Source organism: Streptomyces cinerochromogenes (genome assembly GCF_014648635.1).
GTDB classification, from domain to species: domain Bacteria; phylum Actinomycetota; class Actinomycetes; order Streptomycetales; family Streptomycetaceae; genus Streptomyces; species Streptomyces cinerochromogenes.
The window spans coordinates 1-56,443 of record NZ_BMRM01000025.1 but is presented as its reverse complement, the minus strand read 5'-3'; the positions used below and the strand labels follow the sequence as shown (position 1 = coordinate 56,443).

The following is a 56,443-nucleotide window of genomic DNA, read 5'->3' as shown; positions in this document are numbered from 1 at the left end:
CGACCACGGTCAGCAGCCAGATCTCCAGCACCAGCCACGCGGCGAGGCCCAGCGGCAGATACCTGCGCAGCCGGGAGGGCCGGCGGCGGGCGGTGTACGGGGAGGTCGGAGCGCCAGTCGTCATGCTCCCAGTGTGCCTGGGCGCGGCTCAGCACGGGATAAGGGGTGCGATCAGCCGACGCCGGACCGCGCCCGGCTCGCCAAGCGGCCGGCCCTCGCTCCGCAAGGCGTGGCTAGGGGTGCTTGTCCTTGCCGGTGAGCTTGCCCAGGCGGTCCCCGACGCCCCAGGCGGTGACCCGCCACAGCGCCTCGACCACGATGTCCCGGCTCATCTTGGAGTCGCCCAGTTCGCGCTCCACGAAGGTGATGGGCACCTCGACCACGTGGTAGCCGGCCTTCACCGCGCGGCGGGCCAGGTCGACCTGGAAGCAGTAGCCCTGCGAGGCGACCTCGCCGAGGCCGAGTCCCTCCAGGGTCTCCCGGCGGAAGGCCCGGAAGCCGCCGGTGACGTCCCGGATCGGTACGTCGAGCATGAGCCGCGAGTAGGTGGAGCCGCCGCGCGAGAGGAACTCACGGGACTTGGGCCAGTTCACGACCCGGCCGCCGGGCACCCAGCGGGAGCCGAGGACCAGGTCGGCGCTCTTGAGGGCGGTGAGCAGCCGGGGCAGTTCCTCCGGCTGGTGGGAGCCGTCGGCGTCCATCTCGATCAGCACGCCGTAGTCCCGCTCGATGCCCCATCGGAAGCCCGCGAGGTAGGCGGCGCCGAGGCCCTCCTTGCCCTTGCGGTGCAGCACCTTGACGTGGTCGTCCTCGGCGGCCAGCTCGTCGGCGAGCTTGCCGGTGCCGTCGGGACTGTTGTCGTCCGCGATCAGTACGTGCGCCTCGGGGACGGCCTTGCGTACCCGGCCGACGATGGTCTTGATGTTCTCCGCCTCGTTGTAGGTCGGGATGATCACCAAGGCCGTGCCGAGCGGACCGAACTGCCTCCCCTGGGCCTTGGCCGCGAGGGTCCCGTCGCCGTCGTTCACTGCTGCCCCTTCATGTCGTACGCAGGGTCCACCATAGTGGCCGTCTCCTGGGAAGACGTGACAGCGCGTGCGTATCGTGGTGTCGATTCCCCAAGAGCGGGGTAAGAGTCGTGCTTTCCGGCACCTTCCGGCCGCCGGTGGGCACGTTTCGGCCGCCCGCGGGCACGTTCGTACCGCGGCGGATGGGGGCCCGGCGCCCTTCGGGCCGACCTGGGACCCGCTGGCTGCGGGTCGACCGAAAGCCGTTGTCTACTGAGCGCCCGGGCCCCACCCGGGTCACACCTGGCCGACCAGCCTGGACGTCCCCTCGTCGGCGCGGGCGCTGAGCCTGGCTCCCAGTGGCGGTGTCCCGGTGCGGCACACCGTCCCTGACCCAGCGGCGCCGCGACGAGTCGGCTGAACGTCCCCCGGTCGGACGTCCGGTGGTGGACTCGGACGAACCTACCGGCCCCTGGCCGGAGAGTGTCAAACCCCCCTCCGACCAGGGCAGACGGCACCGACGTCCCGGCTGGTGCGGAGGATGCGCAGGTCGGGCGGCGTGGCCCCGGCGGCCGGCGGCCGGTGCGCCACCCCGGGAGATCACTCGCCCGGCCGTACGAACACCGTCCGTCCGCCCACCACGGTGCGCAGGCAGACCGGCAGATCGCGGCCGGGGGTGAGGTCCGGCAGGCCGGGCGTGCCGGAGCGCGGGTCGGTGGACCAGCGGGCGACCCGGTCGTCGGGGGCCTGCACGACCAGCTCGTCGGTCCGCCAGACGGCGTAGTCGGCGGGTGCGCCCGGGACCAGGACGCCCGCGTCGTCGCGGCCGACGGCCCGCCAGCCGCCGCGGGTGTGCGCGGTGAACGCGGCACGGACGGAGACCCGGTGCTCGGGCGTCCGGTGGAACGCGGCGGCGCGGACCGTGCCCCACGGGTCGAACGGGGTGACCGGGCTGTCGGAACCGAACGCGAGCGGGACGCCGGCGCGGAGCAGCGCGGCGAAGGGGTTGAGGGTGCGGGCCCGCCCGGCACCCAGGCGCCGGGCGTACATGCCGTCCTCGCCGCCCCACAGCGCGTCGAAGGCGGGCTGGACGGAGGCGATCAGGCCCAGCTCGGCGAAGCCGGCGACGGTCTCGGGGGTGAGCATCTCGGCGTGCTCGACGCGGTGCCGGGCGGCGCGGATCCGGGTGAGGCCCACCTTCTCGGCGGCGGCGCGCACGCCCTCGACCACGGTGGCCACGGCGGCGTCGCCGATGGCGTGGAAGCCGGCCTGCAGGCCCGCCTCGGTGCAGGCCACGACGTGGTCGGCGACGGTGTCGGCGTCCAGGTAGGCGGTGCCGGTGTGCCCGGCGTCGGCGTACGGCTCGTGCAGGCAGGCGGTGTGCGAGCCCAGGGCGCCGTCGGCGAACAGGTCGCCCGCGGCACCGGCCGCACCCAGCTCGCGGGCCCTGGCGACCCCTTCCCCGCCCCGCTCGGCCCAGTAGCCGACCACGCGGGGACCCGGCTGTTCGGCGGCGAGCCGCAGCAGGCCGGTGAAGTCGTCCTCGGAGGAGATCTGCGGGCCGCCGCACTCGTGCACGGTGCCGATGCCGAGGGAGGCGGCGTGCGCCAGCGCCGCGCGCTGGGCCTCCTCGCGCTGGACAGGGGTGACGGCGGCGAGGGCGGCCGCACGGACGGCGTGGTGGGCGTCCTTGGTCAGCGGGGCGTCCTCGCGGGACACGTCGCCGCCGACCAGGTCCAGCAGGGCGGTGCTGACGACCGCCGAGTGCACGTCGATCCGGGACAGGTACAGGGGGCGTCCGCCGGTGGCCTCGTCCAGTTCCGCGCGGGTCGGCGGCCGGCCGCCGGGCCAGCGGGCGGCGTCCCAGCCGTGGCCCAGCAGCACCCGGTCGTCGGGGCGGGCGGCGGCGAACTCGCGGATCCGGGCGAGGGCCGCCTCCAGGGAGGGGGCGCCGGACAGGTCGAGGCCGGTCAGGGCGAGACCGGTGGCGGTGGTGTGCACATGGGCGTCGGTGAAGGCCGGGGTGACCAGGGCGCCGTCGAGGTCGACCACCTCGTCCACGCCGTCGGCGAAGGCATCGGCGGCCCCCTCGGAGCCGACCCACGCGACGTGGCCGCGCTCCACCACCATCGCGGTGGCGAAGGGGTCCGCGGGGCTGTGCACCTCGCCGCGGCGGAGCAGGACGGTCTTGGGAGGCTCGGCGGTGCGGTTGCTCATGGCCGACAGTTTCTCCCGGCGCCGGGCGGCAGGTGCACCTGGGGCGCCTCAAACGGCCCCGGCGGCGGGCGGCGGGCGTGCGGCGGCCGTCAGATCTTCGGCGGCCGGGCCTCGTACGGTGTCGAGAGGACCACCGTGGTCCGCGTCGACACCCCGGCCAACGAGCGCAGCCGGGCCAGGAGTTCCTCCAGTTCGTGCGGGGTGGAGACGCGCACCTTGAGGATGTAGTTCTCGTCGCCGGCCACGCTGTGGCAGGCCTCGATCTCGGGGACGCCGGCGAGGCGGTCCGCGATGTCGTCGGGGGCGCTGGGATCGAACGGTTTCACCGAGATGAACGCGGTCAGCGGCAGCCCGACGGCCTCCGGGTCGACCACCGCGGCGTAGCCGCGGATGACGCCACGCTGTTCGAGCCGGCGCACCCGCTGGTGCACGGCCGACGTGGACAGGCCCGTGGCCTTGCCCAGGTCTGTGTAGCTCATCCGCCCGTCCGTGACGAGCAGCTGCACGATCTGACGGTCCAGCTCCTCCATGCCGCCACAACCTACAGGGCGCTTGATCTCCACGGATACCCGAGAGACGCAGGTCATCCCCTGTTCCGCGGAAAAAGCACCGGGAAGGGCACCCGCGCGCGTCATGTGACGAACACCACACGCCTCGAACGGGCTCCGTGATGTTCTCGTGATTACCGCCGAGACGGGACGGGAAGTGCTTGCTGTGGTCGAGGCCGCAGCGCCTTCACGGCCCAGCCTTAGGGGGAGAATCCCATGCAGAGTACCCATCGCCCTGGTCGTTCCGCGTCCGCGCACCGGCAGCCGGTCGCCGAGCCCGAACCGGAGGGCGTCGAACCCGACGCCTTCGACGACGAACTGGACGCCTACGACACCTTCGAGATGTACCGGGTGATCTGCCCGGACTGCGCGCAGCCCATCGCGCTGCTGGCGGACGAGGAGTTCCTGCCGGAGCACGCGCTGTGCGCCTCGCCGTGGAACCCGTTCGGGCTCACGGTGTGCGCGGGTACGGGCCGTGCGGCGGCCGACGCCCGCCCCGCGGACGAGTCCGTCGAGCCGCAGGAGCAGGACACCGCCCTGCTGCTGACGCTCCCCCAGGGTCTGGACTGGCGGACGCAGCCCTTCTCGCACGTCGGCGGCCCGGGCTCGCGCCCGATGCGCGTGCCGGTGATGCGCCGCCAGGCCGCCTGAGCCGGCTCACCCCGCCCAGTACGTGCCCTGCACCATGGCGCGCAGGCTGCCGTGGTGCAGGATCAGCGTGTCCGGGTCCGCCGGGACGGCGGCCTCCCCGAAGTGCACCTGCCGGTAGGCGATGCGCAGCATGACGATCGCGTGCCGCAGGGCGGCGTAGAGGGTGTAGAAGTCCATGTCCCGCGGGGTGTGACCGGTCAGGCGCGCGTACCGGGCCTCGACGCGGTCGCGGCGCAGGAAGTCCGGCAGGCCCCGCTGCCCGGAGCCGGTGGCGAGGTCCTGGAAGAACCGGTGCAGGTAGATCGTCCAGCCGAGGTCCACCTCGCGCGGGGCGGGCGCCGCCATCTCCCAGTCCAGTACGGCGACGGGCTCGAAGCCGTCGTGGACGACGTTCCCGATGCGCGCGTCTCCCCAGGTCAGGACGGGTTCGCCGGGTTCGCGCGGCCACAGCTGCTCCAGCCGGTCGAACGCGGCCTCGATGAGCGGCGAGCGGGCGAGCCCGTCGATCACCCAGGCGTAGTAGGCGCGTTGGGCCGTCACATGCCGGCGCAGCGCGCCCCCCGGGCCCGGCAGGGCGAGGAACTCGGCTTCCGCCGCGGGCACTTGGTCGTGCAGCCGGGCCAGCAGCCCCACCATGGCCGCTTCCAGCTGCTCGCGCTCGGCGTCGCTCGCCGCGTGCAGCCAGTTGCCCTCGTAGGTGTACGGCATGACGTCCGGCGGGACGCGCCCGGCCACCCGTGCCATGACGAGGAACGGCGCCCCGAGCGGGCCGGGGTCCTCCTCCAGCCACAGCACCCGGGGCACCGGCACGTCCGTCCGCTCGGCGACGAGCTTCAGGGTGCGGTACTGGCGGGCCATGTCGTACTCCGGGAAGACGGTGTACGCCGACGGGTCCGCCGCCAGCCGCAGCACGCAGGAGCGGACCGGTGGCCGCGGATGGTCGATGTCGAACAGCAGGGTCTCGCTGGACATGCCGTTGGAAGCCGGGACGGTCACGCCGGCCGCCCGGGCGCCGGGCAGGCGGGCGCCCAGCCAGGCGGTGAGGCGGCGGGTCAGTTCCCCGGGGTCCCGGGTGGTGGTGCGCGGACGCGGTGCCGTGGCCATGACGACGGAGATCCTCCTTACGGCGCCGTGGAGTCGAAGCCGGTGAAGCCGCTCGGGTCGTGCCGGCCGAAGCAGCCGTGCTCGAAGACGCCGTACCCGGTCCGCCCGTCCATGCGGAAGCGTGCGGAGTGGTCGGTGACGCCGTAGGCGGCGAGGGGGTGCGGCGCGGACAGGTCGTAGGTACGGCGGTCCACCCAGCCCCTGCCCTGCCAGGTCCCGTGCTGCCAGTCGTCGGCCGGCGGGTAGCCCGCGCCGATCGCGAGCGGGGAGGAGGCGAGGATCTCCACCTCCAGTTCCTCCGGCTCGCGCGGGTCACCGAGGTGGATGACGGCGCGTTCGGGGTGCCTGGTGCCGGAGCGGTAGCCGATGTCGGCCCGCGGCCAGCCGAGTTGGCGGTCGCGGTGGCCGGGGCGGACGAGGGTGGCGTCGTTCAGGGTGCGGTAGCCGTCGCCGTCCTCCTGGGTGATGACCATCAGGAAGCGGTCCTCGAAGGCCACCGGGCACCAGATCCAGTGGAAGCCCTCGGTGGGGTGGTCGGCGGCGAGCCGGCCGCCGTCCTCGCCGGGGACCGGGCGCACGCCCCAGCTGCGGTCCCGGGTACCGGTCCAGCCCTCCGCCGAGACCGCGAACTCCGTGCCGGCCGCCCGGATCACGCCCGTCACCCGCCCGGCCTGGACGAAGCGGCGGCCCTCCAGGGTGAGCCGGTCACCCCGGCGCTGGAGGTGGTGCGGCTCCCACAGGGCCGGGAAGGCGGCGGTCCAGGTGAGGTCGTACGACAGCCGTGCGTCGGTGCAGACCAGGCGCAGTCGCTGGAGCGGCCGTACCACCTCGATGCGCAGCGGGCCGACGACGAGCCGCATCCGGTCCTCGCCGAGCGCGTCCGAGGCGCGTACGGCGTGCAGGGTGTCCCCGGTGCGCAGCGTGGCGTAGGCGTCGATCACACCCAGGTTGGGGTAGACGCCGAGGCCCAGGATGAGCAGGGCGCGGCCGGTGTGGTCGAAGACGTGGAAGATGCAGCGGTCGTAGGCGTTCCGGTCGCCGGTGGCCACGTGCCTCATGGAGAGCGGCACCTGGTGCACCGGGTACTCGTCGAGCGGTACGGGACGGTCGTCGGCCACGGTCACCCCCTGGGCGATGGTCAGCTGACGGTACGTCAGCCGACCGGAGGTGGCCAGAGCGGCGGCCGGACGGGGGTGGACTGACGCACGATTCCGCCGGGGGGTGACCTGTCCCGCCCTCTCCGCGTTGCCCGGGTATGACCCCCACGTACTCGGCGACCGGGCGTCAGCGCCTCATCTTCGTCCCGCGCCCGGCGGAATCGGTGCCGCCGGGCGCGCCGCCGCAGGACCCGCCCATCTACCGCGATCTCCTGCGCACCTGGGCCGACCGGGGCCGTACCCTGCCGGGCCGCCACGACCCGGAGTGGGTCAGGCTGGCGTCCCCGGCGGTGCTCACGGGCCAGTTCGGCGACCTTCTGGCCCCGCCAGGTGACGGGCGATGACCATCCGCTGGATCTGGTTGGTGCCCTCGACGATCTGCAGGACCTTGGCCTCGCGCATATAGCGCTCGACCGGGAAGTCGGCGGTGTAGCCGTAGCCGCCGAGTATCTGCACCGCGTCCGTGGTGACCTTCATCGCCGTGTCGGTGCAGTGCAGCTTGGCCATGGCGGCCTGCTTGGCGAACGGCCGGCCGGCGTCGCGCAGCCGGGCCGCGGCGAGGTAGAGCGCGCGGCCCGCCTCGATCTGGGTGGCCATGTCGGCGAGCATGAAGCGCAGGCCCTGGAAGTCGGCGATGGGGCGGCCGAACTGGCGGCGCTGGGTCGCGTAGCGGACCGCCTCGTCCAGGGCGGCCTGGGCGAGGCCGACGGCGCAGGCGGCGATGCCGAGCCGGCCGGAGTCGAGCGCGGAGAGGGCGATGGAGAAGCCCTGGCCCTCCTCGCCGATGCGCCGGTCGTCCGGGACGCGGACGCCGTCGAAGTGCACCTGCGCGGTGGGCGAGCCCTTCATGCCCATCTTCTTCTCGGGTGCCGCGCCGCTCACACCGGGCGCGTCGCCGGGCACGAGGAAGGCGGTGATCCCGCGCGGGCCGTCCTCACCGGTGCGGGCCATCACGGTGTAGAAGTCGGCGATGCCGCCGTGGGTGATCCAGGCCTTGGTGCCGTCGATCACCCAGCCGTCGCCGTCCCGGACGGCCTTGGTGCGCAGGGAGGCGGCGTCGGAGCCGGAGGACGGCTCGGACAGGCAGTACGCGCCGAGCAGGCCGCCGCCGAGCATGGCGGGCAGGTGCTCGACCTTCTGCTGCTTGGTGCCGTGGGAGGCGAGCGCGTAGGTCGCGAGCGTGTGGACGCTGACGCCGAGACCCACGGTGAGGCGGGCGGTGGCCAGCTCCTCCAGGACCTGGAGGTAGACCTCGTAGGGCTGCTCGCCGCCGCCGTAGTCGACGGAGTACGGCAGGCCCAGCAGGCCGGATTCGGAGAGCAGGGTGAAGATCTCGCGTGGGAAGCGGCCCGCGTCCTCCTCCTCCGCGGCCTTCGGCGCGATCTCGCGCTGGGCTATGTCCCGGACGAGGGCGAGCAGGTCTCTCGCCTCTTCCGTGGGCAGTTGACGCTCCACCGGCTGCGGGTCGCGGTCGGACATGGCGTCGGGCTCCTCCCTGTTCGGGCACCGGCGGTCCGGCCCGGGGTGGGGGCGGCTCCGCCTGGTCGTTGCGCTGGGCCACGGACACCCGCTCCCGGGTCTCGGAAGCTGCTGACCTGCGGCATGCGCTGTGAGTATGCCCGATCAACGACCTCCCGTCACCAGTTAACGACCGCTTACTTCAGGAGTCCACTCCGGGCTTCCCGTGGGGCCTCCCGGGGGGCCGCCCCCGGGGCTCCGCCCTGGCCCGAACTGGTCCGAACCATTGACCTAGTGGTCTAGTCCTCCTACTGTGCATGACCAACGCTTTACCGCGTTCATGCCAATCGGCGCGCGATCCCCTCTCCCCCACGAGGAGACACCCGATGCACACTCCCCACCGCTCCCGCTCCCGCTCCCGCTCCCGCTCCCGCTCCCGCTCCCGCGTCCGCGCCCTCGTCTCGGCGGCCTGTACCGCCGCCCTCGGCGCCGGGCTGCTGGCCGGCACGGGCACGGCGACCGCGGCGACGCCCGGCGCCCCGCGGCTGACGGCCGGCTCCAAGGTCGTCGGCTACTTCACCGAATGGGGCACCTACGACCGCAAGTACTACGTCAAGAACATCGAGACCTCCGGCTCCGGCGCCAAGCTCACCCACATCAACTACGCCTTCGGCAACGTCACCGGCGGCAAGTGCGCGATGGGCGACTCCTACGCGGCCACCGACCGGGCCTACACCGCCGCCGAGTCCGTCGACGGCGTCGCCGACACCTGGGACCAGCCGCTGCGCGGCAACTTCAACCAACTGCTGAAGCTGAAGAAGAAGCACCCGGGCCTGAAGATCCTGTGGTCCTTCGGCGGCTGGACCTGGTCCGGGGGCTTCGGCGAGGCCGCGAAGAACCCGGCCGCCTTCGCCCAGTCCTGCTACGACCTGGTGAAGAACTCCAAGTGGGCGGGCCTGTTCGACGGCATCGACATCGACTGGGAGTACCCGAACGCCTGCGGCAACACCTGCGACACCAGCGGGCGGGAGGCCTTCAGGAACCTCGTGTCCGCCCTGCGGTCGAAGTTCGGCTCCGGGAACCTGGTGACCGCCGCGATCACCGCGGACGCCACCGGCGGCGGCAAGATCGACGCGGCGGACTACGCGGGCGCCGCCGCCTACGTCGACTGGTACAACCCGATGACCTACGACTATTTCGGCGCCTGGGACACCACCGGCCCGACCGCCCCGCACTCCCCGCTGAACTCCTACGCGGGCATCCCCAAGGCGAACTACTACACCTCGGCGACCGTCGCCAAGCTCAAGGGCCTCGGCATCCCGGCCTCCAAGCTGCTGCTCGGCATCGGCTTCTACGGACGCGGCTGGACCGGCGTCACCCAGACGACCCCCGGCGGTACCGCCACCGGCCCGGCCGCCGGAACGTACGAGCAGGGCATCGAGGACTACAAGGTGCTCAGGACCAAGTGCCCGGCGAACGGCACCGTCGGCGGCACCGCCTACGCCAAGTGCGGCAGCGACTGGTGGAGTTACGACACCCCGGCCACCATCGCGACGAAGATGTCGTACAAGAACCAGCAGGGCCTCGGCGGCACCTTCTTCTGGGAGCTGAGCGGCGACACCGCGAACGGTGAGCTGATCAAGGCGATCAACTGACGGTTCTCCCCGGTTCAGCCGTCCCGGCGGGCGGGCGGCGGGGCGGGGTGGGCGGGGTCCAGCTCCTCGATGGCGCGCAGGGCCCCGCCGAGCGTCTTCACCAGCAGCTCGCGCATCGTGTCGCGGGACAGGCGCGGACGGTCGATCCAGTCCAGGGTGGCGCCCTCCACACTGCACACCCAGGACAGCAGGCCCGTCCGGGCCAGCGGGGAGATGTCGCCGCGGCCGTAGGCCCCTTCGGCGATCGTGGCGATGATCGCCTCGCGCACGCCGTCCCGGATCGCGTGCACCTCGGTGTCGAAACCGACGCCGCCGCTGACGATGGTGCGGTAGGCGGCCTGGTGCTGTTCGGCGTAGCGCAGGTAGCCGTCGATCGTGCGGTGCACGCGGTCCACGGCGGGCAGCCGCAGGCCGCCCGCGGCGGAGGTGACCAGGTCGGCGACGGAGTCCTGGATGATCGCCAGGTAGTAGCCGCGCTTGGACCGGAAGTAGTAGTAGATCAGCCCCTTGGCGACCTGCGCCTGGCGGGCGATGTCGTCCATGGACAGCGCGTCGTAGGACGTGTCGGCGAACAACTTCCGGCCGATGGCGATGAGTTCGGCGCGGCGCGCCACGGAGCGCTCGGTGCCCCGCACCCGGGTGGCGGCACGCTGCTGCGGCAAGTTCACGATCGACCCTGGTCTAGGCGCGACGGGACGTCCGCAGTATGTCAGAACAAGCCTCGCGCGTGAGCGGTCGGTTCAGAGCAGTCCGAGCTGGGTCACGAGCATCGCCAGCACCGCGACGAGGACCCATCCCATGACGTGCTCGACGATCTTCGGGCCGTCCTCCCGGGGGCCGCCGGTGCGGACGCGGGAGGCGGTGGCGGGGTGTGCGGTCATGCTGTCACTCGCAGAGGTGATCGGACGTACAGAAGCAGGGATCGGACGTGCGGAACAGGACTCCCCCACTCCCTTCTTCCACCTTGCCACCCGCGCGGGCGTGCGCGGTGATGAGCTTGGTCACACGCGTCCGCGCCGCACACCTCCGCCACACACCCGCGGTGGGCTCCCCCGGCATCCGCTCTCAGTGCACGCCCACCGCGGCGAGCGCCTTGCGCTGGTGCGGGGTCGGGTGAGCGGGGAAGTAGAGGTAGCAGACCCCTCCGGTGCCGGAGACGACCTTGCCGGAGGCGTTGTACCGCTTGGTCCTGAGCCAGATGTTCTCCCACTCGCGCCGCTTGTAGACGCGCCGCACCGTCTCGTCGCTCGGCGAGGCGGGATCGCCCGCGATCACGTCCCCGTCCGCGGTGAAGCCGATGACCGTCATCAGGTGGCCGGAGGTGCCGTAACCCGCGCCCGTCAGCTCGTTCTTGAGGAACGACTGCGACGTTATGGCCGGGATTCCGGCCGCGATCAGCGTCTCCAGGTCGGTGAGGGAGGCCAGCCGGGTGACCACGCCCTGGAGGCCCTCGAAGGTGGCCGCGTAGGCGGCGTTGAAGGGCCAGTTGCCGCAGCCCTGGTACTGGTGGTCGTAGGTGAAGCGGGCCGCGTGGCACACCTGCGGGTCGGCGTAGGACGGATCCACCCAGGACAGCTGCTCCGGGGTGAGCCGGCCGCCCCAGTACTCGATGACCATCTGCGAGGAGGTGGGGCTGCACCAGGCCTCGCCGCCGTTGTCGTACTCGGGGTACTGGCCCTTGTGGATCTCCTGGGAGTAGCGCGGTACGGCCAGTTCCTGGGCGAGGCCGGGGGCGGAGGCCGGGACCGTGAACCGGTCGGGGATGTCGGAGCCCATCGCGCCGAGCCGCCAGACGGTCGGGGTGAGCCGCGTACCGGGCCGCCGGTAGAGGGTGAGGCGCAGCCGGTACGAGGACAGGCGCAGGCCGGTGCCCGCGTCGTCGATGGCGAAGGTGTCCGTCCAGACCGTGCTCCTGCCGTCGGTCTGGTCGTCCACCGAGGTCCGCTTGATGTCCTGGTCGCCGGCCGCCCAGCGGCCCATCACGTACCAGGGCGTGTCGGTGCCGTCGGAGTACGTGCCCCGCAGCTCGACCTGGAGCCAGGTGCCCTCGGGGGTGTGCGCGTTCCAGGAGGCGATGACCTCGGTCGCGGGCACGGTGAGCCGGTGCACCGGGGAGGTCCAGGTGGCGTACTCCCAGGTGGCGGTGGTGCCGGTGTGCGGGTCCGTGTAGTCGGTACGGCCGGCGGGGGCGCCGATCACGATGCCGGGGCGCCGTCCGGACACCGCCCGCGCGCCCTGGGCGGTGCCGCAACGCCAGTCGCGGTACGTCGTCCAGGCGTGGTAGTCGATCGGGCGGGCCGGTGCCTGGCCGGGGTCGTCGGCGGCGGAGTGCGGTGCGGCGGCGGCCACGGGGGCCGCGGTGCCGGTCACCGCCGCGGCGACGGCCACGGCCAGAACGGTTCTGCGGGACGGCTCTTGGGCTCTGCTCATGGGCGCGACGACCCCCAGGGTGTCCGAAGCGGGCTGGTCCGGTGCGGTAACTATGGAGCAGGCCGGATTCCGCTGCCAGCACTTCGGCGCATGCCGCGGCACGAATATTGGTCTCGGCCAATGGCGGGGGCCCTGCCCGGCACGGTCAGACGAGGTCCATCGCCGCCACCTCGTCGGGGCGTCCGTAGCTCACCGGTCCCTGGAAGCGGCGGCGGGCCGTGGCGAACCACCACACCGTGGCCACCAGCAGGACGACGGCGAGGGCGATCGGCGCGTAGTTGAAGGAGTCGACGGTGATCGGCGAGGCCTGCGGCAGCATGAAGAGGAGGCTGCTGAGCAGGATCCAGGTCACCGCCAGCCAGCCGATCGGCCTGCCCCAGCGGCCCAGGTGCCAGGGCCCGGGCTGGAACGCGTCACCGAGCCGCAGCCGCAGAAAGATCGGCACGGCGTAGGCGAGGAAGAGCCCGACCACGTTGACGCTGACGATCGCGGTGAACGCCGTGTGCGACCACCAGCCCGGCACCACCAGCGCCAGCGAGCAGGCGACCGCGAGCCACACCGCCTTCACCGGCGTACGGGTGCGCAGCGAGACCGAGTGCCACCAGCGGGAGCCGGGCATGGCGCCGTCCCGGGAGAACGCGAAGATCTGCCGGGTGTTGCTGGTGAGGTTGGCCAGACCGCAGAAGAGCATCGCGCCGATGACGATGAGGAGCATCACCTTGGCCACCCCCAGGCCGAGGCCGTCGACGAGGATCTGGACGGGCGGCGCCGCGGCACCGGCCACCTCGGCGTAGTCACCGATGCTGTAGACGAGCGCCAGCATCAGGACCAGGCCGGCGACCGCCGAACAGCCGATGGCGCGGGTGATGCCCTTCGGCGCACTGACCGTCGCGCGGACCGTTTCCTCGGACATGTGGAAGCTGCCGTCGAACCCGGTGAACGTCCAGCTGGTGACCAGCAGGCCGAGCATGCCGCCGTAAAGCCCGCTCGCAAAGCCGGTGTTGTTCTCGAAATGCGTCACGAAAGACGCGGACTGGTGATGATCGGGCATCACTGTGAGTGCGCCCACGATCACGACGAGTCCGATCAGCAGCCACCACACGGAAATGCGGTTCAGTACGGCGACGAGCTGCACGGTATAAGTGTTGGCGAGTCCCTGCAGGACGATGACGAGGGCTGTGATGAGGACCGTCTGGTGGGCGGTCGGCCGGTAGGACGGCCACTGCAACTGCACGAACACCTGGATGAAGGTGGCGGCGGCGTAGCCGGTGGCGGCGGTGCCGCCGATCTGGCCCACGAAGTTCAGCCAGCCCGTGAACCACGACCAGGCACCTTTGTGCCGCTTGGCGAGTTTTCCCGCGGAGAAATACAGGGCGCCGCTCGTCGGGTAGGCGGAGGCGACTTCCGCCATGGCCGCCCCGATGAGCAGCACCATGAGCGAGACGCCGATCCAGCCGAACACGAGAATGCGCGGGCCGCCCGCGTTCATGCCGAATCCGAAGGACGAGAAAATACCGGAGAGGATATTGATGATGGTGAAGGAGATCGCGAAGTTGTCGAATGCCTGGAAGCGTCGGGTCAGTTTCCGCGGATAACCCATCGCGTGCAGGGTGGCGTCGTCGTCGAGCACGACGGAGTCCGCCGCGCGGGCCCGTGGCCGGGGGGTCGACATCCGTTCCGACACAGATCGGCCTTTCTCTCGGTGGGGGGAGGGGGACGAGCGGGTCAGGCGGGCCCCGGGACGGGCAGGCCGCAGGCGCGCCGGGCCCGGGAGAGCTGTTCGGCGGGGTCGCCGAAGGCGCTCCAGGGCATGCGGGACGCGTACGGGCCCATCGCGGTGAAGACCGCCCGGGCCTCGAACTCGCGCCGGCCCATGACCAGCGCGTGCCCGAGGTAGGCCAGGTCGAGCACCGGGGTGAAGCGGTAACCGGCCACCGTGGGAAGCCAGTTCTGGTAGATCGCCAGCGCGGTGGAGCGCCACTGGGGCTGCTCCCAGACCCGGTCGGCGAGCAGCTGGGTGGGGTTGTAGCTCTCCACCAGGGCGACCAGGGGCAGCAGCCGCAGGGCGGAGTCGGCGGGCGCCCGCTGGCTGAGGAAGGCGGCGACGTCCCAGGCCGCGGTGACCGAGCCGCCGTAGCGCGTGAAGAAGCAGGACAGGAAGCGGTGGTGGGCCTCACGGTGCCAGGGGTCCAGGGACAGGATGTGCGCGAACAGGCGCCAGGGGCCGGACGGGGCGGTGAGCAGGCCCTGCGGGGCGGGGTCGCGCAGCCGGTGCAGCCGGGCCATGGCGAGCCGGGCGACCCAGGGGGTGGGGTCCGCGGGGGCCGCTTCGGCGGCGCGGTCGCAGGCGGTCAGCGCGATCCGTTCCAGCACCTCGGCGCGGTCGTCGCGGGCGTCGGCGGCCCGCAGTGCGCGCTGCACGGCGACCCGGGCCCACATCAGCGCCGCCTCGGGCGTGGGTTCCTCGGCGAGCCAGCGTTCCACCAGGTCGCTGCCGGCCGCCTCGGAGGCGAGCACCAGGGAGCGGTGGGCGCGCAGGGCGAAGTCGGAACGGGTCTCGGCGAGCGCCTCGTGGGCGTATCGATAACGCCCGGCCCGCACGTCGACGCATACGCTCGCCAGGACGCGGTCGTCGGCCGCCGGATGCCATACGTACTGCCCGTCGAATAACTCCGCGGCCATGTCCCCCTGCCTACTCCCCGTTCGACGCATCACGTTGCGCAGGAGGCACCTTACTCAGCGTGGGGCACACCTGGAACGCCGAATTCGACATATCGGTCACGGGATTCAGAATGTTTATTCGGTATCATTGACTGGCCGCCAGCCGGTGGTTCAAAAGGCGACTACTGCTGGACTGTTTCACGGAAAACCCACACACCGGACCACCAGCCCCGCCGCCGACACGACATCCGCGGCACCACACCCGCAACACCGACACCCCGGGAATCACCATTCACGACCTCGCCGCCCGGCTGCACGGACTCCCTCCCTCCCTGGGACCGGTCCGGCTGATCGCCGTCGACGGGCACGCCGGCTCCGGGAAGTCGACCTTCGCCGGACGGCTGGCGCGGGCCCTGGGCGGGGCTCCGGTGCTCCATCTCGACGACATCGCCAGCCACGAACAGCTCTTCGCCTGGACCGGCCGGCTCATGACCCAGGTGATCGAGCCGCTGGCCCGCGGCGAGGACGCGCACTACACCCCGTACGACTGGCGGGCCCGCGCCTTCGGCGACCCGGTCCCGCTCCCGCCCGCACCCGTCGTCCTGATCGAGGGCGTCGGCGCCGGCCGGTCCGCCCTGCGGCCGCACCTGGCCCGGCTACTGTGGATGGAGCTGCCCCGGGAGGAGTCCTGGACGCGCGGCCGACGGCGGGACGGCGCCGAGCAGCACGCGTTCTGGGACGGCTGGGTCGCGGCGGAGCGAGCGCACTTCGCCGCCGACCCTTCACGCCCCCACGCCGATCTGCTGGTGCTGCAGCGACCGGAGGGATACGAGGTGCTGCCGGGGCCCGGAGCGACTCCCGATGTCGGACAGATTGTCACTCAGCGTGACGGGCCGTCCCGGATGTGGTGAAGCGGTGAAGACCCCCGTGGGGGAACTTCTCCGAGTGCTCCAACTTCGCTTGACCCGGGAGCCGTACAGGTCTTACGTTCTCAATGTGCGGCTTTCGGAGCCGCCCACTCACGCGAAGCCCCCGGTTGTTCCCCCGTGACCGGGGGCTTCGTTCTGCCCGGGACACGGTTTCCCGGGCACCCCGCGCACCGGTTCTCTCACCCTCGGTCACGAAACGCCGTGCGCCCCGTCTGCTCCCACCTCGCCGAACGGCCCGTGCGGCACCCTTCGGCCCGTGCGGCCACGCGGGTACGATGCCCTCGGTGCGACCTTCGGGCGGCTGCCTCGCGCACCTGCAACTCCGGTCCGCGGCACAGCGGTTCGACCGCGGCGGCCGCCGGGCGACTGCCCGGTGGTGAACCACGGGGACACGGTTTGTGGGGGGACGTGATGGACTTCGGCACGCAGGGCCCCGAGGCCCCGGCCGACCTCGCCTGGCTGCGGGGCGTGGACGCCTACACGATGGGCGCCTACCCGCAGGCGGAGGAGGAGTTCCGCACCGCGGTGCGGATCGACCCGGGCATGGCCGACGGCTGGCTCGGACTGCACGCGCTGCGGGTCGACACGACCACCGCGCTGCTGCGGATGTTCCGCCACCGCGACCGCTTCGGCGAACAGCGCACCCGGCACCGCCGCGCCCTCAACTCCTGGTACTGGCTGGGGTGGTGGGTGCAGCCGGTGCTGGAGAGCCCGCGCGACCTGCTGCTGGCGCACGCCTCCCACTGGCTGGACGGCCGGCACGTGCCCGAGCTGGACCGCGCGCTCGCCGGGCTGCCCCCGGTCGACGCCGACCCGCAGGTCCGCTTCCTGCACGCCTGCCGCGCCTATCTGGTCAAGGACTGGGAGCAGTTGGTCCGGCACACCGACCCGCTGCTGGACGACACGTTGCTCGGCATCGAGGCCGGACTGTTCGGCGGCATGGCCCGGGTCCGGCTGGAGATGTACGGCCAGGCCGAACCACTGCTGGCGGCGGCGCTGATGCGGTGCCGCAGCGAGCAGCCGCAGCGCAAGGAGCTGCGGTACTGGCTGGCGAGGGCCCACGAGGGAACGGGACGGTCGGCCGCCGCGCTCCCCCTGTACCGGGCGGTGCACCGGGTCGACCCGGCTTTCATGGACACCTCCGCCCGGCTCGCCGCGATCGCCGAGGGCGACGGGTACGACGAGACGGCCGGCCTCGCCGCGATCACGCTGACCGGCGCGGGGCAGGACACGGTGGACGGACCGGACGGGTTCGATCCGCTGTTCGGCACGGAGGGCCGGGACCTGCGGCTGCCCGAACCCGATCTGCCGACCGGCCCGCTGCCGTCGGTGACCGACCCCTCGGTACGGACGAAGACGGGTGTGCCGGGGGTGCCCGGGATGTCCGCCTCGCCGATCCCGACCGGCCCGACGGACCCCGCGTTACTCGAACAGGCGCTCGCGGAGCTGGAGCGCATGGTGGGCCTGGAACCGGTCAAGCGCCAGGTCAAGGCGTTGTCCGCGCAGTTGAACATGGCGCGGCTGCGGGCCGGTCAGGGGTTGCCGGTGCAGCCGCCCAAACGGCACTTCGTCTTCTCCGGGCCGTCGGGGACGGGCAAGACCACGGTCGCGCGGATCCTCGGCCGCGTCTTCTACGCCCTGGGGCTCCTGGGCGGTGACCACCTGGTGGAGGCGCAGCGGGCCGACCTGGTCGGCGAGTACCTGGGGCAGACGGCGGTGAAGGCCAACGAGCTGATCGACTCCGCGATCGGCGGGGTGCTCTTCGTGGACGAGGCGTACGCGCTGTCCAACTCCGGGTACGGCAAGGGGGACGCCTACGGCGACGAGGCGCTGCAGGTGCTGCTGAAGCGTGCCGAGGACAACCGGGACCACCTGGTGGTGATCCTCGCCGGCTACCCGGAGGGCATGGACCGCCTGCTCGCCGCCAACCCCGGACTGTCCTCGCGGTTCACCACCCGGGTGGACTTCCCCTCCTACCGGCCGCTGGAGCTGACCGAGATCGGCAAGGTGCTCGCGGCGGAGAACGGGGACCTGTGGGACGAGGAGGCGCTGGACGAGCTGCGGTCCATCGCCGGGCACGTGGTCGACCAGGGGTGGATCGACGAGCTGGGCAACGGGCGGTTCCTGCGGACGCTGTACGAGAAGAGCTGTGCGTACCGGGATCTGCGGCTGTCGACGTACCCGGGGGCCCTGTCCCGGGAGGACCTGGCGACCCTGCGGCTGCCCGACCTGATGCAGGCCTACGGGGAGGTGCTGTCGGGGCGGGGGCCGCAGGATCCGTCGTCCTACAGCTAGGCCATCGCGCCGGCCTCCTCCGGTTCCCCGCTCGCCCTCGGTTCGCTCGTCCTCGGTCCGGTCGCCCTCGGTCCGGTCGCCCTCGGTCCGGTCACCTTCGTCTCGGGCGCCTCCCGGTGCGCGGGGTCGCGGACCTCGCCCACCAGCATCTCCAGCACGTCCTCCAGCGCCACCAGGCCCAGGACCCTGCCGGTCGCGTCGGCGACCTGGGCGAGATGCGTGGCCGCACGGCGCATGACCGTCAGGGCGTCGTCCAGGGGCAGCTCGGCGCGGAGGGTGGCCATGGGGCGCCACACCTGCTGGGGGACGGCCCGGTCGGAGTCCTCCAGGTCGAGGACGTCCTTGACGTGCACGTACCCCATGAAGGGGCCCTTCTCGGTGGCCGCGACCGGGAAGCGGGAGTAGCCCGTGCGGGCGGTCAGCTCCACGATCTGCCCCGGGGTGACCGAGGGCTCCACCGTGACCAGGGACTCGCGCCGCAGCAGGACGTCCGTCACCGGGCGGGAGCCCAGTTCCAGGGCGTCCTCCAGGCGCTCGCGCTCCTCCGGGTCGAGGAGGCCCGCCTGGCCGGAGTCCTCCAGCAGGCGGTTGAGCTGCTCGGTGGTGACGACCGCCTCCACCTCGTCCTTCGGCTCGACCCGGAACAGCCGCAGGATGCCCTGGGCGCAGGCGCCGAGGGACGCCGTGATGGGCCTGCACAGACGGGCGAACCAGACCAGGCCCGGGCTGAGCCACAGCGCAACCTTCTCCGGGGCGGCCATGGCGAGGTTCTTCGGCACCATCTCGCCGATGACCAGGTGGAAGAAGACCACGGCGGCCAGGGCGATGACGTAGCCGAGGGGGTGGATCACGCCGTGCGGCAGGTGGATCCACTCGAACACCGGCTCCAGCAGGTGCGCCACCGTCGGCTCGGCGACCGCGCCGAGCGTCAGGGAGCAGACGGTGATGCCGAACTGGGCCGCGGCCATCATCTGCGGCAGCCGTTCGAGGCCGTACAGCACCTGGCGGGCCCGGGCGGTGCCGAGCGGTTCGACCTGGCTGCGGCGGACGGAGACGAGCGCGAACTCGGCGCCGACGAAGAAGCCGTTGGCGAGCACGAGCAGCGCGGCGAAGACCAGTTGCAGGACGCTCACCGGGCGGCCTCCATCACGTTCGCCACCGGAGCCGTCCTGACCAGGCGGACCCGTTCGGCGCGGTAGTGGCCGACCTGGCGGACCGAGAGCCGCCAGCCGGGCAGCTCGGCCCGGTCGCCGGGGGCCGGGATCCGGCCCAGCAGGTCGGCGACCAGCCCGGCGACGGTCTCGTACGGCCCCTCGGGCACGTCGAGGCCTATGCGCTGCAGGATGTCGACGCGGCAGCTGCCGTCCGCGTCCCAGGCGGGCCTGCCGTCCTCGGGCGGGGCGGGGGCCAGCTCGGGCATGTCCTTGGCGTCGTGCTCGTCGCGGACCTCGCCGATCAGCTCCTCGACGATGTCCTCCAGGGTGACCACGCCGGCCGTGCCGCCGTACTCGTCGACGACGACCGCGATGGGCTGCTCGGAGCGGAGCCGGGCGAGCAGCGGCTGGACCGGCAGGGTCTCCGGGACGAGCAGCGCCTTTCGGGCGATGCGGGTCACCGGGGTGCGCAGGCGGTCGTGCACGGGGATCGCCAGCGCGTCCTTCAGATGGGCCATGCCGACGACGTCGTCGATCTTCTCCCGGTAGACGGGGAAGCGGGACAGGCCGGTGGCCCGGGTGAGGTTGACGACGTCCTCGGCGGTGGCCGAGTCCTGCAGCGCGCTCACCTTCACGCGCGGGGTCATCACGTGCTGCGCGGTCAGCTCGCCCAGGGACAGGGTGCGGACGAACAGGTCGGCCGTGTCCTGCTCCAGGGCGCCGGCCTGGGCGGAGTGCCGGGCCAGGGAGACGAGCTCGCCGGGGGTGCGGGCGGAGGCCAGCTCCTCGGCGGGTTCGACGCCGAGGGCGCGGACCAGCCGGTTGGCGACCGTGTTCAGCGCGGAGATCACCGGGCGGAACAGGCGGGAGAAGCGGGCCTGCGGGCCGGCGACGAAGCGCGCGACCTGCAGGGGCCGGGACACCGCCCAGTTCTTGGGTACGAGCTCGCCGATCACCATCTGGATCGCGGAGGCCAGCAGCATGCCGACGACCACGGCGATGCCGGAGGCGGCGCCCCGGGGGACGCCGAGCGCGCCGAACGGGCCGCGCAGCAGCGCGGCCAGGGCCGGTTCGGCGAGCATGCCGACGACCAGGGAGGTGATGGTGATGCCGAGCTGGGTGCCGGAGAGCTGGAACGACAGCTCCTTCAGCGACTCCACGACCCGGTGGGCGCGGCCGTCGCCGTCGGCGGCGGCCTGCTCGGCTTCCGGTCGCTCGACCGTCACCAGGCCGAACTCCGCCGCCACGAAGAATCCGTTGGCGAGGATCAGCAGGAACGCCGCTCCGAGGAGCAGCAGGGGGATGGTCACGCTGCCACCGCCTTCCCGTGATGTCGGGCAGGGGTGGCGCAGGTACTACAGGACGATCCGTCCATCGCTGGAGGGAGTCACTCCTCGGGTAGCAGGAGCCCCTGGGCACCGGGCGGTGCGCAGGGGCGGAGGCGCAGCGAACAGGCCTCCGCCCACCAGATTAATCAAGATCTGGGTTCGTGCGGCAGGGTGGACGGCGCCGAGTGGGCCTCGACGAGCGCGCGCAGGGCCCTGGCGTCGGCGATGGCCCGCTGCTTGGCGATGCCCGGCTGGATGCCGAGCGCGGCCAGGCTGGTGCCGTCACCGAGGTCGAGGAAGACCCACGGGTCGCCCGGCCGGAGGTTCACGCGGAGGATCTCCGCCCAGGCCAGACGCCGCTTGCCGGCGATGTTGACGACGGTGACACCGGAGTCGTCGGCGACCACCTTCACCCGGGCCAGCCGGGCCAGCGCCCAGAAGATCAGCGCCCCGGTGACGGCGAAGGTCAGCCGCGAGCCCGGGCCGATGTCGAGCAGCAGCGCGATCCCGGATATCACCACGAAGATCGCGACTCCGGCGGTGAGCAGGATCGCCCGGGTGTGACCGGGCCGGAAGGTGACGGGGAGGTCGGGCAGGGGGGTCGGGTCGGACATCGGTCGGCGTATCCCTCTACAGGCGGCAGGCGTGGATGGCCGTGGTCAGGATGGCGCGGGCGCCGATGGCGTAGAGGTCGTCCATGATCCGCTGTGCCTCCTTGGCGGGGACCATGGCGCGGACCGCGACCCAGCCCTCGTTGTGCAGCGGGGAGACGGTCGGGGACTCCAGGCCCGGGGTGAGGGCGACGGCCTTCTCCAGCTGCTCGACCCGGCAGTCGTAGTCCATCATCACGTACGTCCGGGCGACCAGGACGCCCTGGAGGCGGCGCAGGAACTGCTGGACCTTCGGCTCCTCGGCGTCGGCGCCGGTGCGGCGGACGACGATCGCCTCGGACTTCATGATCGGCTCGCCGAAGACCTCCAGGCCCGCGTTGCGCAGGCTGGTGCCGGTCTCCACGACGTCGGCGATGACCTCGGCGACGCCCAGCTCGATCGCGGTCTCGACGGCGCCGTCCAGGTGGACGACGGAGGCGTCGACGCCGCTGTCGGCGAGGTGGCCCGCGACGATGCCCTCGTAGGAGGTGGCGACCGTCTTGCCCTTGAGGTCCTCGATGCCGTTCGCGGTGCCGGGCTTGGCGGCGAAGCGGAAGGTGGAGCGGGCGAAACCGAGCGGCAGGATCTCCTCGGCGTCGGCGCCGGAGTCGATCAGCAGGTCACGGCCGGTGATGCCGATGTCGAGGCGGCCGGAGGAGACGTAGATCGCGATGTCGCGGGGGCGGAGGTAGAAGAACTCGACCTCGTTCTCCGGGTCGACGATGCGCAGCTCTTTGGACTCGCGCCGCTGCTGGTAGCCGGCCTCATGCAGCATCTCCGCCGCAGGGCCGGACAGTGAACCCTTGTTGGGGACGGCGATGCGCAGCATGAGGTCGGCTTCCTTTGCTCGTTCTCTACGGGAGGGGGTGCGGGGGTGCGGCTTACAGGTGGGCGTAGACGTCGTCCAGGGAGATGCCCCGGGCGACCATCATCACCTGGACGTGGTACAGCAGCTGCGAGATCTCCTCGGCGGCCGCCTCCTTGCCCTCGTACTCGGCGGCCATCCAGACCTCGGCGGCCTCCTCGACGACCTTCTTGCCGATGGCATGGACGCCCTTGCCGACCAGCTCTGCGGTGCGGGAGGTGGCGGGATCGCCGTGGGCGGCCTTCTGCTGCAGCTCGGTGAAGAGCTGCTCGAACGTCTTCTTGGACATGGTGAGCCCCACCCTACGCGGTGCGGGCGACTCCCTAGTGCCAGGGTTCGGATACTGAGCGGAGCGTGGCCGCCGTCGCCACCGCGGCGGTCACCGCCTCGTGGCCCTTGTCCTCGTTCGAGCCCTCCAGGCCGGCCCGGTCCAGGGCCTGCTCCTCGGTGTCGCAGGTGAGCAGACCGAAGCCGACGGGGACGCCGGTCTCGACGGAGACCTGGGTGAGGCCCTGGGTGACGCCCTGGCACACGTAGTCGAAGTGGGGGGTGCCGCCCCGGATGACGACGCCGAGGGCGACCACGGCGTCGTAGCCGCGGCCCGCGAGGACCTTGGCGGCGACCGGCAGCTCGAAGCTGCCGGGGACCCGGATCAGGGTCGGCTCGTCGATGCCCAGGTCGTGCAGGGCGCGCAGGGCGCCGTTCACCAGACCGTCCATCACCTTCTCGTGCCACTGCGCCGCGATGACCGCGACCCGCAGGTCGCTCACGTTGCGTACGGACAGCTCCGGTGCACCCTTGCCGCTCACGTCTCTCCTCAGTGCTTTCTTGCTTACTGGTTGCCGCAGGTGGCCGCGGACGCCGGTACGGCGGGCGTGTCCAGCCAGGGCAGGTCGTGCCCCATCCGGTCCCGCTTGGTGCGCAGGTACCGGAGGTTGTGCTCGCCGGCCTGGACGGGCATCGGCTCGCGGCCGGTGACCTTCAGGCCGTGGCGCAGCAGCGCGTCGGTCTTGTCGGGGTTGTTGGTCATCAGCCGGACGCCGCGCACGCCGAGGTCGGCGAGGATCCGCGCGCCGGCGCCGTAGTCGCGGGCGTCGGCGGGCAGGCCGAGTTCGAGGTTGGCGTCCAGGGTGTCGTGGCCCTGCTCCTGGAGCTCGTAGGCGCGCAGCTTGGACAGCAGGCCGATGCCGCGCCCCTCGTGTCCGCGCAGGTAGACGACGACGCCCCGGCCCTCGGCCTGGATGCGTTCCAGGGCGGCGTCCAGCTGGGGGCCGCAGTCGCAGCGCAGGGAGCCGAAGACGTCGCCGGTGAGGCATTCGGAGTGGACGCGGACCAGGACGTCCTCGCCGTCGCCGATCTCGCCGTGGACGAGGGCGACGTGTTCGACGCCGTCGACGGTGGACCGGTAGCCGTAGGCGGTGAAGGTGCCGTGCCGGGTGGGCAGGCGGGTCTCGGCCTCGCGGCGGACGGTGGGCTCGCTGCTGCGGCGGTAGGCGATCAGGTCCTCGATGGAGATGATCGTCAGGCCGTGCTTGCGGGCGAACGGGATCAGTTCGGGCAGCCGGAGCATCCGGCCGTCCTCGCCGGCGATCTCCACGATGGCGCCGGCCGGGCGGAGCCCCGCGAGCCGGGCGAGGTCGACGGCGGCCTCGGTGTGGCCGTTGCGGGTGAGGACGCCGCCGGACCGGGCGCGCAGCGGGAAGACGTGGCCGGGGCGGACGAAGTCGGCCGGCTCGGCCGTGCCGCTCGCGAGCAGCTGGAGCGTGGTGGCGCGGTCGGAGGCCGAGATGCCGGTGCTCACACCGTGAGCGGCGGAGGCGTCCACGGAGACGGTGAACGCGGTCTTCATCGACTCGGTGTTGTCCTCGACCATCTGCGGCAGCCGCAGCCGGTCCAGTTCCCCGCCCTCCATGGGAGCGCAGATCAACCCGCGGCACTCGCTCATCATGAACGCCACGATCTCGGGGGTCGCCTTCTCGGCGGCGATGACGAGGTCGCCCTCGTTCTCCCGGTCCTCGTCGTCCACGACGACCACCGGGCGGCCCGCGGCGATGTCCGCGATGGCCTGCTCGACCGGGTCGAGCGCGAAGTCCTCGGTGTCGGCGGGGTCGTACAGCAGCGGTGCCGAGGTCATGCCGGCGCTCCTTCCAGTGCGGGCTGCGGGCCCCGGCGGGAGCGCAGCCACCAGTCGCGCATGCCCCACAGGACGAGTGCGCCGTAGATGACGTAGACGAAGCCGGAGAAGGCGTAGCCGTTGGCGAAGTTGAGGGGGACGCCGACGAGGTCGACGAGCAGCCAGGCGAACCAGAACTCGACCATGCCCTTGGCCTGGGCGTACATCGCGACGACGGTGCCGACGAAGATGTAGGCGTCGGGCCAGGGGTCCCAGGACAGCTTCGGGTAGGCGGTGAACAGGAGGGCGACGGCGACCGTGCCGACGGCGGCCGCGGCGAGCATGAGGCCGCGCTCGCGCCAGCTGGCGAAGCGTACGGTGATCCGGCCGTCGTCGGCCGTGCCCCGGCCGCGCTGCCACTGCCACCAGCCGTACAGCGCGACGGCCATGACGACGGCCTGCTTGCCGGCGCTGCCGGTCAGATGGCCGTAGAAGGCGGCGAAGAGGACGAGGCCGGAGAGGAACTGGAGGGGCCAGGTCCACAGGGAGCGGCGCCAGCCGAGGGCGAGGGTGATGAGGCCCAGGATGTTGCCGATCATGTCCGACCAGATGATGTGCTGGCCGAAGAGGGTGAACGCCTCGGAGTTCATCCAGGTCACTTGCCGGCCCCCTGCCCGGCCGCGAGCAGCCGCTCCACGTACTTGGCGATGACGTCCACTTCGAGGTTGACCGGGTCGCCGGGCTGCTTCACGCCGAGCGTGGTGAGGGCGAGGGTGGTCGGGATGAGGCTGACGGTGAAGTGGTCGGGGCCGGCGTCCACGACGGTGAGGCTGATGCCGTCGACGGTGATGGAGCCCTTCTCCACGACGTACCGGGAGAGCTGCGCGGGAAGGGAGATCTTCACGATCTCCCAGTTCTCGGAGGGTGTGCGGGCCAGGATCTCGCCGGTGCCGTCCACGTGTCCCTGCACGATGTGACCGCCGAGACGGGCGCCGACGGCGGTGGGGCGTTCCAGGTTGACGCGGGAGCCCACGGTGAGCGCGCCGAGGCTGGAGCGGTTCAGGGTCTCGGCCATGACGTCGGCGGTGAACTCGTCACCCTCGTGCTCGACGACCGTGAGACAGACCCCGTTCACGGCGATGGAGTCGCCGTGCTGCGCGCCCTCGGTCACGACGGGGCCGCGGAGCCGGAAGCGGGAGGCGTCGCCGAGGTTCTCGACGGCGGTGACCTCACCCAGCTCTTCGACGATTCCGGTGAACACTTCCCGGGTCCTCCTGCCTCTTGGGGCACGGACTCCGGGGCCTGTCGATGACGACAGAATCTACGGATGAGCACACACCGGGGCGTCGCCGGAACGGACGCGTCCGCGCACGGACACGTCCCGATACGGCGGCGCGCACACGGATACGCATGCCCGCCCGCCGCGCACTGCCTCCCATCCGGACTTTAACCGTCGGTCCAGGAATTTCACCTGGTCAACCGGCCGCTGGAAGCGACCGGGTCGCGGACTGTAACCGCCGGTTCGGACTTTCACCGACCCCGGAGTGCGCTGCTTCTGGTACAGGGCCAGTGTGCCACGACCGGTACTCGTCCATGGGGGTGACGGGTGTGGGCTCGCTCACAGTCCGTGCCGTCGGTCTCGCGCCCCGCAGCCGCGCCGGTCAACTGCGCGGTGGGACGGGAGTGTTGAGCGCGGTCCGGACCATTGACCGTACTGGTCTAGTCCTTTTAGGGTGCGGGCGGGCCCGGTGGCGGTGACGACGGCCCTTGCCCGCCGCCGGGCCGCCAAGGCGGTCCCCCGAGAAAATCCGCCGCGTGATGTCACGTTTCCGGGGCTCCGGCCGGTCCCAGTGGACGAAGGGCGCTCCAGCGGGGAGCGTCCGGTGTCCGAAGGGACGGAGAACGGCATGACCACGATCCTGGTGACCGGCGGAACCGGCACGCTCGGCCGGCTCGTCGTCGAGCGGCTGCGGGCGGACGGGCACGAGGTCCGGGTGCTCAGCCGGCGCACGCCGCCGTACGCCGTCGACCTGCGTACGGGCGGTGCCGGCCTGGACGCGGCGCTGGCCGGCGCGGAGACGGTCGTGCACTGCGCCAGCTCGCCCAGGGGCGGCGACGAGCAGGCGGCCCTGAACCTGCTGGCGGCGGCCCGGCGGGCCGGGGTGGGCCATCTGCTGTACATCTCGATCGTCGGCGTCGACCGGGTGCCCTTCCCCTACTACCGGACCAAGCTCGCCGTGGAGCGGATGGTCGAGGAGTCCGGGCTCGGCTGGACCGTGCTGCGGGCGACGCAGTTCCACGACCTGGTGGTCACGCTCCTCCAGGGCCTGGCCAAGTCGCCGGTGCTGGCGGTCCCGGCGGGGGTGCCGGACCAGCCGGTCGAGGTCGCCGAGGTGGCCGAGCGGCTGGCGGAGCTGGCACTCGCGGCTCCGGCCGGGCGGGTGCCGGACCTGGGCGGCCCGCAGGTGCGGACGTTCGACTCGCTGGCCCGCGCCTATCTGCGGGCGACCGGCCGGCGCCGCCCGGTGGTGCGGGTGCCGCTGTTCGGGAAGGTGTACCGGGCCTTCCGCGCGGGCGGGCACACGGCGCCGGAGAGGGCGGTGGGCAAGGGGACCTTCGAGGAGTACCTGGAGCGGAGGTTCGGGCAGGGGGCACGCTGACGGGCGGACCGGTGCCAGGCCGGGCAGGGGCACGCTGACGGACGGACCCGTGCCAGTCCGGGCAGGGGCACGCTGACGGACGGACCCGTGCCAGTCCGGGCAGGGGCACGCTGACGGACGGACCCGTGCCAGTCCGGGCAGGGGCACGCTGACAGGCGGGCCGGTGCCAGTACAGTCACGCGCATGACGGCACCGGTGATCCGCGCGATCGAGTGGGACGGGACGGCGTGGGACGACCCGTCCGCGGAGCAGATCCACGATCTGCTGGCGGACATGAGTCTGACCTGGCGGTTCGTCATCGTGGAGCGGCTGGACCGGGAACCGGTCGACCAGCACTACATCCAGGTGTACCTCAACGACGACCTGAGCTACCGGGTGGAGTACCGCGAGGGCGGTCCGGACCGGCACTTCCAGGCCCATGTGCCGCGCGAGAACGAGGCCTTCGCCGTCGAGCCGGTGGCCGAGGTGGTGCAGGCCTGGGCCTTCGGGCGGCCGGGCTGGCGGGAGGCGCTCGCCTGGGTCCCCTGGCGGCCGGAGGAGCAGCTCCGCCCCTGACTCCCCCGGGGGCTCACACCCCGGACCGCTCCGGCGGCGCGAACAGCTCGTCCTGCGCCCGGTCCCGGGCGGTCAGAAGCGCTCCGCGCAGTACGGCCGTCCCGCCGAGGGTGCTCGCGCGCACCTCGGTGACCAGCGGCGACATCCGGCGCAGCCGCTCCTCCACCAGCCCGGCGAGCACCGCGCCCCCGGCCTGCCCCACCTCCCCGCCGAGCACCACACAGCCGGGGTCGAGCACGGCCACCACGGAGGCGACCCCGACGGCGACCCGGTCGGCGAGGGCCCGCAGGAAGCGGGCGGGGGCGGCACCGGCCGCGGCGGTGGCCACCGCTCCCACGGGCACGTCGGTCACCGCAGGGACGTCGGCCACCGCCCCCCGCACCACCTCGGCCGCCCCGGGCCCGTCGGCCGTGGCCGGGGCCGGCAGGCCGTGTTCCCCCGCCAGGGAGACGACCGCCGCGGCGCCAGTCAGGGAGTGGAAGCCGCCGGCGCAGTCGCCGGCCGAGGGCAGGGTGTCCGTGCCCGGTACCGGCAGGAAGCCGATCTCGCCGGTGCCGCCGGAGGCGCCGCGGCGCAGGGTGCCGTCCAGGACGACCGCGGCACCGACGCCGTGGCCGAGCCAGAGCAGGACGAAGGTGTCCCGGTCCCGCGCGGCGCCCTCGCGCTGTTCGGCCAGGGCGGCCAGGTTGGTCTCGTTCTCCACGGTGACCCGGGCGCCGGGCAGCCGCTCCTGCAGGGTGGCGGCCAGGCTGCGGTGCCAGGCGGGCAGCCCGGCCGAGTCGCGGAGGTCTCCGGTGGCCGGGTCGATCAGGCCGGGCGCGCCGATGCCGACGGTGTGCAGCCTCCCCCACCCCCCGGCACCCTCGCGCGGGGGCGCCCCCATGGCGCCGGCCTCCTTCACGGCGTTCTCCACCGCGGTCACGGCCTGCTCGACGGCGGGTCCGGTCCCGGTGTCCCCGTCGATCGGCACGGACGCCTCCGCGAGCACCCGCCCGAGCAGGTCGGAGACGAGGACGAGGACGCCCTCGGTGCGGACGTCGAGCGCGGCGAGGTGGGCGCGGTCGGCGACGATGCCGTAGAGCCGGGCGTTCGGGCCACGGCGCTGTGCGCCGGACTCGCCGACCACGGTGATCAGTCCGGAGGCCGTGAGCCGGTCGACCAGGTCGGCGACGGTCGGCCGGGACAGTCCGGTCAGCTGCTTCAGCTGCCCTGCCGTGAGCGGGCCTTCCTGCTGCAACAGCCGCAGGGCCAGCCGGTCGTTGATGGCCCTGGCGGTGCTGGGTGATGCGGGCATGACGGGATCCTCCCAGATCGCCGACGCGGTGGTCCCTATCTATCAGGCAGGGTTCCTGATAGTTTACGGCGCAGTCGCGAGACGCCGGTGCCGGGCGCGCCCGGGGAGGGGACAGGATCATGAGAGACGTGACGCACGCGCCAGGCGGGGTCAGGCGCGCCCGGTACGCCGTGGCGGCCGTCTTCGCGGTGCACGGTGCCGTGACCGGTTCGTTCGCGACCCGGGTGCCGTGGATCCAGGACCACGCCTCGCTCGGTGCGGGCCAGCTGGGGTTCGCGCTGGCCTTCACGGCCTTCGGCGCCTCCTGCGCGATGCCGCTGGCCGGCCGGATCAGCCACCGCTTCGGCAGCCGCACGGCACTGCGCGGCCTGCTCGCGCTGTGGACGCTCTCCCTGGTGCTGCCGTCGGTCGCGCCGAACCTCGTCACGCTGTGCCTGGCGATGTTCGTCTACGGCGCGAGCGCGGGCATGGCCGACGTCGCGATGAACGCGCTCGGCGTGGAGGTGGAGCGGCTGCTCGGGAAGTCGATCATGTCGGGGCTGCACGGCATGTGGAGTGCGGGCGCGCTGGTCGGCTCGGCGGCCGGCACCCTCGCCGCGCACCTCGGTGCGGACGCGCGCCTGCACTTCGCGCTCGCGGCGGCCACGCTCACCCTGCTGGGCTTCACGGCCTGCGCCTGGGTGCTGGACCTCCAGCCGGCCGAGGACGACGAACCGCCGCCGCGGTTCGCGCTGCCGCCGCGCTCCGCGCTGCTGATCGGCACGGTCGGCTTCTGCGCGGTGTTCGCGGAGGGCGCGAGCCTGGACTGGTCGGCGGTGTTCCTGCGGGACCGGCTGGAGAGTTCGGCCGGACTGGCGGCGGCCTCCACGACCGGGTTCATGCTGACCATGGCGGTCGCCCGGATCGCCGGGGACGCGGTGGTGAACCGCTTCGGCGCGGTCCGCACCGTACGGGCCGGCGGTGTCCTCGCGGGGCTCGGCGGGCTGCTGATCGTGCTCGCCGGGCATCCGGCGGTGGCGATGGCGGGGTTCGCGCTGATGGGGCTCGGCATCGCGGTGGTCGTACCGCTGTGCTTCGCGGCGGCCGGGCACGCCGGCCCCAACCCCAGCCAGGCCATCGCGGGCGTGGCGACCATCACCTACACCTCGGGGCTGGTCGCCCCGAGCCTGATCGGCGGGGTGGCCCAGGCCACCAGCCTGGTGGTGTCCTTCGGGGTGGTGACGGCGCTGGCGTGCGGGCTCGCGGTGTGCGCGGGCGTGCTGCGCACCGCCGAGCGCGGGCGCGGGGAGGTCAGCCGGCGGGCCTCAGCAGTTCCCGACCCGCGGCCCTGAAGGTCTCGGTCCAGGGCGCGGGACGCATGGTCGCCGGGTCCAGCCGGACCAGCACGCGGGTGCCCCGGGCGTAGGTCTCGGTGCCGTCGGCCGAGCAGAACCGGAAGCCGTAGGTGAGCCCGGTGGTGCCCAGTCGCTCCAGCCAGAGGTGGACGGCGTAGGTACCGGGGCGGGTGACCGGGGCCTCGTAGGTGATCCGGAGTTCCTTGACCGCGTTGCAGGCGTCGCCGGCCGCCGCCCAGTCGCCGTCGAAGCGGACGCCGTGCTCGTTCCACAGCTCCGTCCAGGCGCGTTCGACCATGAGCGGGTAGCGGGCGTTGTGCAGCAGCCCGAGCGCGTCGAGGTCGTCGAAGTGGACGGTGACGGGCATCAGCCGGCCGTGGGAGACGGCGGGGGCGATCGGGGCTTCGGCGGTCACGGAAAGGGCTCCTGGGCGGTGCGGGAGGGGTGGTGACACCCCCGTACACCACCATACTAAGCGACCGCTCAGAAGCCCGGCCGGGAAGCCCCCCAGGTCAGCGGGGGTCAGCCCGCTATCGAGTCCAGCTGCTCGGCGGCCGGCCGCAGCGCCCAGAGGTCTCCGCCGGGCGGCGCCTCCACCTTCGCCAGCGCCGCCCGGGCCGCCGGGGCGCCGGCGTCGGCCGCCGCGTGCACGACGTCGGTGGCCGCGTACCGGTGGAACTCCAGCTCGGGGTGGGGCCAGGCGGCGGCTCCGGTCGCGGCCGGCAGCAGGTAGTCGACCGCCTTGGACAGGCTCTGCCCGTCCGGCCCCGTGTGGCGCCAGAGGTTCACGCCCACGTGCCGGCCGATGGCGGCGAGCCGGGTGTGGGCGACCAGGTCGAAGGCGGAGTAGTGCCAGCTGCGGGTGCGGGCGAGTTCCTGCGGCTGGCCGCCGTCGGCCGCGATCTGCGGGTCGATCCGCTGTGCGCGGGCGTCCAGCACGGTCCGCCGGGCGAGCGCGGTGTCGCCGGTGGCGTAGGCGAGGGCGGCGAGCTGCATGTCGTAGAAGGTGCCGTGGTTGTTGGCGGCGGCACCCTCCTGCCTGCCGAAGTCGCTGTTCCTCAGCCAGCCCAGGAAGTCGGTGTTCCACTGCTTCGTCGCGGCCCTGTCGTGCGCCGTCCAGCCCGGGGCGCCGGCGGCGAGGATCGCCTGTGCGTCCAGGACGCCGGTGTAGGACTGCGCGAAGTCGATGATGCCGATGGCCCGGCCGTCGTACCGGCAGGGGATGAACTGGGCGTGGTCCAGGTCGGGGTTCATCCGGGTGGCCGGGTCCAGGAACCAGGTGCGCAGGATCCGCCCGGCCTTCTCGGCGTAGCTGCGCCTGCCGGTGTAGTACCAGGCGAGGGCGAGGTCGTACGTCGCGTCGAAGACCTTCTCCGCGTCCTGCCGGTCGGTCCCGCTGTCGACCTCCGGATTGCGCCGGCCGTCACGCTGGACGTACGGGCAGCCCCAGGGGTTGTCGGCGGTGGGGGCGGTGGTGGGCCACCAGTAGGGGGCCTGGCTGAGGTACTCGTGGACGTCGCCGCCGGGGGCCGGCCTGGGCTTGTCGACGACCGTCCAGGGGCCCTGGTCCAGCCAGCCGTCCGCCCGTGCGGTCAGGTCCGCGAGGGCGCGGCGCAGGCGGGGGTCGCGGTCCAGGCGGGCGCGGGTCTGCTGGAGGCGGGTGCCGTCGAGGACGGCGGTGCGCGGCACTTCGGCCGGTGCCGCGTGGGCGGAGGGGACGAGCAGGGCCGCGGAGGCCGCGACGACGGCGAGGAGCGCGGCCGCACGGGGTCTTCCACTCACTGGGCACTCCGATCTCCGATCACACACGATCAGGCGCACGATCAGATACGTGAACGTGGTTCATGAGCAGGACCGTGTGAGCGTAGAGCCGCCGACTACCCCTGACAATGGTTCGGACCGGCTTCACGTAATCCAAGAAGCTTCACGCAATCCAAGAAAGCGAACCCCACCATGGACCTCGGCGTGCGCTGGAAACTGCACGGTGACGGGCGCACGCCCGCGCCCGGAGCGGTGGTACGCCCCGACGAACGGCTCTCCTGGCCCCGCACCCTGGGTCTGGGCGCACAGCACGTGGTCGCCATGTTCGGCGCCTCCTTCGTGGCCCCCGTGCTCATGGGCCTGGACCCGAACCTCGCGATCATGATGTCGGGCGTGGCGACCATGATCTTCCTGCTCGCCACCCGCGGCCGGGTGCCGAGCTACCTCGGCTGCTCCCTGTCGTTCGTGGGTGTGGCCGCCGTGATCCGCGCCCAGGGCGGCACCAGCGCGACCGTGACCGGCGCGGTCCTGGTCGTCGGTGTGGTGCTCTTCCTGGTGGGCCTCGCCGTGCAGCGCTTCGGCGCGCGGATCATCCACGCCGCCATGCCGCCCATCGTCACCGGCGCGGTCGTGATGCTGATCGGCTTCAACCTGGCCCCGGTCACCGCGTCCACGTACTGGCCGCAGGACCAGTGGACGGCCCTGCTCGTGATGCTGTTCACCGGCCTGGCCGTCGTCTGCCTGCGCGGTTTCTGGTCCCGGATCGCCATCTTCCTGGGCCTGGTGTTCGGGTACGGCATCTCCTGGGCCTTCGACCGGATCTTCGGCAGGATCCACTCGGCGGACCCGAGCGGCAAGGTCACCGACCACTGGCGGCTGGACCTCTCCGGCGTCTCCAAGGCCGACTGGATCGGCCTGCCCTCCTTCCACGGACCGTCCTTCCAGTGGTCGGCGATCCTGGTCGCGCTGCCGGTGGTGATCGCCCTCGTCGCCGAGAACGCGGGCCACGTCAAGGCGGTCGGCGAGATGACCGGCGACCCGCTGGACGACAAGCTCGGTACGGCGATCTCGGCGGACGGCGTCGCCTCCGTGCTGTCGACGGCCGTCGGCGGCCCGCCCAACACCACCTACTCCGAGAACATCGGCGTGATGGCGGCGACCCGCGTCTACTCCACCGCCGCCTACTGGGCCGCCGCCTGCTTCGCGCTGCTCTTCGGCGTGTGCCCGAAGTTCGGCGCGGTCGTGGCCGCGATCCCGGGCGGTGTCCTCGGCGGCATCACCGTCATCCTCTACGGCATGATCGGCCTGCTCGGCGCCCAGATCTGGCTGCACGCCAAGGTGGACCTGCGCAACCCGCTGAACCTGGTGCCGGCCGCCGCGGGCATCATCATCGGCGTCGGCAACGTCTCCATGAAGTTCACCGACACCTTCTCGCTCAGCGGCATCGCCCTCGGCACCCTGGTCGTCATCACCGGCTACCACGCGCTGCGCGCCTTCGCCCCGGCGCATCTGAAGCGGCAGGAGCCGCTGCTGGACGAGGGCACGTCCTCCTACGACAAGGAGGCGGGCCCGGACGCGGCGGCGCCGCGCGCCGAGTCGTAGCCCGGCGTTCCCCCGTTCCGGCGAAGCACCGGGCCGGTCGGCACACCGGCCGGTCCCGGGCTGGGACCCTTCCCCCATGGTGCAGCTGGAACACCTCACCGCCCCCGTCGACGCCGTCGTGGAGCGGATGCGCGCGCTCGACGCGGCCCTGCCCGCACGGGACGGGATCGCCGTGTTCAACCGCGTCTACCTCGCCGTCACCGAGGAGATCGACCGGTGCCTGGACGCCGGGGAGTTCCCGGACCCGCGTGCGGCGACCGCGCTGGACGTGCGGTTCGCCGAGCGCTACCTGGCGGCGGTCGACGCGGTCGCCGCGGACCGCCGCCCGCCCGCCTGCTGGCGGCCGCTGTTCCAGCTTCGCCGCCATCCCGGGGTACGGCCGCTGCAGTTCGCGCTGGCCGGCATCAACGCCCACATCGGGCACGACCTGGCGCTGGCCGTGGTCGACGCCTGTCGCACGCTGGGCTGCGAACCGGCCGACCTGGAGGACGAGTTCGACCGGGTCGGCGATCTCCTCGTATCGCTGGAGGAACGCATCCGCGAGGATCTGATGCCGGGCCCCGACCTGCTCCAGATCGCCGACCCGCTCACCCATCTGCTGGGCTCCTGGAGCCTGGAGCGGGCCCGCGACGCGACCTGGGCCGCGGCCCGGGCCCTGTGGGCGCTGCGGCACTGCGGCGACGTCGCCGAGGAGTTCACCGAACGGCTGGACGCGGCGGTCGGGTTCGCGGGCCGGATGCTGCTGACGCCCCTTCCCGGCTGAGCGCGGAACGGGAAAAGGCGCGGGCGGCCGGAGTCGAGCCGGCCGCCCGCGCCTTCGTCGGGTTCCCGGGTCAGTCCTCGGGAAGCTCCACCGGCGCGATCTCGTCGTAGACGTCACCCGGGCCCGGGTTCGCCGCGTCGGTCGTGCCGCCGAAGTGGTGCATGACGCCCCAGACCGCGTTCAGGGCGGTCTGGATCGCGCCCTCGGCCCAGCCGGCCGTCCAGGAGATGTCGTCGCCGGCGAGGAAGATGCCCCGCTTGTCCTCGGGCAGCCGGTCCTGCATGAAGTGGGTGAACAGGCGCCGCTGGTAGCGGTAGTGGCCCGGCAGGTTGGCCTTGAACGCGCCCATGAAGTAGGGCTCGTTCTCCCAGGAGACCGTCACCGGGTTGCCGATGATGTGCTTCCTGATGTCGACCTTCGGGTAGATCTCGCCGAGCGACTTCAGCATGACCTCCATCCGCTCGTTCGCGGACAGCGGCAGCCACTTCAGGCTGTCGTCGCACCAGGTGTAGGACAGGCAGATGACGGCGGGCTTGTCCGGACCGTCGTCCAGCAGGTAGGTGCCGCGGGTCATGCGGTCGGTGAGCGTCATCGACATGACGTCCCGGCCGGTCTCCTCGTCCTTGTCCAGCCAGAACGGCCGGTCGACCGGGACGAAGAGCTTGGAGGACTCCATGTAGTGGGTGCGCTCGATCGCGGTCCAGTGGTCGATCGGGAACAGCGAGTCGTCGCAGGCGATCTTGGACAGCAGCATCCAGGACTGGGCGGTGAAGATCGCCGCCTTGTAGGTGCGGATGTCGCCGTTCGCGTCCGTCACGGTGATCTGGTTGCCGGCGGTGCGGTGCAGGCGGGTCACGGCCGGGCGGGGCTCGCCGTTCTCGTGCAGCTTCGCCAGCGAGGTGCCGTAGGCCCAGTGGACGATCTTCTCCGGCTCGCGCTCCCACAGGCGCAACGGCAGCTGCTGGGAGCCGCCGACGATGCCGCGGTGGTGGTCGTCGGCCTCGGTGTAGACGACGCGGAGGATCTCCAGGATGGAGTTCGGGAAGTCGGTGTCCCAGCCGCCGGTGCCGAAACCGACCTGGCCGAAGATCTCGCGGTGCCGGAAGGACTTGAAGGCCTCGGAGTCGCAGAGGAAGCCGTAGAAGGTCTGGTTGTCGAGCTTCTCGACCAGCTTCGCCCAGATCTCGCGGATGCGCGGCACGTCCCGCTCGCGCATGGCGCGGTTCATGTCGGAGAAGTCGGCGCCCTCCTCCAGACACTTGTTCCAGGCCTCGGCGACGTCCCGGTACACCTGGGGCAGGTCGTCGATCGTCTCGGCGTAGTGCGACTCGCCCTTGAGGTCGACCACGGTCGACGGGGTCGCCTCGGCGAGCGGGTTCGGGAACGGCCTGGTCTGCAGGTCGACCAGGTCGATGTAGTGCTGGAGCGCGGTGGAGGACGGCGGGAAGCGCATGGCGCCCATCTCGGCGGTCAGCGAGTCGTCGCAGCCCTCGAAGCCGACCGTGCGGAGCCGGCCGCCGATCTGGTCGGCCTCGTAGACGACGGGCTTGAGGCCCATCTTCATCAGCTCGTAGGCGGCCACGATGCCGGACAGGCCACCGCCGATGATCGCGACCTCCGTGCCGTGCTCGGTGGCCGGGATCTGGCCGAGGCCCGCCGGGTGGGCGAGGAAGTCGTCGTAGGCGTAGGGGAAGTCCGGGCCGAACATGGTGATCGGCGGCTGCTGCTCGTCGGTGTGCTCGACGGCGTTGGGCACCGTGGACGTCATGGGGTACGGACTCCTTGCACGAGGTGAAACGGGGGGAGGGCTGGGGGCGGCGGCTCAGACCAGGGAGCCGTACAGACCGGGGCGGCGGTCCTTCAGGTACGGGTTGTTCTCCCGGGAGGCGGCCAGGAAGGCGGGGTCGGCGTCCGCGACCACGAGCTGCTCGGCGCGGCCGGCGCGGGTGCGGGCGACGCCGTCGGGACCGGCGAGGACGGAGAGGCCGACGAACTCGAACTCCCCTTCCTGACCGACCCGGTTGACGTAGGCGACGTACATCTGGCTCTCGAAGGCGCGCACCGGGATCACCGACTCGGCGACGAACTGGAAGGGGTGCATCTGCGCGGTCGGTACGACGAGGAGGTCGGTGCCGGCCAGGGCGTGGGCGCGGACGTTCTCCGGGAACTCGACGTCGTAGCAGATCAGCAGGCCCACGGTGAGACCGTTCAGCTCGGCCTGGACGACCTGCTGCTCGCCCGGCGTGAAGTGGTCCCGCTCGAAGCAGCCGAAGAGGTGGGTCTTGCGGTAGTTCGCGAGGCGGGTGCCGTCGGCGCTGATCAGCTGGGCGGAGTTGAAGACGGTCTCGCCGTCGCGCTCCGGGTAGCCGTAGAGGACGGCGAGGCCGTGCCGGGTGGCGATCTCGGCGACCGCGTCGGCGGAGTCGCCGTCGGCGGGCTCGGCGAGGCGGGCGATGGCGTCGCCGATCGCGTACCCGGTGAGGAACATCTCCGGCGCGGCCAGCAGCCCGGCACCCGCGGCGGCGGCCCGGCCCGCGGCCTCGTCGAGGACCTTGAGGTTCTCGGCGACGGAGCCTGGGCGGCCGGAGCTCTGGAGCAGGGCGGTGCGCATGCGTGATCCTCACCGGAACGGGGGTTTAGGGGGGTCAGAAAGAAGGTACGGTCGGCGCGCTCGGCCGGACAAGAAGGAGCCGTTGCGCGCCGGTGCGCGGATCGTTGCGTGGAGCGGGGGTCGCACGGCGATTCGTTGCGCGCCCGCCGCCGGACAGCTCCCGCGGCGGGGCGGATCACGCGCCTGACCTGCGGCGGTGACCTCGGTGCAGGCTGCCGGCCCGGAGCCCCACACGCGAACGGCGTCCGGGCGGTAGCGGTCCTACGACCACTACCGCCCGGACGCCGTCGGCCTCAGAGTGCGGAACGCCCCCGGGGGGCGGCGCGGGGAACTGCGCGAGCACCCTGCACGCCGCGCACCCGCCCTGTGACCGGGCACCCGGGACGTGAGCCGCCCTTACCCCGGTGCCCCCGAGGAGAACCTCCGCAGCAGGGGCGACAGCACCAGCACCGACTTGGTCCGCTCCACGAACGGCTCCCCGGCGATCCGCTCCAGCACCCGCTCGAAGTGACGCATGTCCGACGCGAAGACCTGGGCGATCGCGTCCGCGTCACCGGTGACGGTGGACGCGGCCACGACCTCCTGGTACCGCTCCAGACCCCGCTGGATGGTCTCCGGCGAGGTGTTGCGCCGGCAGTAGATCTCGATGTACCCCTCGGTCTCCCAGCCGAGCGCCGCCGGATCCACCCGCACGGTGAATCCGGTGATCGCTCCGGTGGCCCGCAGCCGGTCCACGCGCCGCTTCACCGCGGGCGCGGACAGGCCGACCATCTGCCCGATGTCCGCGTAGGAGCGGCGGGCGTCCTCGGCGAGGGCGTGCACGATGCGTTCGTCGAGATCGTTCAGCACAGGGGGCGGTTCACTTCTTCGGTCCGGTCACTTCTCCACCGTCACCGCGAGACCCTCACCGGTTGCGAGACGGGCACGGCGGTAGCCGTAGAGGAAGTAGAACACGAGCCCGGCCGCCATCCAGAATCCGAAGACCACCCAGGTGACGGTGTCGAGGCTGAACATGTTGTACGCGCAGAACAGGAAGCCCAGCACCGGCAGGACCGGCCCGAACGGCACCTTGAAGGTGCGCTCGAGCTCCGGGCGCTTGTAGCGCAGGACGATCACCGCGATGTTGACCAGGCCGAAGGCGAACAGGGTGCCGATGCTGGTGGCGTCGACCAGCTTGCCGAGCGGGATGAAGGCGGCGAGCACACCGCAGAAGAGCGACACGATCACCGTGTTGAGACGCGGCGCGCCGGTCTTGGGGTGGATCTTGCCGAGCGCCTTCGGCACCAGGCCGTCGCGGGACATCGCGAAGAGGATGCGGGTCTGGCCGTAGAGCACGGTGAGCACCACGCTCGCGATGGAGATGACCGCGCCGAGCGCCAGCAGGGTGCCCCAGAAGGTCTGACCGCTGACGTCGGTCATGATCGCGGCGAGGGCGGCCTCGGAGCCGTCGAACTTCTTCCAGTTCCAGGCGCCGACGGCGACACCCGCGACGAGGACGTAGAGCGCGGTCACGATGATCAGCGACAGCATGATCGCCCGCGGCAGGTCCCGCTTGGGGTCCCTCGCCTCCTCACCGGCGGTGGAGGCGGCGTCGAAGCCGATGTACGAGAAGAACAGCGAGGCACCGGCGGCGCTGACCCCGGTCATGCCGAGCGGCATGAAGTCGGCGTAGTTGCCGGACTTGAAGCCCATGAAGCCGATCGCGCAGAACAGCACCAGGGCGGCGATCTTCACGCAGACCATGATCGTGTTGGCGCGGGCGGACTCCCGCGCGCCGCCGAGCAGGAACGCCATCGCCAGGAGCACGACGATCAGGGCGGGCAGGTTGACGATGCCGCCCTCACCCGGCGCCGAGGACAGCGAGGCCGGGATGGTCACCCCGATGGTGCCGTCGAGCAGCTCGTTGAGGTACTCGCCCCAGCCGACGGCGACGGCGGCCACCGACACGCCGTACTCCAGCACCAGACACCAGCCGCAGACCCAGGCGACCAGCTCACCCATCGTTGCGTACGCATACGAGTAGGAGGAGCCGGCGACGGGGATGCTGCCCGCCAGTTCGGCGTACGACAGGGCCGAGAACAGCGCCGTGAGGCCGGCCAGGACGAAGGCCAGGGTGACCGCGGGGCCGGCCTTGGGAACGGCGTCGCCGAGGACGACGAAAATGCCGGTGCCGAGGGTGGCACCGATGCTGATCATGGTCAGCTGCCACAGCCCGAGAGAGCGCCGAAGCTGCCCTCCCTCACCCTGGCCGCCCTCCGCGACCAGGAGTTCCACGGGCTTGCGACGCATCAGGCGCGCGGCGACGCCCTGGGACGCGGGGGCGGCCGGTATCTGGTTCTGCGCTGGTGCGCCTTGGTCGAGCACGCGCTGGCTCCTTATCGCTGCCGATGGTTCGGGGATGCGGCCGGCGTGACGGCCGGCCCTCGTGGTGGGGACCGGTGGAACCTGCAAAGGGCAGGAACCCACCGAGCGGGGTCCCCGCCACGCACGTACTAGCGCAGCACCCTACGAGGCGGGCCTTCACGGGCGTAATGCAGCAACCTTGCGCATCCCCGCATGATCATTGCGTTCCTCGGGGCGGAATGACAAATCGTTGCGCGGGACCTGTCGACCGTTGCGCGGGGGCCCCGGCGCCCCGTTTTGTCCACCGCGCCGACGACGCGCCACGGGACACGCCGACGAGGCGTCATCGGACGTGCCGACGGGGACGCCACCGGACACGCCGACGGCCCCCGTCGTTCCCGGGCTCGGGAACGACGGGGGCCGTCGGTACGGGGCGTGCGGGTCAGCTCCAGCTGGCGTGCAGCGGCTTGCCCTCGGCGTAGCCGGCCGCGCTCTGGATGCCGACGATGGCCTTCTCGGCGAACTCCTCCAGGGAGCCGGCGCCGGCGTAGGTGCAGGAGGAGCGGACGCCCGCGATGATCGAGTCGATCAGGTCCTCGACGCCCGGACGGGCCGGGTCGAGGAACATGCGGGAGGTGGAGATGCCCTCCTCGAACAGCGCCTTGCGGGCACGGTCGTACGCCGACTCCTCGGACGTGCGGTTGCGCACCGCGCGCGCGGAGGCCATGCCGAAGGACTCCTTGTAGGCGCGGCCCTGGGCGTCGTGCTGGAGGTCGCCGGGCGACTCGTAGGTGCCCGCGAACCAGGAGCCGACCATCACGTTGGACGCGCCGGCGGCGAGCGCCATGGCGACGTCGCGCGGGTGCCGGACACCGCCGTCGGCCCACACGTGCTTGCCGTACTTCTTCGCCTCGGCGGCGCACTCCAGGACGGCGGAGAACTGCGGGCGACCCACGCCGGTCATCATGCGGGTGGTGCACATGGCGCCCGGGCCGACACCGACCTTGATGATGTCCGCCCCCGCGTCGATCAGGTCCTTGACGCCCTCGGCGGAGACGATGTTGCCCGCGGCGATCGGCACGTGCGGGTCGAGCGCGCGCACCACCTTGATGGCGTTGATCATCGACTCCTGGTGGCCGTGCGCGGTGTCGATGACGAGCGTGTCCACGCCCGCGTCGAGCAGCTGCTTGGCCTTGCCCGCCACATCGCCGTTGATGCCGACGGCGGCGGCGATCCGCAGCCTGCCGTTCGCGTCCACGGCCGGCGTGTACAGGGTGGCCCGCAGGGCGCCCTTGCGGGTGAGGATGCCGGCGAGCCTGCCGTCCTTGTCGACAGCCGGGGCGTAGCGGCGGTTGTGGTGGTCGAGGGTGTTGAAGGCCTCGCGCGGGTCGATGTCCGCGTCCAGCAGGAGCAGGTCCTTGGACATGACCACTTCGAGCTGGGTGAAGCGGTCGACGCCGGACAGGTCGGCGTCGGTGACGACACCGACGGGCCGCTGGTTCTCGTCCACGACCACACCGGCGTTGTGCGCCCGCTTGGGCAGCAGCGCCAGGGCGTCGGCGACGGTCTGGTGCGGGGCCAGCACGATCGGGGTGTCCAGCACCAGGTGGCGGCTCTTCACCCAGGAGACGACGTCGGTGACGACGTCGATCGGGATGTCCTGCGGGATGACCACCAGGCCGCCGCGGCGGGCCACCGTCTCGGCCATCCGGCGGCCGGCGATGGCGGTCATGTTGGCGACGACGAGCGGGATGGTGGTGCCCGTGCCGTCCGGCGAGGCGAGGTCCACGCCCTGACGCGAGCCCACCGCGGAGCGGCTCGGCACCATGAACACGTCGTCGTACGTCAGGTCGTACGCGGGCTGGATGTCATTGAGGAAACGCACGTGCTGCACATCCCAGTCGATCAGAGGCGACCCCCTGACAGGTGTGCCAGGGGGAAAGAGCACGTACTTCATTCTCCCATGGCGGGGCATGCGGCATGCCCTGACAGAACATCCAGGGTCGCCGTCGATCACCTAGGAGGTTCCTCCAAGGGCGAGGACGACGGTGAGGGCCTCCGTCCGGTCCGCGGCCTCCGTGAACACCTCCTCGGCGGTGCGCCACTCCTCCGGCGCGGCGTCGGCGTACGGCCGCCAGCCCCGGACGACGATCAGCAGCCCCTGCTCCACGGCGCCCTCGGGCCAGACCGTGTGGTCGGAGAGGGAGTCGGCCAGCGCGTCCCAGTTCCGGCCGAACCAGTCGGGCAGCGCCAGGGCCCGGGCGACCCGGTCCATCAGGGCCGCCTTGCCCGTGACCCCGTCCAGGTCCAGGGTGACCGTGTACCGGCCGCCCAGGTCTTCCGTCATCTCAGCACCGCCCGGAACGTCTCGTAGTGATCATCGGTGTAGTAGATCTCCCCGGCCCGCCCGGTGACGAGGCGCCGGGCGCCGCGGTCGCGGGAGCCGGGGGTCGGCACCGTGTACTCGTGGTAGTAGCCGCGCGGGTGCCTCGGCAGACGGCCCTCGAAGTTCCCGAAGACGGCCCCGTCCTTGGCGTAGGGGAAGGGACCGCCCCGGTCGATGAGGGCCAGTGTCCTGCGGGCCTCGGCGGGCAGCCGGGACTGCGGGACGGTGGCCGTGCCCCGCGCCCAGGCCGGGGCGGACGCGGCCGGTGGGGCCGAGGAGGCCCGCGAGGCGTGGGAGGCGTGGGAGGCCGGGCCGGAGGCGCTGGAGCACCCCGTCAGGAGGACGGCGAGACAGACCAGCAGCCCGGCGAGGGCACGGGGGACGAACCGCGGCGGCATGCGGACGATGCTGCCACGGCCGTCCCGTCGCGAGCCCGCCGCGACCCGCTGTCAGACCCCGTCGGGATCCTGACGGTTGAGCGCCGGCTTCGGCGTGGGGCCCGCCGTCATCAGGTAGTCGGCGGCCGAGGTGTCGGTCACCAGGCTGGTGACCAGCCCCGAGCGCAGCACCGCGTCGATCGCGGCGGCCTTGCGCTGCCCGCCCGCGATCGCCACGACCTCCGGGATGCGGCGCAGCTGGTCGGCCTTGACCGTGATGCACCGCTCCCCCAGGTCCCGACCGATCCGGCGGCCCTCCGCGTCGAAGAGGTGCGCCGACATCTCGGCGGCGACACCGAGCGAGGCGTAGTGCGCGCGCTCCTCGTCGCTGAGCATGTCGTGGACGGTGGAGATGCCCGGCTCCCAGGAGCCGATGGAGACACAGGCGACCGTGACCTTGTCGAAGTACTCGAAGGCCCGGGCGATCCCGGTCTGGTGGCGCAGCGCCGCGGCGGTGGCCGCGTCCGGGAGCAGCATCGGGGCGTAGATGGGGTGGGCGTCGCCGCCCGACACCTGGGCGGCCCGGCGGACCGCCTCCACCGAGCCGCGCTCGGCGGTCCCGGCGTCGTACACGCCCGTCAGCTGCACCACCGTGCACGGCGGCAGCCGGTCGAGTGCCGCCGCCATGTGGATGGTGGACCGGCCCCAGGCCAGCCCGAGCACGTCGCCCTCGTTGACGAGTTCGCCGAGCAGGTCGGCGGCGACCTCCCCGAGGTTCTCGGGGTCGGGGGTCTCCTCCGACTCGGGCGGGGACTCGACCACGACGGCGTGCCTGAGGCCGTAGCGGGCACGGAGCGCGTCGGAACGCTCGGCGTCCAGCTCGGCCGGGACACGGATCTCGATGCGTACGAGATCCCGTTCGAGGGCCGTCTCCAGGACCCGGGCCACCTTGAAGCGGCTGACGCCGAACTCCTCCGCGATCTGGATCTTGGACTTGCCCTCGAGGTAGAAGCGGCGGGCCATGGCCGCCGCCTGCACCAGCTCAGCGGGTCCCATCCGCATGGCTGACCGGCCCGCCGACATACCCGACACGGCGATCTCCTCACTGCTGTTCACACTCTGGATTCGCCGTTCATCCTTGCAGATTCGGCGCGACTGCTCCGCCCTGATGGGCGGCGTTCATTCAAGCGTTCACTTCGCCGTGGCTCAGTGGTCGCATGCCCAGGTCGCCCGGGCGGTGGCCGCCTCCGCCTGCGTGCGCAGGGCGCGTACGGCCTCCGCCGGGTCCTTCGCCCCGTAGACGGCCGAGCCGGCGACGAACACGTCCGCTCCCGCGTCCGCGCACCGCTCGATCGTCGAGGCCGAGACACCGCCGTCGACCTGCAGCCACAGCTGCAGACCGTGCTTGTCGATCAGCTCACGGGTGCGGCGGATCTTCGGCAGCATGATGTCGAGGAACGCCTGGCCGCCGAAGCCCGGCTCCACCGTCATGATGAGCAGCATGTCGAGTTCCGGCAGCAGGTCCTCGAACGGCTCGATCGGCGTCGCGGGCTTGAGCGCCATGGAGGCACGGGCCCCCTTGGCGCGGATCTCCCGGGCGAGCCGCACGGGGGCGGCCGCCGCCTCCACGTGGAAGGTGACGGACGAGGCCCCCGCCTCGACGTACTGGGGGGCCCACCGGTCGGGGTCCTCGATCATCAGGTGGCAGTCCAGCGGGGTGTCCGTCGCACGGGCCAGGGACTCCACGACCGGCACGCCGAGCGTGAGGTTCGGGACGAAGTGGTTGTCCATGACGTCGACGTGGAGCCAGTCGGCGCCTTGGACCGCCTTGGCCTCCTCCGCGAGGCGGGCGAAGTCGGCGGACAGGATGCTGGGGTTGATCTGCACGGCCATGACCCAAGCCTGCCATGCCGCTGCGCCGGGCTGTAGCGGCGGTCCACGGGTTGGGTCGCGGCCGCGGGCCGTCGTGGGGCGCTCGCGCACTCCCCCGCGCCCCTTCGGGGCACGCCGGCCGGGCCCGCGTTACGCGGTTCTCCGGATGAGCGCCAGGTACATCGCGTCCGTGCCGTGTACGTGGGGCCAGAGCTGCACGTCCGGGCCCTCGCCCAGGTCGGGTACGCCGGGCAGGAGCGGGCGGGCGTCGATCAGCTCCGTGTCCGGGCGCTGTTTGAGGACGTCGGAGACGACCGCGCGGGTCTCCGCCAGGTGCGGGGAGCAGGTGGCGTAGCCGACGACACCGCCGACGCGGACGGAGTCCAGGGCGGTGCGGAGCAGGCCGCGCTGGAGCGGGGCGAAGTTCTCGAGGTCCTCGGGGCGGCGGCGCCAGCGGGCCTCCGGGCGGCGGCGGAGGGCGCCGAGGCCGGTGCAGGGCACGTCGACCAGGACCCGGTCGAAGCTGCCGGGACGCCACGGCGGGCGGGTGCCGTCGGCGGCGATGACCTGGTACGGCCCCGGGTTGCCGTGCAGGGCCCGGGCCACCAGTCCGGCGCGGTGCGGCTGCTTCTCGGAGGCGAGCAGTGCGGCCCCGCGCTCGGCGGCGAGCGCGGCGAGCAGCGCGGCCTTGCCGCCGGGCCCCGCGCAGCCGTCGAGCCACTTCTCGTCGGGCCCGTCGAGCGGGGCGTTCGCCACCGCGAGGGCGACCAGCTGGCTGCCCTCGTCCTGGACACCGGCCCGCCCCTCGCGCACGGCCTCGACCGCGCCGGGCTCACCGCCCTCGGCGAGCCGCACGGCGTACGGCGACCAGCGGCCGGCCACGGCGGCGTCCTCGCGGAGCAGTTCCTCGGTGGTGGCCCGGCCGGGGCGGGCGACCAGCGTCACCTCGGGGCGCTCGTTGTCCGCCGCGAGCAGCTTCTCGATGCCGGCCCGGCCGCCGCCGAGGGAGTCCCACAGTGCGGAGACGACCCAGCGGGGGTGCGAGTGGACGACGGCGAGGTGGTCCTCGGGGTCCTCGTCGTAGGGCGGCGCGACCTTCTCGATCCAGCCGTCGAGATCGTCCTGGGCCACCTTCCGCAGCACGGCGTTGACGAACTTGGCCCGCCCGTCACCGAGCACGACCCGGGCCAGCTCCACGGAGGCGGAGACGGCGGCATGGGTCGGGATCCGGGTGCCGAGCAACTGGTGGACGCCGAGGCCCAGTACGTCGAGCACCGGCGGGTCGACCTCGCGCAGCGGCCGGTCGACGCAGGCGGCGATGACGGCGTCGTAGGTGCCCTGCCGGCGCAGCGTGCCGTAGACCAGCTCGGTGGCGAGGGCGGCGTCCCGGGCGTCGAAGTCGCCCTTCTCGCGGGCCTTCCTGAGCAGCGGGGGCAGCACGAGGTTGGCGTACGCGTCCCGCTCGTCCACCGCGCGCAGCGCCTCGAAGGCCAGGATGCGGACGGGGTCCTTCTGGGGACGGCGGTAGGGCTTGGCGGGCCTGCGCGGCCGCCGGGACTGCTCGCTCACGAAAAAGGTGCTCCGGGTGTGAAGAGAGGAATGCGCCTCCAGCGTACGTCGCCGAAGCCCCGCCCCCACCGCCCGGGTTCCTCGGCACCGTTCCGGTCTCCTGGCGCGCACCGCGCCGGTCCGCCCGGAAAGCCCCGCACCGGTTCCCTCGCACGTACCGCGCCGGTCCCTTCGCAAGCACGGTGCCGGTCCACCCGGAACCCGCACCGGTCGCCTCGCAGACTCCGTGCCGGTCCCCCACGAGCACCGCGCCGGTCCTCCCCAGCACCGCGCCGGTCCCCCGGAGTGCCGACCGCCGGCCGCCCGGGTGGACCGCGCCGGTGTCGTCCGAGGCGTCAGCCGAGCGTCTCGCCCTCCGCGATGCGTACCCCCCGCGCCCAGTCGGCCGCGCGCATCGGCTTCTTGCCCTGGGCCTGGACCCACAGCAGCTCGACGGCGTAGGAACCGGTGCCCACGTGGACGCTGTTCTTGCCCACCGCGAGCCGGCCGGGGGCGAGGTCGGTCCGGTCGGGTACGGGCGTGACCTGGATCAGCTTGAGCCGCTCGCCGCGGAAGACGGTCCAGGCGCCGGGCGCCGGGGTGCAGCCGCGTACCACCCGGTCGACGCGCAGCGCGGGCGCCGCCCAGTCGACCTGGGCGTCCTCCACGGTGATCTTCGGCGCGACGGTGATGCCCTCGGCGGGCTGCGGTACGGCCTTCAGGGTGCCGTCCTCGATGCCGTCCATGGTGGCGGCGAGCAGCCCGGCGCCCGCGAAGGCGAGCCGGGTGAGCAGGTCACCGCTGGTGTCGGTGGGGCGGATCTCCTCGGTCACGGTGCCGTAGACCGGCCCGGAGTCCAGCCCCTCCTCGATGAGGAAGGTGGACGCGCCCGTGATCTCGTCGCCGGCCATGATGGCGTGCTGCACCGGCGCCGCTCCGCGCCAGGCGGGCAGCAGCGAGAAGTGCAGGTTGACCCAGCCGTGCGCGGGGATGTCCAGGGCGGCCCTCGGCAGCAGGGCGCCGTAGGCCACGACCGGGCAGCAGTCCGGCGCGATCTCCCCGAGCCGCTCCAGGAACTCCGGGTCCCGCGGCTTCAGCGGCTTCAGCACCTCGATCCCGGCTTCCTCCGCCCGCTCGGCCACGGGCGACGCGACCAGTCGGCGCCCGCGCCCGGCCGGCGCGTCGGGCCGCGTGACGACGGCGGCCACCTCGTGCCGTCCTGAGGCGAGCAGGGCGTCCAGAGCGGGAACGGCGACCTCGGGGGTACCGGCGAAGACGAGCTTCATGGGCGGGATCGGGCCTCTCGGGCGGGGGTCGGCGGGCAGCGCACCAGTCTATGACCATGAACCCGCGCCGCACGGCGCACGGGTGGGCAGGCGGCGTACGCATATGCCCGTACGCCCCCACCCCGTGACCAGCGGAGCACAAGAACGTTGGTCAAGAAAGAGTTGACCACATCGGGCTGCTGTCGCGGCCCAATTCCTTTCAACGCCGGTTCGAGAGGCTTGTTCATGGCCGACCATGCAACCCACGACGCCCAGGCCCGGGCCAGCCTGCACTTGCTGGTGCGGGACATCGAGCGGGTCCGCCGGCAGGTGGACGCGCTGCGCACGCTCACCGCCCAGTTGGGCAACGTCTACCGCCCGCGCCGCACCGGCCCGTCCACGGGCTTCGTCGTCTACGGACGCGCTCCCGCCCCGACGGTCCGCCTCGCCCAGGAACTCCGGGACAGTGTCGAAACCCTGGTCACGGCCGCCGTGGACTTCGACCGCTCGCTCGGCTTCTCCTGGGACGCGGTGGGCTCGGCGCTCGGGGTGACCAAGCAGGCGGTGCACCGACGCTACGGCGCGCGCCGCGCCGCGGCCCAGGCGGCGGCCGAGGCGGAGCGGTCGCCGGAGCCGTCCGGCACCCGCACGCTCAACGTGACCACGGGCCTGCCCACCGTCCCCGCGGCCCGCTCCATGCCGACCCAGCCGACCGCGGGCAGCCCGACACTGCGCGACGACGCCCGCCCGACGGCCTTCCCCGGCCCGCGCAACGGCTGACTCCCCCGTCGCCGTTCCCGTCCCGCACGCCTCGTCACCCGCCCCTTCCCGTCCCTGCCCTCCCGGCCCGTCCCCGGGAGGGCAGCCGCGTGCGCGGACCGTCCGCTCCTGCCCGTCCGTCCCTGTCCTCGCGACCTGCCCGCGGGCCTCTCCCCGCGTCAGCCGATGTCCGGTGGGTCGATCCGCACCCGTACCGCCTCCGCGCCGCCCCGGGCCATGCGCGCGGCCTGGGCGGTCTTGAGGGCGGCGGCCAGCGCGGCTCCCCGGCCCGGGGGTACGCGGACCAGGGCCCGGTCCCAGTGCTCGCCGGGTGGCGGTGCGCCGGGTCTGCGCGGCCGGCCGGGCGGCGCGGGCGGCAGCGGTACCGGCCCGAGCACCTCGGCGTCCGGCGGCAGCTCGACGGCCGCCAGGAACTCGCCGACGGCCTCGGGCGGCCCGGACACGGCCGCCATCCGGGACACCGGCGGGAAACCCAGCTCGGCCCGCTCGGCCAGCTCCCGCACGGCATGCCCGACCGGGTCCCAGCGCACCAGCGCCTGCACGGGCCGCAGGGTCGGCTCGGCCACCACGACCACCGTGCCGCCCTCGCCCTGGGGCCGCACCAGCGCTCCGGCCGCGATCCACCGGCGCAGGGCGTCCTCACCGGCCCGCAGGTCGGGCCGCCCGAGCATGGCCCAGCCGTCCAGCAGCAGGGCCGCCGCGTAGCCGCCCTCGGCGACGGGTTCGGCGCCCGGGGTGCTGACGACCAGCGCGGGAGTGTCGGGCACGGTGTCCAGCACGTGCTCGCGCCCGGAGGTGCGCACCGGTACGGCGGGGAAGGCCCGGCCCAGTTCCTCGGCGGTGCGGCGGGCGCCCACGATCTGCGCGCGGAGCCGGAAGCCGCCGCACTCCGGGCAGTGCCAGGCGCCCTCCTCGCGTCCGCACCAGCCGCACCGCAGCACGCCGGCGTCCTGTCCCTGGAGCGGACCGGCGCAGTGCCGGCAGCGAGCGGGTGCCCGGCACTGCGCGCAGGCCATGCGGGGCACGTAACCCCGCCGGGGCACCTGCACCAGCACGGGTCCGTGCCGCAGTCCCTCCCGGGCCGCCTGCCAGGCGAGGGTGGGCAGCCGGGCGGCGCGGGCGGCCTCGTCGCGCGCGAGGTCCTGGTCCCCGACCGTCCGGACGAGGGGCGCGCTGAGCCGTACCTGGTCCCGTCCGGCGACCAGCGGCCGGGCCCAGCCGCTCTCGACGAGCTGGGCGGCCTCCACGGTGCAGCTCCGGCTCCCCAGCAGGAAGGCGCACTTGTCCTGCGCGGCGCGCAGCAGGAGGACGTCGCGGGCGTGCGGCTGCGGGGCGTGCTGCTCGCTGTGGTTGTCGTCCCCGTCGTCCCAGATCGCGACGAGCCCCAGCTCCTGCACGGGCGCGAACATCGCCGCCCGGGTCCCCACGACCGCCCGGACGGAGCCGCGCCGCACCGCCAGCCACTGCGCGTACCGCTTCTCGGGCCCGGCGTCGGCCGTGAGCAGCGCGTGCCGGCCCGCACCGAGCAGCGCGGTCAGCGCGGTGTCCACACGCGCGGCGGCCCGCCCGTCCGGTACGACGACGAGGGCGCCGCGCCCGGAGGCGAGCGTGGCGGCGACGGCCCGGGCCAGCTCCTCGCTCCACAGCGGCCCCGGCAGCGCGTTCCACACGGCCCTGGGCGCCCCTGAGGAGGCCAGCGCGTCGAGGAAGGCGCCCCCGTGCTCGTACCGCGCCCAGGAGCCGGTGTCCGGTGCCTTCGGCGGGGGCAGCGGCGCCGGGGACGGGCGTTGCTCGGCGCGGGCGTTGCGCGGGGGTACGGCCAGCTGCAGCACGTCGGCGAGGCTGCCGGCGTACCGGTCGGCGACGGCCCGGGCGAGGCCGAGCAGTTCCTCGCTCAGCACCCGCTCCGGGGACACGACCTGGGCGAGGGCGGCCAGCGGTCCGGAGTAGTCGGACTCGGCGCGCCGCTCGATCAGGAAGCCGTCGATGAGCCCGCCGCCCTCGCGTCGTCCCTCGCGCACCCGGTGCCGCCCGGCCCCGAACCGCACCCGGACGCGCACGCCGGGCTGTGCCTCGGCGTCCAGCTCCTCGGGCACGGCGTAGTCGAAGTACCGGTCGAGGTGCAGCACGCCCTTGTCGACCAGCACCCGGGCGACGGGCAGCTCCCCGGCGAGCGCGGCCCCCCGCCATGTCCGGGGCTTGGCCCGCGGCGCCCTGGCCTGGCGCACGCTCTCCCGGATGAGCGCGAGCTGCTCCGGCGGCGCCCCCTCGGCCCCGCCGCCCCCGTCCGCTCCGGGAACCCCGTTCTCGCTGCTCACGCTTGCATTCTTACCAAACGCCACCGACAACGCCGCCGCGCGCCCGACCCCGCCCCCGGCTGTGCGCGCCTGGGCTCACGGCCATGACCGGATCGGACGGAGGGGTCCGTGCAGGTCGACGATCCGGGCGGGAGCACCGTCGCGGACGGGCAGGGGACGGGGGCCGGGATCGGGGAGGCCGGCCGTCCCCGGCGCCGCATCCGGCCGGCGCCCGCCGACCGGTCCGGAACACGCCGAGGCCCGGCCCCCCGAAGGGAGGCCGGGCCTCGCGAGCGGTCGGCCGGGTTACAGGCCCGCGGCCTTGCGCAGGGCGTCCACGCGGTCGGTGCGCTCCCAGGTGAAGTCGGGCAGCTCGCGGCCGAAGTGGCCGTAGGCCGCCGTCTGGGAGTAGATCGGGCGGAGCAGGTCGAGGTCGCGGATGATCGCGGCCGGGCGGAGGTCGAAGACCTCGTCGATCGCCTTCTCGATCTTCTCGTGGTCGACCTTGGCGGTGCCGAAGGTCTCCACGAACAGACCGACGGGCTCGGCCTTGCCGATCGCGTAGGCGACCTGGACCTCGCAGCGGGAGGCCAGGCCCGCCGCGACCACGTTCTTCGCCACCCAGCGCATGGCGTACGCGGCCGAGCGGTCGACCTTGGACGGGTCCTTGCCGGAGAAGGCGCCGCCGCCGTGGCGGGCCATGCCGCCGTAGGTGTCGATGATGATCTTGCGGCCGGTCAGGCCGGCGTCGCCCATCGGGCCGCCGATCTCGAAACGGCCGGTCGGGTTCACCAGCAGCCGGTAGCCCTCGGTCTCCAGCTTGATGCCCTCCTCCAGCAGCGCCTTCAGCTCCGGCTCCACGACGAACTCGCGGATGTCGGGGGCGAGCAGCGACTCCAGGTCGATGTCGGAGGCGTGCTGCGAGGAGACGACCACCGTGTCGAGGCGGACGGCCTTGTCGCCGTCGTACTCGATGGTGACCTGCGTCTTGCCGTCCGGGCGCAGGTAGGGGATGGTGCCGTTCTTGCGGACCTCGGAGAGGCGCTTGGACAGCCGGTGCGCGAGGAAGATCGGCAGCGGCATCAGGGTCGGCGTCTCGTCGGAGGCGTAGCCGAACATCAGGCCCTGGTCGCCCGCGCCCTGCTTGTCCAGCTCGTCGTCGTCGCCCTCGACCCGGGCCTCGTAGGCCGCGTCCACGCCCTGCGCGATGTCCGGGGACTGCGCGCCGATGGACACCGACACACCGCAGGAGGCGCCGTCGAAGCCCTTCTTCGAGGAGTCGTAGCCGATCTCCAGGATCTTGCTGCGGACCAGGGTCGCGATGTCCGCGTAGGCCTTGGTCGTGACCTCGCCGGCCACGTGCACCAGGCCGGTGGTGATCAGCGTCTCCACGGCGACCCGGGAGGTCGGGTCCTCGCGCAGGAGCGCGTCGAGAATGGTGTCGCTGATCTGGTCAGCGATCTTGTCGGGGTGACCCTCGGTCACGGACTCCGAGGTGAACAGGCGACGGGACACAACGCTCCCTGTGGTTGCAGCGGCTGCTGGCTGATCATTTGCGGTCGACGCGGGGCTGCGCCCGGCGCCGACCGTGACAGTTTATCGGTCGCACTCGGTCGGCGGGCCACTGTCTCCCCACTTGGGAACGCTGTGACCTGCGGCACGGGCATTCTGCACAATGGCGAGCGGCCTTGGCCAGGGCCGCCACGCCCGATTTGAGCGTGGCGCGGGCCCGACCCGAGCCTGGCGTGGGCCCGGCGCGGAGTTCGCCCGATCGCCTGGCGGACCTTAGCCCAGTCGCCGCACGACCAGGTCCCAGACCGTGTCGGCGAGGGCTTCCTTGGGGCCGTGCGGCACCGGGGTCTCGCTGCCGTCGGCGCCCAGGACGACGGCCTCGTTCTCCTCGGCGCCGAAGGTCTTGCGCTCCCCCACCTCGTTGACCACGAGCAGGTCGCAGCCCTTGCGGGCGAGCTTGGCGCGGCCGTTGGCGAGGACGTCGTCGGTCTCGGCGGCGAAGCCGACGATCACCTGCCCGGGGCGGGCGCGGTCGGCGGAGATCTCCGCGAGGATGTCCGGATTCCGCACCAGGACGATCGGGGCGGGCTCCTGGCCGTCCTTCTTCTTGATCTTCCCGGCGGCGTACGCGGCCGGGCGGAAGTCGGCGACGGCGGCGGCCATGACCACGGCGTCGGCGTCCGCGGCGGCCTTCAGGACGGCCTCGCGCAGCTGCACGGCGGTGCCCACCCGGACGACGTCCACGCCCGCCGGGTCGGGCAGGCCCGCGTTGGCCGAAACCAGCGTCACCCGGGCGCCGCGGGCGGCGGCGGTGCGGGCGAGGGCGTACCCCTGCTTGCCGGAGGAGCGGTTGCCGAGGAAGCGGACGGGGTCGAGGGGCTCGCGGGTGCCGCCGGCGGAGACGACGACGTGCCGGCCCGCGAGGTCGGGCTCGGTGACGCCCCGGGCCAGCACCCGGCGGCACACCTCGAAGATCTCCCCCGGCTCGGGCAGCCGGCCCTTGCCGGTGTCGACGCCGGTGAGGCGGCCGACGGCGGGCTCGATGACGACGGCGCCGCGGCGGCGCAGCGTGGCCACGTTGTCCTGGGTGGCCGGGTGCTCCCACATCTCGGTGTGCATGGCCGGGGCGAAGACCACGGGACATCGGGCGGTGAGGAGGGTGTTGGTCAGCAGGTCGTCGGCGAGGCCGTGGGCGGCCTTGGCGAGCATGTCGGCGGTGGCCGGGGCGACCACCACGAGGTCGGCGTGCTGGCCGATGCGGACGTGCGGGACCTGGTGGACGTCGTCCCAGACCTCGGTGGAGACGGGGTTGCCGGACAGGGCCGACCAGGTGGCGGCGCCGACGAAGTGCAGCGCGGAGGCGGTGGGCACCACGCGGACGTCGTGGCCCGACTCCGTGAACCTTCTCAGCAGTTCACAGGCCTTGTAGGCGGCGATGCCACCGCTGACCCCCAGCACGACCCTCGGCTTGTCCACCGTGTCTCCCCGGACTCGACAACGTACGACGCAAACGTACGACTCCATGACACACCACAGGCCCGGCAGGGTGACTGCCGGGCCTGTGGATAAGTCGATCTCAGTCTGACAGTAGTACTGCGCGTACTACTGCGCCGGGCCCTCGACGGCCTCGGAGGTCAGCAGACCGGCGTTGATCTCGCGCAGGGCGATCGAGAGCGGCTTCTCGTGGACGTGGGTGTCGACGAGCGGACCGACGTACTCAAGGAGGCCCTCACCGAGCTGCGAATAGTACGCGTTGATCTGGCGGGCACGCTTGGCCGCGTAGATCACGAGGCTGTACTTCGAGTCGGTCGCCTCAAGAAGCTCGTCGATCGGCGGGTTGATGATGCCCTCGGGCGCGGTGATGGAAGAGGACACGCTCTACCTTCCGATGGAATGGAAAAGAATCAGACAATCGTGATCACAGTCACGATCACACAACGTCCATCAAGGCTAGCAGCTCGCGAGCCACGTCCTCGACGGAGGTGTTGACCAAGGTCTCGTCGAACTCCGGCTCGGCCGCCAGCTCGGTCTTCGCCGCCGCCAGGCGGCGCTCGATGACCTCGGGCGGCTCGGTCCCCCGGCCGGTCAGCCTGCGCACCAGCTCCTCCCAGGAGGGCGGAGCCAGGAACACCAGCTGGGCGTCGGACATGGACTCGCGGACCTGCCGGGCGCCCTGGAGGTCGATCTCCAGCAGCACGGGCTCGCCCTTCTCCAGCCGCTCCAGCACGGCCGCGCGGGGCGTGCCGTAGCGGTTGCCGGCGAACTCGGCCCACTCCAGCAGCTCGCCGTTGGCGATCAGCTTGTCCATCTCCTCGTCGGTGACGAAGAAGTAGTGGACTCCGTGCTGCTCGCCGGGGCGCGGCTTGCGGGTGGTGGCCGACACCGAGAGCCAGACCTCGGGGTGTTCCTTGCGCATATGGGCGACGACCGTGCTCTTGCCGACCCCCGAGGGGCCGGAGAGCACGGTCAGCCGCGGACGTTCACTCATGCAGCGATTATTCCAGTAATCCCGGAGTGCCCGGGACTCCCGGGTCCGCCGGGAGGCGGACTCAGGAGCCGGTGCTGCCGAACTCACGCTCCAGGGAGGCGATCTGGTTGGAACCGAGACCGCGCACGCGGCGGCTCTCGGAGATGCCCAGACGCTCCATGATCTGCTTGGCGCGGACCTTGCCCACGCCCGGCAGGGACTCCAGCAGCGCGGAGACCTTCATCTTGCCGATGACGTCGTTTTCCTGGCCCTGCTTGATGACCTCGTGCAGGGAGGCGCCGGAGTGCTTGAGTCGATTCTTGACCTCGGCCCGCTCCCGGCGAGCCGCGGCGGCCTTTTCGAGCGCGGCTGCGCGCTGTTCAGGGGTAAGGGGCGGAAGAGCCACGCCTACGTCACCTCGGATGTCGAACTGTCGGATACGGACCGGTGAGGAACCTAGTCGCCCCACACCTGGGGAGCTACGAGCAACACGCTGCCCGTCCTCCCCCACTGTTTGAGGGGCGCGGGAGGTGCCCCCACTGCTCGGAGACTAGCGGGCAAGTCCGCCAGAGTCAGCGAGAACAGCGGAAAAGTCCTGGTCAGCCTCCGTGAGGCCAGACATTTAAGACAAATTGCCCTCGATTTGAGGATGTATTCACTCTCAACTCGGCGCGATCCCGTCCGGCCCGGCGCGCGGCCGGCCGCGCGCCGGGCACGCGGCCGGGGCTCAGACGCCGGCGACGGCCGCCCGGATCTCCGCGGCGAACCGCTCGGCCGCCCCGCGCAGCGCGCTGACGTCGGGACCGTGACGCAGAACACCCCGGCTGACGTTCGGCACCACGTTGCGCACGGCCGCCCCGAAGACCCCGGGGAGGTCGGCCGGCGTCGCGCCCTGGGCGCCGATGCCGGGCGCGAGCAGCGGGCCGCCCATGTCCAGGTCGTAGGTCGACAGGTCGCCGAGCGTGGCCCCGACCACGGCGCCGAAGGAGCCCAGCGGCTCCTCCCCCGCGTTCTCGGCCGCCAGGTGGGCCAGCATGGTCGCCCCGACGGTCCGGCCGTCGGCGCGGACCGCGTGCTGCACCTCGCCGCCCTCCGGGTTCGAGGTCAGCGCCAGCACGAACAGGCCGGCGCCGCTCTGGCGGGCCAGCGCGACGGCCGGGCTCAGCGAGCCGTAGCCGAGGTACGGCGAGACGGTCAGGGCGTCGGAGAACAGCGGGGCGTCCGGGTGCAGGAACGCCTCGGCGTAGGCGGCCATGGTCGAGCCGATGTCGCCGCGCTTGGCGTCCATCACGACCAGCGCACCGGCCTCCCGCGCCTCCTGCACGGACTTCTCCAGGACGGCGAGGCCACGCGAACCGAACCGCTCGAAGAAGGCGCTCTGCGGCTTCAGGACGGCCACCCGGTCGGCCATGGCCTCGACGACCGTGCGGCTGAACCGCTCCAGGCCGGCGACGTCGTCGTCCAGGCCCCACTCGGCGAGCAGGGAGGCGTGCGGGTCGATGCCGACGCACAGCGGGCCACGCTCGTCCATGGCGCGGCGCAGCCGTGCGCCGAAGGGCTCCAACGGGCTCATGCGGGCTTCCTCACGTCGGCGCCGACCGCGTCGGCGAGGGTGGCGTAGGGGCTGGTGCGCAGGCGGGCGGCGAGGCCCTTGTGGATCGACCGGCACCAGAAGGGGCCCTCGTAGATGAAGGCGCTGTACCCCTGGACCAGGGTGGCACCGGCCAGGATGCGCTGCCAGGCGTCCTCGGCGGTCTCGATGCCACCGACCCCCACCAGGGTGATCCGGTCGCCCACGCGCGCGTACAGGCGGCGCAGGACCTCCAGGGAGCGCTCCTTGAGCGGGGCCCCGGACAGCCCGCCGGTCTCCTGCACCAGCGCGGGCGCCGACCGCAGGCCGAGGCCCTCGCGCGCGATGGTGGTGTTGGTGGCGATGATGCCGTCCAGGCCCAGCTCCACGGCGAGGTCGGCGACGGCGTCGATGTCCTCGTCGGCGAGGTCCGGGGCGATCTTCACCAGCAGCGGGACGCGCCGGTTCGCCACCGTGCGGTCGGCGGCCTCGCGGACGGCGGTGAGCAGCGGACGCAGGTGGTCCACCGCCTGGAGGTTGCGCAGCCCGGGCGTGTTCGGCGAGGAGACGTTGACGACCAGGTAGTCCGCGTACGCCGCGAGACGCTCGGCGGACTTCACGTAGTCGGCGACGGCCTCCGCCTCCGGGACGATCTTCGTCTTGCCGATGTTGACGCCGACCACGGTCCGGAAGACCGGCTCGCGGGTGGCGAGGCGGGCGGCCACGGCGAGCGAACCGTCGTTGTTGAAGCCCATACGGTTGATCAGCGCCCGGTCCGCGACCAGGCGGAACAGCCGCTTCTTCGGGTTGCCGGGCTGCGGCTCCCCCGTCACCGTGCCGATCTCGACGTGGTCGAAGCCCAGCATCGACATCCCGTCGATCGCGACGGCGTTCTTGTCGAAGCCGGCGGCGAGCCCGAAGGGGCCGTGCATGCGCAGTCCGAAGGCCTCCGTGCGCAGCTCCTTGTAGCGGGGCGCGAGGGCAGCCGCGAGGAACGTGCGCAGCACGGGGATCCGGACGGCGAGGCGGATCCAGCGGAAGGCCAGGTAGTGGGCCTTCTCGGGGTCCATCCGTGTGAAAACCAGACGGAAGAAGAGTTCGTACATGTCCCTGTGTCCTCATGAAGAGGGGGACACCGTTTCCGGTGTCCCCCTCAAGGGCTGCTAGTCGCGGGCTGCGGTGAGGTGTTCCGCGTGTTCCTGGAGGGAGCGGACGCCCACGTCG

Annotated in this window: 53 protein-coding genes and 1 riboswitch (1 of these 54 cut by a window edge); of the genes, 10 read left to right on the top strand and 43 right to left on the bottom strand. The window is 72.6% G+C overall.

Annotation, left to right across the window (positions count from 1 at the left end):
• From fxsA to IEZ20_RS35175, 4 genes are all read right to left on the bottom strand, one after another.
• On the bottom strand, positions 1-124 hold the 5' end (the start) of the coding sequence (gene fxsA, locus IEZ20_RS35190; RefSeq protein WP_189306358.1) for an FxsA family membrane protein. 434 nt of this gene lie to the left of the window's left edge; 124 of the gene's 558 nt are visible here — the first part of the coding sequence; its start codon is at positions 122-124; the stop codon falls past the left edge of the window.
• Between the two features lie 109 nt (positions 125-233).
• Positions 234-1,028 (bottom strand): polyprenol monophosphomannose synthase, encoded by a 795-nt coding sequence (locus IEZ20_RS35185; protein ID WP_189306356.1) that lies wholly within the window; start codon positions 1,026-1,028, stop codon positions 234-236.
• A 579-nt stretch (positions 1,029-1,607) separates the two neighbouring features.
• Positions 1,608-3,224 (bottom strand): amidohydrolase, encoded by a 1,617-nt coding sequence (locus IEZ20_RS35180; RefSeq protein WP_189306354.1) that lies wholly within the window; start codon positions 3,222-3,224, stop codon positions 1,608-1,610.
• An 89-nt stretch (positions 3,225-3,313) separates the two neighbouring features.
• A complete protein-coding gene (locus tag IEZ20_RS35175) occupies positions 3,314-3,754 on the bottom strand; it encodes an Lrp/AsnC family transcriptional regulator (protein WP_189306352.1) in 441 nt (146 codons plus the stop codon).
• Positions 3,755-3,988: 234 nt separating this feature from the next.
• Here IEZ20_RS35175 and IEZ20_RS35170 point away from each other — a divergent pair, with 234 nt between their 5' ends.
• Positions 3,989-4,423 (top strand): hypothetical protein, encoded by a 435-nt coding sequence (locus tag IEZ20_RS35170; RefSeq protein WP_189306350.1) that lies wholly within the window; start codon positions 3,989-3,991, stop codon positions 4,421-4,423.
• A gap of 6 nt (positions 4,424-4,429) precedes the next feature.
• Here the strand turns inward: IEZ20_RS35170 and IEZ20_RS35165 are convergent, their stop codons facing one another.
• The 3 genes from IEZ20_RS35165 to IEZ20_RS35155 form a co-directional block, all read right to left on the bottom strand.
• A complete protein-coding gene (locus IEZ20_RS35165) occupies positions 4,430-5,527 on the bottom strand; it encodes a phosphotransferase family protein (protein WP_189306348.1) in 1,098 nt (365 codons plus the stop codon).
• A gap of 17 nt (positions 5,528-5,544) precedes the next feature.
• Complete coding sequence (locus IEZ20_RS35160) at positions 5,545-6,645, bottom strand: Rv3169 family protein (protein ID WP_189306346.1); 1,101 nt, start codon at positions 6,643-6,645, stop codon at positions 5,545-5,547.
• Between the two features lie 333 nt (positions 6,646-6,978).
• Positions 6,979-8,163 (bottom strand): acyl-CoA dehydrogenase family protein, encoded by a 1,185-nt coding sequence (locus tag IEZ20_RS35155; RefSeq protein ID WP_189306344.1) that lies wholly within the window; start codon positions 8,161-8,163, stop codon positions 6,979-6,981.
• A 365-nt stretch (positions 8,164-8,528) separates the two neighbouring features.
• On the opposite strand from IEZ20_RS35155, the gene IEZ20_RS35150 reads away from it, so the two are divergent.
• Positions 8,529-9,797 carry a glycoside hydrolase family 18 protein gene (locus IEZ20_RS35150; protein WP_189306342.1) on the top strand — a complete coding sequence of 423 codons (1,269 nt, stop codon included), beginning with the start codon at positions 8,529-8,531 and terminating at the stop codon, positions 9,795-9,797.
• Between the two features lie 14 nt (positions 9,798-9,811).
• Here the strand turns inward: IEZ20_RS35150 and IEZ20_RS35145 are convergent, their stop codons facing one another.
• From IEZ20_RS35145 to IEZ20_RS35125, 5 genes are all read right to left on the bottom strand, one after another.
• On the bottom strand, positions 9,812-10,465 hold the full coding sequence (locus tag IEZ20_RS35145) for a TetR/AcrR family transcriptional regulator (RefSeq protein WP_373304033.1): 654 nt from the start codon (positions 10,463-10,465) through the stop codon (positions 9,812-9,814).
• A 72-nt stretch (positions 10,466-10,537) separates the two neighbouring features.
• The gene (locus IEZ20_RS35140) at positions 10,538-10,678 is read right to left on the bottom strand and encodes an SCO1431 family membrane protein (RefSeq protein WP_189306340.1); all 141 of its coding nucleotides are present in this window, start codon (positions 10,676-10,678) and stop codon (positions 10,538-10,540) included.
• A 184-nt stretch (positions 10,679-10,862) separates the two neighbouring features.
• Complete coding sequence (locus IEZ20_RS35135) at positions 10,863-12,227, bottom strand: C39 family peptidase (protein WP_189306338.1); 1,365 nt, start codon at positions 12,225-12,227, stop codon at positions 10,863-10,865.
• A 145-nt stretch (positions 12,228-12,372) separates the two neighbouring features.
• A complete protein-coding gene (locus IEZ20_RS35130) occupies positions 12,373-13,899 on the bottom strand; it encodes an amino acid permease (RefSeq protein WP_229896424.1) in 1,527 nt (508 codons plus the stop codon).
• A 53-nt stretch (positions 13,900-13,952) separates the two neighbouring features.
• The gene (locus tag IEZ20_RS35125; protein WP_189306334.1) at positions 13,953-14,909 is read right to left on the bottom strand and encodes a hypothetical protein; all 957 of its coding nucleotides are present in this window, start codon (positions 14,907-14,909) and stop codon (positions 13,953-13,955) included.
• Between the two features lie 263 nt (positions 14,910-15,172).
• On the opposite strand from IEZ20_RS35125, the gene IEZ20_RS35120 reads away from it, so the two are divergent.
• Complete coding sequence (locus IEZ20_RS35120) at positions 15,173-15,799, top strand: uridine kinase family protein (RefSeq protein ID WP_373304035.1); 627 nt, start codon at positions 15,173-15,175, stop codon at positions 15,797-15,799.
• A gap of 429 nt (positions 15,800-16,228) precedes the next feature.
• Complete coding sequence (locus tag IEZ20_RS35115; protein WP_189306332.1) at positions 16,229-18,112, top strand: AAA family ATPase; 1,884 nt, start codon at positions 16,229-16,231, stop codon at positions 18,110-18,112.
• Here IEZ20_RS35115 and IEZ20_RS35110 read toward each other — a convergent pair.
• From IEZ20_RS35110 to IEZ20_RS35070, 9 genes are all read right to left on the bottom strand, one after another.
• On the bottom strand, positions 18,109-19,245 hold the full coding sequence (locus IEZ20_RS35110) for a hemolysin family protein (RefSeq protein WP_189306330.1): 1,137 nt from the start codon (positions 19,243-19,245) through the stop codon (positions 18,109-18,111). The two genes, IEZ20_RS35115 and IEZ20_RS35110, sit on opposite strands and share 4 nt — an antisense overlap.
• Entirely contained in the window at positions 19,242-20,576 is a 1,335-nt protein-coding gene (locus IEZ20_RS35105) for a hemolysin family protein (protein ID WP_189306328.1), read from the bottom strand. Before IEZ20_RS35105 ends, IEZ20_RS35110 begins: the two co-directional genes overlap by 4 nt.
• Positions 20,577-20,740: 164 nt before the next feature.
• The gene (locus IEZ20_RS35100) at positions 20,741-21,208 is read right to left on the bottom strand and encodes a PH domain-containing protein (protein ID WP_189306326.1); all 468 of its coding nucleotides are present in this window, start codon (positions 21,206-21,208) and stop codon (positions 20,741-20,743) included.
• A gap of 16 nt (positions 21,209-21,224) precedes the next feature.
• The gene (hisG, locus tag IEZ20_RS35095) at positions 21,225-22,073 is read right to left on the bottom strand and encodes an ATP phosphoribosyltransferase (RefSeq protein ID WP_189306324.1); all 849 of its coding nucleotides are present in this window, start codon (positions 22,071-22,073) and stop codon (positions 21,225-21,227) included.
• A 52-nt stretch (positions 22,074-22,125) separates the two neighbouring features.
• Positions 22,126-22,398, bottom strand: a complete 273-nt coding sequence (locus tag IEZ20_RS35090; protein WP_189306322.1) for a phosphoribosyl-ATP diphosphatase — start codon at positions 22,396-22,398, stop codon at positions 22,126-22,128.
• A 34-nt stretch (positions 22,399-22,432) separates the two neighbouring features.
• Positions 22,433-22,918 carry a 6,7-dimethyl-8-ribityllumazine synthase gene (gene ribH, locus IEZ20_RS35085; protein ID WP_189306320.1) on the bottom strand — a complete coding sequence of 162 codons (486 nt, stop codon included), beginning with the start codon at positions 22,916-22,918 and terminating at the stop codon, positions 22,433-22,435.
• Between the two features lie 23 nt (positions 22,919-22,941).
• Positions 22,942-24,243, bottom strand: a complete 1,302-nt coding sequence (locus IEZ20_RS35080) for a bifunctional 3,4-dihydroxy-2-butanone-4-phosphate synthase/GTP cyclohydrolase II (RefSeq protein ID WP_189306319.1) — start codon at positions 24,241-24,243, stop codon at positions 22,942-22,944.
• The gene (locus IEZ20_RS35075; protein WP_189306317.1) at positions 24,240-24,881 is read right to left on the bottom strand and encodes a nicotinamide mononucleotide transporter family protein; all 642 of its coding nucleotides are present in this window, start codon (positions 24,879-24,881) and stop codon (positions 24,240-24,242) included. The genes IEZ20_RS35080 and IEZ20_RS35075 overlap by 4 nt, the downstream gene beginning before the upstream one ends.
• Complete coding sequence (locus IEZ20_RS35070) at positions 24,878-25,483, bottom strand: riboflavin synthase (RefSeq protein ID WP_189306315.1); 606 nt, start codon at positions 25,481-25,483, stop codon at positions 24,878-24,880. Before IEZ20_RS35070 ends, IEZ20_RS35075 begins: the two co-directional genes overlap by 4 nt.
• Before the next feature lie 160 nt (positions 25,484-25,643).
• Positions 25,644-25,774, bottom strand: a riboswitch (FMN riboswitch).
• 355 nt (positions 25,775-26,129) lie between these two features.
• Between IEZ20_RS35070 and IEZ20_RS35065 the strand changes: the two genes are divergently transcribed.
• Together IEZ20_RS35065 and IEZ20_RS35060 are read left to right on the top strand one after the other, a co-directional pair.
• The gene (locus IEZ20_RS35065) at positions 26,130-26,882 is read left to right on the top strand and encodes an SDR family oxidoreductase (RefSeq protein WP_189306313.1); all 753 of its coding nucleotides are present in this window, start codon (positions 26,130-26,132) and stop codon (positions 26,880-26,882) included.
• A gap of 183 nt (positions 26,883-27,065) precedes the next feature.
• Positions 27,066-27,437, top strand: coding sequence for a hypothetical protein (locus tag IEZ20_RS35060; protein ID WP_189306311.1), 372 nt, complete (start codon positions 27,066-27,068; stop codon positions 27,435-27,437).
• Between the two features lie 13 nt (positions 27,438-27,450).
• Here IEZ20_RS35060 and IEZ20_RS35055 read toward each other — a convergent pair whose 3' ends face one another.
• On the bottom strand, positions 27,451-28,731 hold the full coding sequence (locus IEZ20_RS35055; protein ID WP_189306309.1) for an ROK family transcriptional regulator: 1,281 nt from the start codon (positions 28,729-28,731) through the stop codon (positions 27,451-27,453).
• A 119-nt stretch (positions 28,732-28,850) separates the two neighbouring features.
• Here IEZ20_RS35055 and IEZ20_RS35050 point away from each other — a divergent pair, with 119 nt between their 5' ends.
• Positions 28,851-30,062 carry an MFS transporter gene (locus IEZ20_RS35050; protein WP_189306307.1) on the top strand — a complete coding sequence of 404 codons (1,212 nt, stop codon included), beginning with the start codon at positions 28,851-28,853 and terminating at the stop codon, positions 30,060-30,062.
• Here IEZ20_RS35050 and IEZ20_RS35045 read toward each other — a convergent pair.
• Positions 30,022-30,480: an acyl-CoA thioesterase gene (locus IEZ20_RS35045; RefSeq protein ID WP_189306305.1), complete on the bottom strand. Its 459-nt coding sequence runs from the start codon at positions 30,478-30,480 to the stop codon at positions 30,022-30,024. The two genes, IEZ20_RS35050 and IEZ20_RS35045, sit on opposite strands and share 41 nt — an antisense overlap.
• 107 nt (positions 30,481-30,587) lie before the next feature.
• Positions 30,588-31,847, bottom strand: coding sequence for an alginate lyase family protein (locus IEZ20_RS35040; protein WP_189306303.1), 1,260 nt, complete (start codon positions 31,845-31,847; stop codon positions 30,588-30,590).
• Between the two features lie 171 nt (positions 31,848-32,018).
• On the opposite strand from IEZ20_RS35040, the gene IEZ20_RS35035 reads away from it, so the two are divergent.
• Positions 32,019-33,428, top strand: coding sequence for a uracil-xanthine permease family protein (locus IEZ20_RS35035; RefSeq protein WP_189306301.1), 1,410 nt, complete (start codon positions 32,019-32,021; stop codon positions 33,426-33,428).
• A 76-nt stretch (positions 33,429-33,504) separates the two neighbouring features.
• Positions 33,505-34,191, top strand: a complete 687-nt coding sequence (locus IEZ20_RS35030; protein WP_189306298.1) for a DUF5995 family protein — start codon at positions 33,505-33,507, stop codon at positions 34,189-34,191.
• A 70-nt stretch (positions 34,192-34,261) separates the two neighbouring features.
• On the opposite strand, the gene IEZ20_RS35025 is transcribed toward IEZ20_RS35030, so the two are convergent.
• The 11 genes from IEZ20_RS35025 to fmt form a co-directional block, all read right to left on the bottom strand.
• Positions 34,262-35,959 (bottom strand): flavin monoamine oxidase family protein, encoded by a 1,698-nt coding sequence (locus IEZ20_RS35025; RefSeq protein ID WP_189306296.1) that lies wholly within the window; start codon positions 35,957-35,959, stop codon positions 34,262-34,264.
• Between the two features lie 54 nt (positions 35,960-36,013).
• The gene (locus tag IEZ20_RS35020; RefSeq protein ID WP_189306294.1) at positions 36,014-36,802 is read right to left on the bottom strand and encodes a carbon-nitrogen hydrolase family protein; all 789 of its coding nucleotides are present in this window, start codon (positions 36,800-36,802) and stop codon (positions 36,014-36,016) included.
• A 396-nt stretch (positions 36,803-37,198) separates the two neighbouring features.
• On the bottom strand, positions 37,199-37,651 hold the full coding sequence (locus IEZ20_RS35015) for an Lrp/AsnC family transcriptional regulator (protein WP_030343799.1): 453 nt from the start codon (positions 37,649-37,651) through the stop codon (positions 37,199-37,201).
• Between the two features lie 27 nt (positions 37,652-37,678).
• Positions 37,679-39,166, bottom strand: a complete 1,488-nt coding sequence (locus IEZ20_RS35010; RefSeq protein WP_189306291.1) for an amino acid permease — start codon at positions 39,164-39,166, stop codon at positions 37,679-37,681.
• Between the two features lie 421 nt (positions 39,167-39,587).
• Positions 39,588-41,030: a GuaB1 family IMP dehydrogenase-related protein gene (locus IEZ20_RS35005; protein WP_189306289.1), complete on the bottom strand. Its 1,443-nt coding sequence runs from the start codon at positions 41,028-41,030 to the stop codon at positions 39,588-39,590.
• 132 nt (positions 41,031-41,162) lie between these two features.
• Entirely contained in the window at positions 41,163-41,492 is a 330-nt protein-coding gene (locus tag IEZ20_RS35000; protein WP_189306287.1) for a barstar family protein, read from the bottom strand.
• On the bottom strand, positions 41,489-41,929 hold the full coding sequence (locus tag IEZ20_RS34995; protein WP_189306285.1) for a guanyl-specific ribonuclease: 441 nt from the start codon (positions 41,927-41,929) through the stop codon (positions 41,489-41,491). The genes IEZ20_RS35000 and IEZ20_RS34995 overlap by 4 nt, the downstream gene beginning before the upstream one ends.
• Positions 41,930-41,980: 51 nt before the next feature.
• Complete coding sequence (locus tag IEZ20_RS34990) at positions 41,981-43,024, bottom strand: sugar-binding transcriptional regulator (RefSeq protein WP_189306284.1); 1,044 nt, start codon at positions 43,022-43,024, stop codon at positions 41,981-41,983.
• Positions 43,025-43,114: 90 nt separating this feature from the next.
• A complete protein-coding gene (gene rpe, locus IEZ20_RS34985) occupies positions 43,115-43,801 on the bottom strand; it encodes a ribulose-phosphate 3-epimerase (RefSeq protein ID WP_189306282.1) in 687 nt (228 codons plus the stop codon).
• Positions 43,802-43,930: 129 nt separating this feature from the next.
• Entirely contained in the window at positions 43,931-45,349 is a 1,419-nt protein-coding gene (locus IEZ20_RS34980) for an RsmB/NOP family class I SAM-dependent RNA methyltransferase (protein WP_189306280.1), read from the bottom strand.
• 335 nt (positions 45,350-45,684) lie between these two features.
• Positions 45,685-46,614 carry a methionyl-tRNA formyltransferase gene (gene fmt / locus IEZ20_RS34975; RefSeq protein ID WP_189306278.1) on the bottom strand — a complete coding sequence of 310 codons (930 nt, stop codon included), beginning with the start codon at positions 46,612-46,614 and terminating at the stop codon, positions 45,685-45,687.
• A gap of 225 nt (positions 46,615-46,839) precedes the next feature.
• On the opposite strand from fmt, the gene IEZ20_RS34970 reads away from it, so the two are divergent.
• Positions 46,840-47,373 carry a hypothetical protein gene (locus IEZ20_RS34970; protein WP_189306276.1) on the top strand — a complete coding sequence of 178 codons (534 nt, stop codon included), beginning with the start codon at positions 46,840-46,842 and terminating at the stop codon, positions 47,371-47,373.
• 158 nt (positions 47,374-47,531) lie between these two features.
• Here the strand turns inward: IEZ20_RS34970 and IEZ20_RS34965 are convergent, their stop codons facing one another.
• The 8 genes from IEZ20_RS34965 to IEZ20_RS34930 all read right to left on the bottom strand — a co-directional run bounded on the left by IEZ20_RS34965 (position 47,532) and on the right by IEZ20_RS34930 (position 56,325).
• Entirely contained in the window at positions 47,532-49,691 is a 2,160-nt protein-coding gene (locus tag IEZ20_RS34965) for a primosomal protein N' (protein WP_189306274.1), read from the bottom strand.
• A 285-nt stretch (positions 49,692-49,976) separates the two neighbouring features.
• A complete protein-coding gene (metK, locus tag IEZ20_RS34960; RefSeq protein WP_189306272.1) occupies positions 49,977-51,185 on the bottom strand; it encodes a methionine adenosyltransferase in 1,209 nt (402 codons plus the stop codon).
• Positions 51,186-51,455: 270 nt separating this feature from the next.
• Complete coding sequence (gene coaBC, locus IEZ20_RS34955) at positions 51,456-52,658, bottom strand: bifunctional phosphopantothenoylcysteine decarboxylase/phosphopantothenate--cysteine ligase CoaBC (protein WP_229896423.1); 1,203 nt, start codon at positions 52,656-52,658, stop codon at positions 51,456-51,458.
• 126 nt (positions 52,659-52,784) lie between these two features.
• Positions 52,785-53,057, bottom strand: a complete 273-nt coding sequence (rpoZ, locus tag IEZ20_RS34950) for a DNA-directed RNA polymerase subunit omega (RefSeq protein ID WP_003982715.1) — start codon at positions 53,055-53,057, stop codon at positions 52,785-52,787.
• 55 nt (positions 53,058-53,112) lie between these two features.
• Positions 53,113-53,757, bottom strand: coding sequence for a guanylate kinase (gmk, locus tag IEZ20_RS34945; RefSeq protein ID WP_256464738.1), 645 nt, complete (start codon positions 53,755-53,757; stop codon positions 53,113-53,115).
• Positions 53,732-54,055 carry an integration host factor gene (locus IEZ20_RS34940; protein WP_003977346.1) on the bottom strand — a complete coding sequence of 108 codons (324 nt, stop codon included), beginning with the start codon at positions 54,053-54,055 and terminating at the stop codon, positions 53,732-53,734. Before IEZ20_RS34940 ends, gmk begins: the two co-directional genes overlap by 26 nt.
• A 321-nt stretch (positions 54,056-54,376) precedes the next feature.
• On the bottom strand, positions 54,377-55,222 hold the full coding sequence (gene pyrF / locus IEZ20_RS34935) for an orotidine-5'-phosphate decarboxylase (protein ID WP_189306268.1): 846 nt from the start codon (positions 55,220-55,222) through the stop codon (positions 54,377-54,379).
• Positions 55,219-56,325, bottom strand: a complete 1,107-nt coding sequence (locus tag IEZ20_RS34930) for a quinone-dependent dihydroorotate dehydrogenase (RefSeq protein WP_189306266.1) — start codon at positions 56,323-56,325, stop codon at positions 55,219-55,221. The genes pyrF and IEZ20_RS34930 overlap by 4 nt, the downstream gene beginning before the upstream one ends.
• Between the last annotated feature and the right edge of the window lie 118 nt (positions 56,326-56,443).

Bases quoted from the DNA above. Each gene is read 5' to 3' on its own strand.
- IEZ20_RS35180 (WP_189306354.1), bottom strand. From the start codon at position 3,224: ATGAGCAACCGCACCGCCGAGCCTCCCAAGACCGTCCTGCTCCGCCGC.
- IEZ20_RS35175 (WP_189306352.1), bottom strand. From the start codon at position 3,754: ATGGAGGAGCTGGACCGTCAGATCGTGCAGCTGCTCGTCACGGACGGG.
- IEZ20_RS35170 (WP_189306350.1), top strand. From the start codon at position 3,989: ATGCAGAGTACCCATCGCCCTGGTCGTTCCGCGTCCGCGCACCGGCAG.
- IEZ20_RS35165 (WP_189306348.1), bottom strand. From the start codon at position 5,527: ATGGCCACGGCACCGCGTCCGCGCACCACCACCCGGGACCCCGGGGAA.
- IEZ20_RS35155 (WP_189306344.1), bottom strand. From the start codon at position 8,163: ATGTCCGACCGCGACCCGCAGCCGGTGGAGCGTCAACTGCCCACGGAA.
- IEZ20_RS35150 (WP_189306342.1), top strand. From the start codon at position 8,529: ATGCACACTCCCCACCGCTCCCGCTCCCGCTCCCGCTCCCGCTCCCGC.
- IEZ20_RS35140 (WP_189306340.1), bottom strand. From the start codon at position 10,678: ATGACCGCACACCCCGCCACCGCCTCCCGCGTCCGCACCGGCGGCCCC.
- IEZ20_RS35135 (WP_189306338.1), bottom strand. From the start codon at position 12,227: ATGAGCAGAGCCCAAGAGCCGTCCCGCAGAACCGTTCTGGCCGTGGCC.
- IEZ20_RS35130 (WP_229896424.1), bottom strand. From the start codon at position 13,899: ATGTCGACCCCCCGGCCACGGGCCCGCGCGGCGGACTCCGTCGTGCTC.
- IEZ20_RS35125 (WP_189306334.1), bottom strand. From the start codon at position 14,909: ATGGCCGCGGAGTTATTCGACGGGCAGTACGTATGGCATCCGGCGGCC.
- IEZ20_RS35115 (WP_189306332.1), top strand. From the start codon at position 16,229: ATGGACTTCGGCACGCAGGGCCCCGAGGCCCCGGCCGACCTCGCCTGG.
- IEZ20_RS35100 (WP_189306326.1), bottom strand. From the start codon at position 21,208: ATGTCCGACCCGACCCCCCTGCCCGACCTCCCCGTCACCTTCCGGCCC.
- hisG (WP_189306324.1), bottom strand. From the start codon at position 22,073: ATGCTGCGCATCGCCGTCCCCAACAAGGGTTCACTGTCCGGCCCTGCG.
- IEZ20_RS35090 (WP_189306322.1), bottom strand. From the start codon at position 22,398: ATGTCCAAGAAGACGTTCGAGCAGCTCTTCACCGAGCTGCAGCAGAAG.
- IEZ20_RS35080 (WP_189306319.1), bottom strand. From the start codon at position 24,243: ATGACCTCGGCACCGCTGCTGTACGACCCCGCCGACACCGAGGACTTC.
- IEZ20_RS35065 (WP_189306313.1), top strand. From the start codon at position 26,130: ATGACCACGATCCTGGTGACCGGCGGAACCGGCACGCTCGGCCGGCTC.
- IEZ20_RS35060 (WP_189306311.1), top strand. From the start codon at position 27,066: ATGACGGCACCGGTGATCCGCGCGATCGAGTGGGACGGGACGGCGTGG.
- IEZ20_RS35055 (WP_189306309.1), bottom strand. From the start codon at position 28,731: ATGCCCGCATCACCCAGCACCGCCAGGGCCATCAACGACCGGCTGGCC.
- IEZ20_RS35050 (WP_189306307.1), top strand. From the start codon at position 28,851: ATGAGAGACGTGACGCACGCGCCAGGCGGGGTCAGGCGCGCCCGGTAC.
- IEZ20_RS35035 (WP_189306301.1), top strand. From the start codon at position 32,019: ATGGACCTCGGCGTGCGCTGGAAACTGCACGGTGACGGGCGCACGCCC.
- IEZ20_RS35030 (WP_189306298.1), top strand. From the start codon at position 33,505: ATGGTGCAGCTGGAACACCTCACCGCCCCCGTCGACGCCGTCGTGGAG.
- IEZ20_RS35025 (WP_189306296.1), bottom strand. From the start codon at position 35,959: ATGACGTCCACGGTGCCCAACGCCGTCGAGCACACCGACGAGCAGCAG.
- IEZ20_RS35020 (WP_189306294.1), bottom strand. From the start codon at position 36,802: ATGCGCACCGCCCTGCTCCAGAGCTCCGGCCGCCCAGGCTCCGTCGCC.
- IEZ20_RS35000 (WP_189306287.1), bottom strand. From the start codon at position 41,492: ATGACGGAAGACCTGGGCGGCCGGTACACGGTCACCCTGGACCTGGAC.
- IEZ20_RS34995 (WP_189306285.1), bottom strand. From the start codon at position 41,929: ATGCCGCCGCGGTTCGTCCCCCGTGCCCTCGCCGGGCTGCTGGTCTGT.
- rpe (WP_189306282.1), bottom strand. From the start codon at position 43,801: ATGGCCGTGCAGATCAACCCCAGCATCCTGTCCGCCGACTTCGCCCGC.
- fmt (WP_189306278.1), bottom strand. From the start codon at position 46,614: ATGAAGCTCGTCTTCGCCGGTACCCCCGAGGTCGCCGTTCCCGCTCTG.
- IEZ20_RS34970 (WP_189306276.1), top strand. From the start codon at position 46,840: ATGGCCGACCATGCAACCCACGACGCCCAGGCCCGGGCCAGCCTGCAC.
- pyrF (WP_189306268.1), bottom strand. From the start codon at position 55,222: ATGAGCCCGTTGGAGCCCTTCGGCGCACGGCTGCGCCGCGCCATGGAC.
- IEZ20_RS34930 (WP_189306266.1), bottom strand. From the start codon at position 56,325: ATGTACGAACTCTTCTTCCGTCTGGTTTTCACACGGATGGACCCCGAG.